This is a genomic window from Achromobacter sp. 2789STDY5608621, from assembly GCF_001299375.1.
In the GTDB taxonomy this organism is placed as follows: domain Bacteria; phylum Pseudomonadota; class Gammaproteobacteria; order Burkholderiales; family Burkholderiaceae_B; genus Achromobacter; species Achromobacter insuavis.
On sequence record NZ_CYTU01000048.1, the window covers coordinates 1 to 40,891 of the forward strand.

The following is a 40,891-nucleotide window of genomic DNA, read 5'->3' on the forward strand; positions in this document are numbered from 1 at the left end:
GCGGGGGCCGGCGCCAGGCTCGGCGCGGCCAGCGACAGGGACAGGGCCAGGGGGGCAAGACGGCGCATCGGCGCTCCAACGGGCATGCGGGACGGGCGGAAAAGCGGGCCGGAACCCGCCGTCGGCAATGGTAGCAGTCTCGCGATCATCCAAAATCCGCGAAAAACCCCGATCCTGGCCGTAAATCGTTCTCATTGCTCGATTTCATGGTCGGGGGACGCAAGGCATGGAAACTCGTCCGCGCTGCGCCTATACTTGCTTGCATATCCTTGGAATTCGTAGGGCTTTTCCCCTGGACGGCCCCGCGGCTTCCCCCCATTCACCCGGAGAGGAGTGCTTCATGGTCAACATGAACCGCCGCCAGTTCTTCAAGGTGACCGGTACGACGCTGGCCGGCTCGAGCCTGGCATTGCTGGGGGTAGCCCCCGGCACGGCCATGGCCGAGGTGCGCCAGTACAAGCTTGCGCGCATGACGGAAACGCGCAACACCTGTCCCTACTGTTCGGTCGCCTGTGGTCTGCTGATGTATGGCCTGGGCGACGGCGCCAAGAACGCCCGCGCCAGCATCATGCACATCGAGGGCGACCCCGACCACCCCGTCAACCGCGGCACGCTCTGTCCCAAGGGCGCGGCCCTGATCGACTTCATCCACAGCCCCAACCGCCTGAAGTACCCGGAATACCGGGCGCCCGGTTCGGACAAGTGGGAGCGGATGTCGTGGGACGACGCCCTGACGCGCATCACCAAGCTCATGAAGGCCGACCGTGACGCCAACTTTGTCGAAAAGACCGACGACGGCAAGACGGTCAACCGGTGGCTGACCACCGGCATGCTGGCCGCCTCGGCAAGCAGCAACGAGGTGGGCTACATCACGCACAAGACTGTGCGCAGCATGGGGATGCTGGCGTTCGACAATCAAGCCCGTGTCTGACATGGCCCGACGGTGGCAGGTCTTGCCCCGACGTTTGGCCGTGGAGCGATGACGAACCATTGGGTCGACATCAAGAACGCGGACGTAGTACTGATCATGGGCGGCAATGCCGCCGAGGCCCACCCGTGCGGGTTCAAATGGGTCACGGAAGCGAAAGCCCATAACAAGGCGAAGCTGATCGTCGTGGATCCGCGCTTCACGCGCTCGGCATCCGTGGCGGACTTCTACGCGCCCATACGCACCGGCACCGACATCATCTTCCTGGGTGGCGTCATCAAGTACCTGTTGGATCACGACAAGATCCAGCACGAGTACGTGCGCAACTACACCGACTTTTCCTACATCGTGCGCGAGGACTTCGCGTTCGACGCGGGCCTGTACTCCGGCTACAACGCCGACAAGCGGACCTACGACAAGGCCAGCTGGGACTACGAGCGCGGCGACGACGGCTACGTCAAGACCGACCCGACGCTGGAGCATCCGCGTTCGGTCTACCAACTGCTCAAGAAGCACTACTCGCGCTATACCGAAGAGATGGTCGAACGCGTCTGCGGCACGCCGCGCGACAAGTTCCTGAAGGTCTGCGAGATGCTGGCGTCCACCGCCACCACCAATCGCGCCGCGACCATCCTGTACGCGCTGGGCTGGACGCAGCACTCGATCGGTTCGCAGATCATCCGCACCGGCGCCATGGTGCAGCTGCTGCTGGGCAACATCGGCATCGCCGGCGGCGGCATGAACGCGCTGCGCGGGCACTCGAACATCCAGGGCCTGACCGACCTGGGCCTGATGTCGAACCTGCTGCCCGGCTACATGACGCTGCCCAACGAGCCCGAGCAGGACTACGGCAAGTACATCGCCACGCGCGCGCTCAAGCCGCTGCGGCCCAACCAGCTCAGCTACTGGCAGAACTACAGCAAGTTCCACGTGAGCCTGATGAAGGCCTGGTGGGGCAAGGCCGCGACCGCCGAGAACAACTGGGCGTTCGACTACCTGCCCAAGCTCGACAAGCTCTACGACATGCTGCAGGTCTACGAGCTGATGAACCAGGGCAAGATGAACGGCTACCTGGCGCAGGGCTTCAACCCGCTGGCGGCCGCGCCCAACAAGGCCAAGCTGAACGCCGGTTTCGCCAAGCTCAAGTTCCTGGTCATCATGGACCCGCTGGTCACCGAGACCTCGGAATTCTGGCGCAATGCCGGCGAGGCCAACGACGTCGATCCCAAGCAGATCCAGACCGAGGTGTTCCGCCTGCCCACCACCTGTTTCGCCGAGGAAGACGGCGCGCTGGTGAACTCCGGGCGCTGGCTGCAATGGCACTGGAAGGGCGCCGAGCCGCCGGGCGAGGCCAAGAGCGACATCGAGATCATGTCGCTGATCTTCACGCGCCTGCGCAAGATGTACCAGGAAGAGGGCGGCAAGTACCCGGACCCCATCGTCAACCTGTCCTGGCCGTACTCCAACCCGCAAAGCCCGACCGCGGAAGAACTGGCCAAGGAATACTCGGGCAAGGCGCTGGTCGACCTGGTCGATCCCAAGGACGCGACCAAGGTCACGCGCAAGGGCGGCGAGCAGCTGGCCGGCTTCGCCGAGCTGCGCGACGACGGTTCCACCGCCAGCGGCTGCTGGATCTTCGCCGGCGCCTGGAGCCCGGCCGGCAACCTGATGGCGCGCCGCGACAACAGCGACCCGACCGGCATCGGCCAGACCCTGAACTGGGCCTGGGCCTGGCCGGCCAACCGCCGCATCCTGTACAACCGCGCGTCCTGTGACGTCTCGGGCAAGCCGTTCGATCCGCGCCGCAGCCTGATCTCGTGGAACGGCAAGGCCTGGGTCGGCGCCGACATCCCCGACTTCAAGGGCGATGAAAACCCCGACGGCGGCATGGGCCCGTTCATCATGAACCCCGAGGGCGTGGCGCGCTTCTTCGCGCGCGCCGGCATGGCCGAAGGGCCGTTCCCGGAACACTACGAGCCGTTCGAGACGCCGCTGGGCTACAACCCGCTGTATCCGAAGGCCAAGGGCGTCACCAGCAATCCGGCGGCGCGCGTGTTCAAGGACGACCTGGCGGCGATGGGCACGGTGGACAAGTTCCCCTACGTGGCCACCACCTACCGCCTGACCGAGCACTTCCACTACTGGACCAAGAACGTCCGCATCAACGCGATCCTGCAGCCCGAGCAGTTCGTCGAGATCGGCGAGGCCATGGCCAAGGAACTGGGCATCGCCAACGGTTCGCGCGTGAAGGTGTCGTCCAACCGCGGCTACATCAAGGCGGTGGCGCTGGTCACCAAGCGCCTGCGCGCGCTGACCATCGAGGGCAAGACCGTGCACCACGTGGGCATCCCGATCCACTGGGGCTTCGTCGGCCTGGCCAAGCCCGGCTTCCTGACCAACACCCTCACGCCATTCGTGGGCGACGGCAATTCCCAGACACCGGAATTCAAGTCGTTCCTGGTGCAGGTCGAGAAGATTTAGGAGAGCGCTCATGTCAATGCAATCCCTGGACATCAAACGGCGCTCGGCCACCACCACGCCGCCGCCCGGCATCCGCGAACCCATCACCGGGTCCGTGGCCAAGCTGATCGACGTCTCCAAGTGCATCGGCTGCAAGGCCTGCCAGAGCGCGTGCATGGAGTGGAACGACCTGCGCGACGAGATCGGCACCAACGTCGGCGTCTACGACAATCCGGCCGACCTGACCGAGCATTCCTGGACCGTCATGCGCTTCTCGGAATACGAGAACCCGCAGGGCGACCTGGAGTGGCTGATCCGCAAGGACGGCTGCATGCACTGCGAGGACCCGGGCTGCCTGAAGGCCTGTCCGTCGCCGGGCGCCATCATCCAGTACAACAACGGCATCGTGGATTTCCACGAAGAGAACTGCATCGGCTGCGGCTACTGCATCACCGGCTGCCCGTTCAACGTGCCGCGCATCTCCAAGAAGGACCACAAGGCGTACAAGTGCACCCTGTGTTCCGACCGCGTGGCCGTCGGCCAGGAGCCGGCCTGCGTCAAGTCCTGTCCCACCGGCGCCATCGTGTTCGGCACCAAGGACGACATGAAGCAGCACGCGGCCGAACGCATCGAGGACCTGAAGTCGCGCGGCTTCGAGCAGGCCGGCCTGTATGACCCGCAGGGCGTGGGCGGCACCCACGTGATGTACGTGCTGCATCACGCCGACCAGCCCGGGCTGTACCACGGGCTGCCGAAGGATCCGCAGATCAGCCCGATGGTGTCGCTGTGGAAGGGCATCGCCAAGCCGCTGGGCGTGGCCGCCATGGCGCTGACGGCGCTGGCCGGCTTCTTCCACTACGCCCGCGTCGGCCGCAACGAGGTCGACGAGGAAGACGAACGCCGTGCCGAAGAGGAGATCCGCCATGAGTGACGATCGCCATCACCGCCGGATCAAGCGCTATTCGCCCGGCGAGCGCACCAACCACTGGATCATCGCCTTCACCTTCATCCTGCTGGCGCTATCCGGGCTGGCGCTGTTCCACCCGTCGATGTTCTGGCTCACCAACCTGTTCGGCGGCGGTCCCTGGACCCGCATCCTGCATCCGTTCATCGGGCTGGTGATGTTCTTCTGCTTCGTGGTGTTCGCCGGCCACATGTGGCGCCACAACATGATGACCAAGGCCGACCGCCAGTGGCTGCGCCAGCTCAACGACGTGGTCGAGAACCGCGAAGAGAAGCTGCCCGAGGTTGGCAAGTACAACGCCGGCCAGAAGCTGCTGTTCTACGTGCTGATCCTGTGCATGCTGGGGCTGTTCGCCAGCGGCATCGTGATCTGGCGCGAGTTCTTCGCCTTCTACTTCCCGATCTGGGTGGTGCGCGCCGCCTCGGTGCTGCATGCCGTTTGTGCATTGGTGCTGATTTGCGCGATCATTGTGCATATTTATGCGGCGATCTGGGTCAAGGGCTCGCTCACGGCGATGCTGCGCGGCTACGTGACCGCGGGCTGGGCGTGGAAGCACCACCGCGCCTGGTTCCGGGAACAAATCGGCAAGCAGTCCACGACGAAATAGGCGGGTCCCGCCCGGCGGGCGCCACCTTGCGGTGGCGGCCAGGCCGGGCCGGCTCCGCCCGATCCCACCGCACGGCTGCCTCCCCTTTGCGGGGCGGCAGCCGTGTTTGTTTATCTGGAGACGCAATTGCAGCGAATTCTTCCGCGTGGCGAGATCGAGGCGCTCGATCACAACACCATTCCCCGCATCCAGCTGCCGGCGCGCGATTCGGTTTTCGCGACGCGCGCGGCGCGCCTGCGGCAGCTGGCCGTGGACAGCCCGGTGGCCGACTACCTGCTGCTGATGGCGCGGCTGGTCGACGCCCAGCACCATGCCCTGCGCGGCTGCAACGCGCCGCCCGCCTCGGAAGACCGCATCGCCCTGGCGCAGGCCCATGGCATGCCGCCGCTGCAGGCGGTGGGCTGGCCGCGCGACCCGTTGTGGCGCGACATCCTGCGCCAGCTGGTCGACGAGGTCGCCGGCGGCCAGGACGTGCCGGCCGAGGCCCTGGAAGTCTGCGCGGCGCTGCGCCGCGCGCTCGATGAAGACACCGAGTCGCTGGAAGACCTGGCCGAGGCGGTGCTGTCGGAACAGCATCGCGGCGTCGACGGCGCCGCCGCGCCGTTCGTCATGGCCGCGCTGCAGGTCTACTGGACCGACCTGGCCAGCCGCTTCGACGAAAAGCAGTTGCCGGTGGCCTCACCGTTCGGCGTCTGCCCGGTCTGCGCCAGCCTGCCGGTGGCCAGCGTGGTGCGGGTGGGCGGGCAGTTCGAGGGCTACCGCTACCTGTGCTGCAGCCTGTGCGCGACCCAGTGGCACATGGTGCGGGTCAAGTGCTCGCACTGCGAGGACGTCGAATCCGTGGCCTACCAGGCCATCGAGGGCCGCGCGCCCGCCATCAAGGCCGAGACCTGCGACCGCTGCCACACCTACCGCAAGATCTTCTACCAGGACAAGGACCTGCACGTGGAGCCGGTGGCCGACGACCTCGCCAGCCTGATGCTGGACGTGCTGGTGGGCGAGGCCGGCTATTCGCGCGCCAGCGGCAATCCGCTGCTGTGGCACGGCGCCGAGGAGGAATAGCCATGACCGGGCTCGCCGCCGCCGCCGACATCCCCGCGCTCGACCGGCTGCTGAACGCGCCGGCGCTGGCCGCGGCGCTCGACACCCATGGCCGCACGCAAGTGGTGGCGGCGTTGCGCCGGCACCTGGACGCCCTGCGTCAACGCGCCCTGGCGGGCGAACTGCCGCGCGCGGAACTGGCCGAGCGCGCCGTGGCCGCGGCCATCAACGGCGCCCTGGCGCGTGCCGCCGCGCCGCGCCTGCGCGCCGTCTACAACCTGACCGGCACCGTGCTGCACACCAACCTGGGGCGGGCGCTGCTGCCCGATGAAGCGGTGGCCTCGGTGCTGCGCGCGCTGACCACGCCGGCCAACCTGGAATTCGACCTCGACAGCGGCGGCCGCGGCGACCGCGACGACCTGATCGACGACCTGCTGTGCGAACTGACCGGGGCCGAGGCCGCCACGGTGGTCAACAACAACGCGGCCGCCGTGCTGCTGATGCTGAACGCGCTGGCCGACCGCCGCGAGGTGGTGGTGTCGCGCGGCGAGCTGGTCGAGATCGGCGGCGCCTTCCGCATCCCCGACATCATGAAGCGCGCCGGCGCCAAGCTGGTCGAGGTCGGCACCACCAACCGCACCCACGCCGCCGACTACGAGAACGCCATCGGCCCGCGCACCGCGATGCTGATGAAGGTCCATTGCAGCAACTACGCCGTCACCGGCTTCACCAAGAGCGTCAGCGTGGCCGAGGTGGCGGCGCTGGCGCATGCGCGCGGCCTGCCGGCCACGGTGGACCTGGGCAGCGGCACGCTGGTGGACCTGACCCAGTTCGGCCTGCCGCGCGAGGACACGGTGCGCGAGACCATCGCCGCCGGCGCCGACCTGGTGACCTTCAGCGGCGACAAGCTGCTGGGCGGCCCGCAGGCCGGCCTGCTGGTGGGGCGCGCCGACCTGATCCGCAAGATCAAGAAGAATCCGCTCAAGCGCGCGCTGCGCGTGGGCAAGCTGACGCTGGCGGCCCTGGAGCCGGTGCTGCAGCTGTACCGCGCGCCGGAATTCCTGGCGCAGCGTCTGACCACGCTGCGCCTGCTGACCCGGCCGCAGCGCGAGATCCAGCCGCAGGCCGAGCGCCTGCGCGGCGTGCTGGCGCAGGCCGCGGGCGCGGACTACGAGGTCGAAGCGGTGCCGATGTTCAGCCAGATCGGCAGCGGCGCCCTGCCGGTGGACCAGCTGCCCAGCTACGGGTTGGCGGTGCGCCACCGCGGCAAGGGCCGACCGGGGCGTTACCTGGACCGCCTGGAAACGCGTTTGCGCAATCTGCCGGTGCCGGTGATCGGCCGCATCGCCGATGACGCGCTGTGGCTCGATCTGCGCTGCCTGGAGGCGCGCGACGAAGCCGCCTTTACTGAACAACTCGCCGAAAGTCTCGCTGAACCACCCGCCGCGCCATCCGCGGCGCAACCCGCGGAGCCGCAGGCATGATCGTCGGCACCGCCGGCCATATCGACCATGGCAAGACCACGCTGGTGCGAGCGCTGACCGGCGTCGATACCGACCGCCTCAAGGAAGAGAAGGCGCGCGGCATTTCCATCGAGCTGGGCTACGCCTACACGCCGCTGCCCAATGGCGACGTGCTGGGTTTCATCGACGTGCCGGGCCACGAGAGGCTGGTGCACACCATGGCCGCCGGCGCCAGCGGCATCGACTTCGGCCTGCTGGTGGTGGCGGCCGATGACGGCGTCATGCCGCAGACGCGCGAGCACCTGGCGATCCTGGCGCTGCTGGGCGTGGCGCGCGGCGCCGTCGCCTTGACCAAGGTCGACCGCGCCGACGCGGACCGGTTGGCGGCGGTGCGCGCCGAGATCGCGGCGCTGGCGACCGATACCTTTCTTCAGGACGCCCCGCTGTTCGAGGTCTGCGCGGCGCGTCCCGGCGATGACGGCGTGGCGCGGCTCAAGCAGCATCTGGACGAGGCCGCGCAGGCGCTCGGCGCGCGCGACGGCGCCGGTCTGTTCCGGCTGGCGGTGGACCGCGTCTTCACGCTGGCCGGCCACGGCACGGTGGTGACGGGCACGGCGCATGGCGGCCGCGCCCGCGCCGGTGACGAGGACGCCGACCTGCGCCTGATGCCGGCGGGCGCGCGGGTGCGGGTGCGCAGCATCCACGCGCAGAACCAGCCCAGCGAAACCGGCGCGGCCGGGCAGCGTTGTGCGTTGAACCTGGCGGGCATCGACAAGGACGCCATCGCGCGCGGCGACTGGATCGCGGACGCGCGCTGTTTCCTGCCGTCGCGCCATGTCGACGTGGCGCTGACGCTGCTGCCCTCGGCCGACGCGCCCCTGCGGGCCTGGACGCCGCTGCATGTGCATGTCGGCGCGGCGCGCCATGTGGCGCATGCGGTGCCGCTGTCGGCCGACGCGCTGGCGCCGGGCCAGTCGGGCTGGGTGCAACTGGTGTTCGATGAGCCGGTGTGCGCGATGCCGGGCGACCGCTACATCGTGCGCAACGCGCAGGCCACGCGCACGGTCGGCGGCGGCCGGGTGCTCGATCCGAATGCGCCGGACCGCAAGCGGCGCGCGCCGGCGCGGATGCAGTGGCTGCAAGGCGTGGCCCGGATGCTGGATGGCGGCGGGTTGCAACCGCTGCTGGCGCAGGCCGCGCTGGGGCTGGACGAGACGACGCTGCAGCGCCTGACCGGCAAGCCGGTGCGCGACCTGGCGGCGCCCGAGGGGGCGACCTGGATCGAGCCGCGCGCGCCGCAGGGCGTGCGCACGCTGATCCTGGCCACGCACCAGGAAGCGCTGCGGGCGCGGGTGGAGCAGGCGCTGGCCACGTTCCACCAGGGCGCGCCGGACGAACCCGGGCCGGACGGCTCGCGCCTGCGCCGCATGGCCTTGCCGGCGGCGCCCGAGGCGCTGTGGCAGGGTCTGCTGGACGATCTGCGGCAGCAGGGCCGGGTGCTGCGCAACGGGCCGTGGCTGCATCTGCCGGGCCACACCGCCGCGCTGGCCGAGGCCGAGGCGCAGCTGGCGCGACGCCTGCTGCCGCTGCTGGCGGCGGGGGCCTACGATCCGCCTTGGGTGCGCGACCTGGCGCGGTCGCTGGCCGAGCCGGAAGAACGGGTGCGCCAGGTGCTGCGCAAGCTGCTGCGGCGCGGGGACGTGGCGCAAGTGGTGAAGGATCTGTTCTATCACCGCGAGCGGGTGGCGGAGCTGGTGGCGCTGGCGGTCGAGCTGGCCGGAAAGCCGGAAGGGCTGAACGCGGCGGCCTTCCGGGACGCCACGGGGCTGGGACGCAAACGGGCGATTCAGATCCTGGAGTTCTTCGATCGGACGGGGCTGACGCGGCGGGTGCGGGACACGCATGTGCTGCGCGCCGATAGCGCGTATCTCGGGGCGAGTCAGGCGGTATCATAGGCGGGTCTTTCTGGAAGGCATCCGTGTCCGGTGGCACGGCCGGGCTTCAAACCCGGTTGGGGGCGTCAGACGTTCCCAGGTAGGTTCGACTCCTGCTGCCTTCCGCCATTCTTACCCGTGATGGTCGTCCGGCTAAAAATAGGCGGACCGGTCTTGTATTGATGCGTTCGGCCCCCCCTGGCCCCGTAATCCGGCGTAGTTTACCGATCCACCCGCGCCTGTTGGACGATGGATCCAATATCGAAGACCAATGGCAAGACCCTGGTTCAAGGCGCGAGGATTCAAGCGCCTACGCATCACCGGATATGAACCACGTCGACCCCATTGCGCCACAGATCAGTCTGATCATCCCCGTTTACAACTGCGAGCGGTTTCTTCCCTACCAACTGGACGCGCTGCTGGGCGATGCCGCGATGAGCATGGAGGTGATTGCGGTCGATGACGGTTCCTCCGATGGTGGCATGGCGATCATGCAGGCCTACGCCGCCAGGGATGCCCGCCTGCGCATCATCAAACAGGCTCATCTCGGGCAGGGCGCCGCAAGGAATGCGGGCCTGCGGGTGGCGCGCGGCACCTGGATTGCCTTCGCCGATGCCGATGACGTGCTGCCCGTGGCGGATCTCGCGGCTTGGCATGAACAGGTCATCTCGCAGGATCTGGATGTGTTGATCGGAAACGCGTATCGGTTCACGGACACGCCGCCTCCCGCTCCCCGTCCTCCCGTCCTGACACGCCAGCCCGTCGCCCGGACGATGACCGGCCAGGACTGGATCGCCCACTGTGTCGGCGTCGGCGAATGGCCGCATTACGTCTGCCTGCAACTGGTCAGGCGTGAACTCATCACCCGGCACCGGCTGGCGTTCGACCCCACGATATTCCACGAAGACATTCTCTGGACCGCCGACCTCGCCCTCGTCGCCAAGCGGATTGGCTTCGCGCCCGAACCCGTGTACGGCTATCGCCGCAACCCCGATTCGACAACGCTCTCGGCGTCACCCCAGGTCCGCCAGTGGCGCGGCATCAGCTACGTCCATATCATCGGCACCTTGCTTGCTGTCTCCTCAAGGCAAGAACTCGGCCGCAGGACGCGTATCTCGATCGCCCGCCACGTGCTGCATGAACTTCTGTGCTTCGTGAATCTGCTACGCAAGGACGTGGACAATCCGCAGATGCGGGCGCACCTCGCGCGCGCCATGCTCGATCTTCGCGCCTGGCCGCGGCTGGTTCGCCACGCGCGCGGTGTCGCCGATCTTCGACGCCTGCTCAAGGCGTATTGGCGGCTGCGACGAATGGCCCGGGCCGAAAGCTCAGTCGCCGCCGACGCGGCCGCCAGCCGGTAGCCAGAGCCTAAGCGCGCAGCATCCGGGTGACGACGCTGCTGACGTTCTCGGCTTTCCAGTCCAGGGCGCCCAGGTGCCAGTGGCGGATGCTGCCGCCGCGGTCGACGAGGTAGTTGGCGGGCAGGCCCACGGCGTCCCATTTCTTGGAGACGGTGCTGTTGCGGTCGTGCAGCACGGCGCCGGCGACGGGCCATTTGGCCAGGAAGGTGGTGATCTTGCCGAGGGCTTCGCCGACGTTGACGGCGATCAGGCGCAGGCCTTCTTCGCGGTGGCGCCGGGCCATGGCGGACATGAGGGGAATTTCGTCGCGGCAGGGATCGCACCAGGTGGCCCAGAAGCTGACGATGACGACGTTGCCGCGCCAGTTGGCAAGCTTCTGTTCGCGGCCGGAGAGGTCGGGCAGGACCAGGGGCGGGGTGGCGGCGGTCCAGGGGGCCCAGTCGGGGCCGGTGGCGAGCTTGAGGGCGCTGTCGCTGGCGGCGGCGCGGGCCCAGGCGGGCAGCGCCGCCAGCGACAGGGCGGATTGCAGCAGTTGGCGGCGGCTGGGCATGGCGCGGCCGGTTCAGGTGGACAGGGGGCGGGCGGTCAGGGTGTAGCGGAAGCGGTCGGGGTCGAGGCTGTCCAGGCGGCCGTCGGCGGTTTCGCCGTTGGGGTACATCAGGAACGGCACGGGGCCGTGGGCGGAGCCGGGCAGGGCGACGTCGTGGCCGTGGTTGTAGGCGACCCAGTTCATTTCCCAGGCGCCGAACAGCATGACGCGGGCGCTGCGCACGCGGGCGTCGGTGGCGGGCAGGTCGCCGGGCGGTTCTTCCAGCATGACCTTGCGCACGTCGGCCGGGTCCACCGGGATCCAGCCATAGCCGTCGGCGTAGAACTCGGCGCGGCAATGCTGCGCGCGGGTGACGTCGCCGGCCTTGCCCAGGCTCTTGTAGCCGAGCTGCGAGTCGGCCACGCGCAGGCCGTAGGCGTCGCGGGCGGGGATGCCGGAGGCCCGCGCCAGCGCGACGAACAGCGCGTTGATGTCGGCGCACTTGCCGTTCAGGTCGTTGGCGGTGAGCATGTAGCGCACGTCGCCGGTGCCGCAGCCGCGGGTGGAGGCGGTGCGGCAGGTGTTGTCGACCACCCAGTCATAGATCGCCCGGGCCCGCGCCAGCGTGCCCTGGTGGCCCTGGGTGATGCGGTCGGCGGTGGCCTTGACGATGCCGTCGGTGGGCAGCAGCTCGGTGGGCTGGATGAATTCGCGCAGGGTGGCGGCGCTTTCGCGCGGGGCGCCGGGGGGCGGCTGGGTCAGGTCGACGCGGCGGTTGCGGGTCTGGAAGCGGCTGGTCACGGTGACCTCGCGCGGCGCCTGGGCGTCGGGCCATTGCACCGCCAGCATGCGCACGTCGTAGCCGGGGGCCTGCGCCAGCTGCGCGCTGCCGCCGCCGCTGACCAGCCAGGCGCTTTGCGCGCCGCGCTGGTAGGACGTGTCGGCGGCATAGGGCAGGGGGATCCAGAGGCGCGGATGGGCGCCGGGGTCGAGCACCTGGATGTGGGTGGTCAGTTCGAAGCCGCGCCAGTCGGCGCTGACGGGCGCCTGCTCGGCGCGCGCGGCCAGGGGCAAGGCCGCCTGGGCGGCGCACAGGGCGCCCGAGAAACGGAGGAAGTGTCGGCGATCCATAAAGCCCTCACGCACGGTGAAGTTTGGCTGTCGGTGCGCCCGGTGGCGGGCGGCCGTCCGTTGCTGCCTGCTGCCAGATCATCATAGGGCCATTCGGGGGCGCGATGCTATCCTTTTCCCATCACCTACGGAGAGACTGACATGACCCAGGATGCTGCGTCCGCGGCGGTGCCGCGCTTGACCTCGCTGTCCCATGGCGGCGGCTGTGGCTGCAAGATCGCGCCCGGCGTGCTGTCGCAATTGCTGGCGCGTTTCGGGCCGGCCGCCAGCTACCCCAACCTGCTGGTGGGCACCGAGACGGCCGACGATGCCGCCGTCTACCGGCTCAACGACGAGCAGGCCCTGATCGCGACCACCGACTTCTTCATGCCGATCGTCGACGATCCCTACGACTTCGGCCGCATCGCGGCCACCAACGCGCTGTCCGACGTGTACGCCATGGGCGGCACGCCGATCATGGCGCTGGCGATTGTCGGCATGCCCATCAATGTGCTGCCGCACGGCGTCATCGCCGACATCCTGCGCGGCGGCGAATCGGTCTGCAAGGACGCCGGCATTCCGGTGGCCGGCGGCCACAGCATCGATTCGGTCGAGCCGATCTACGGCCTGGCGGCGATGGGGCTGGTGCATCCGGACCGCATCAAGCGCAACGCCGACGCCCGCGCCGGTGACGTACTGGTGCTGGGCAAGGGCCTGGGCGTGGGCATCCTGTCGGCGGCGCTCAAGAAGAACCGCCTGAACGCGGACGGCTACCGCGTGATGATCGAGACGACCACGCGCCTGAACCGGCCGGGCGCGGCCCTGGCGGCGCTGGACGGCGTGCACGCCATCACCGACGTCACCGGCTTCGGCCTGCTGGGCCACACGCTGGAGATGGCGCGCGGCGCGGGGCTGACCGCGACCCTGCGGCGCGAGGCCCTGCCGTGGCTGCCGGGCGTGCAGGCCTTTGCCGCCGATGGCGTGATCACCGGCGCGTCGGGCCGCAATTGGGCCTCGTATGGCGAATCGGTGCGGCTGGCGGCCGGCGTGACCGACGTCGAACGGGCTTTGCTGACCGATCCGCAGACTTCCGGCGGCCTGCTGGTGGCGTGCGCGCCGCAAGCGGCGCAGGCGGTGCTGGATCTGTTCCGCGAACAGGGTTTCGCCGATGCCGCGGTGGTCGGCGAGATGACGGCGGGCGACGCGCTGGTGCGGGTCGACTAGCGCGCATCGCGACGGCGCGGCCGGGCGTGCCGGGCCGCGCCGCGGCTCAGGGCCGCTCCGGGCGCGATGGCAGCTGGTGCTGCACCTGGTAGTTGATCTGCCATTGCAGCAGCGGGCCGTAGGCGTCGAGCCGGGCCTGTTCGGCCGCCTGGGCCGGCGTGGCGTCGCGTTCGGCCGCCAGCGCCAGGCCGGCGCCATCGGCCCAGGGCAGGATGCGGCCGGGACGGTCGCGCAGGTAGGCGCCGTCGCGCGTGATCAGCAGGCGCGGATTGTTGAAGCCGAAGCACCATTGCGGGTCGGGCCGGGCCGCCAGCAGGTCGCAGCCGCTGCGGAAATAGGGCGTGTCCGGCAGGCTCAGCTGATACAGCGTCGGCAGGATGTCCTTGTGGCTGCCGGGGCGGGCGGGATCGTAGGTCGACTGCCCGCGGTAGGCGCGCGGCACATACAGGTAGAACGGCACGGCGCGCGCCAGCACGGCATCGCTGTCGAGCGCGTAGTCGACGCCCAGGATGTTGTGGTCGCCGGTGACGGCGACGATGGTGTTGGCGCCGTTGGGCGAGGCCTTCAGGCCGGTCAGGAAACGGCCCAGCTGATCGTTGGCGTAGCGCAGCGTGTCGAAGGCCTCGTCCAGGCCGGTCCAGCCGGCGTAGTAGGGCAGCCGTTCGATGTCGTCCAGGTCGAGGCCGCCGCGTTGGCCGCCCTCGGGCAGCAGGAAGGGCGGATGATGGGTGGTGGACAGGGCCATGACGAGCAGGCGCTCGCCATCGCGGTCGGCCCGCGCCAGCCGCTCGCCGATATAGCGGAACATGTATTCGTCCGGCACGCCCCAGACCCCGGGCTGCGCCTCGGGGTAGCGCTGCCGCAGCGCCAGCTGGTCGACGAATTCCTGCGCGCCCAGGTGGCTGGCGAAGCGGCCCAGGTTGCGCCAGGTGGCCGTGCCCGAGGTGACGAACACCACGCGGTAGCCGCGCGCCAGGAACGGCGCGAAGGCATTGCTGGCGAAGGTGGCGTTGGCCGCCGACGACTGGCTCGTGGCCGGCATCGGGCTGCGCACCAGCAGGCGGCTGAGGGTGTCGATGGTGCCGTTGCCCTCGGACAGGAAGCGGTCGAAGCGCCAGTCCTCGCGCCAGTGCGGCCGCAGCGCGCCCAGCAGGTCGCGGCCGGGGCGGTCGTACATGTTCATGTGATGCCCCATGCTCTCCATCACCTGCAGCACCACGTGCGGCGGCCGCTCGCGCGCCTGCGGGTTGGCGCCGGTCGTGGCCATGAAGGGCTGCAGGCCCTGGCCCGGCCGTCCCAGGAAGCGCTGGTAGAGCTGCGCGCCTTCGTCGTCGGCGACGCTCGTGAAGCGCTTGTCGTTGTCGCGTTCGGACAGCGCCCAGAAGAAGGCCGAAATGCCGTTGGGCGCGATGTCGTTGAGCAATCGCAGCGAGGAAATGCCGGTGTCGTCCTTGTTGAGCGGGAAGGCGCCGAGCGAGCCGCGGCAGGCCAGCACGGTCACGCCCAGGATCAGCAGCATCCGCAAGGCGCTGGGCGCCAGCGGCCGCCGCGCCAGCCGCGCGCGCAGCACCCGGGCGCGCCAACGGCACGCCAGCCAGCGGGTGGCGGCCAGCACCGCCGCCAGCAGCGCCAGTGTGCGCAGCACCGGATAGCCGTGCCACAGCGTCGCCGCGATGGCGCGGGTATCGTCGTCGATCAGGCCGAACACGAAGATGTCGATCGAGCGCGAGAAGGTGGCGAAGTAGCACACGCTCACCACCGTGCTGGCGGCGAACAGCGTCGCCAGTACGGCGCCCAGGTAGGGCAGGCAGCGCAGCCACAGCGCCTGCGCCGCCGGGCGCGCGGCCAGCAGCAGGGCGGCCAGCAGCGGCGCCGAGAATGCGATGGCCGCGACCTTGATGTCGAACAGCAGGCCGATCGCCAGGGTGCGGTTGATGTCCTGCGGCAGCGCCGCGTAGGCGCCCGGCGGCGCATAGGCCGCCAGCAGGTAGGCGCGGCCGGCGCCTTGCGCCAGCACCGACACCAGCCACGGCGCCAGCAGGATCAGGAAGGAACGCTGGAAGTTGATGAACCAGGCTTGCCAGGCGTCCGCGGAACGGAAGCGCTTCATCTGCGTCATGAAAGAAATGCGGGGCGTTGCCGGAAAACGGCGGCAACAGGCCGCGCCCGCGGTCGGGACGGCGGGTACGGGGTTCATTCGCAGGGGAGCTCGGCGCCGTGCGGGGATGCAGGCGGCAATCTACAGGAGGGGCAACGCGAATCTATGAAGGTTTGTATAGAACTTGTAGCGGGCTGCCCAGGCCATCGGCCGGTGCGTCGGTCTGAAAAGGCCTGCGTGTCGGCCGGCGCCCGGCATTTGCAGGGCCTATTCCGGCGCCAGCAGGCTCGCCGTGGTCGCGGCCTGCTGCACCAGCCAGCGCGTCACGATCTCGGCGTCGGGCGTGCTGCGGCGGGCATTGCGCACCAGCCAGTAGGCATGTTCGGTGGCATCGGCGGGCTGGCCGCCGACCGTGGCCAGGCGGTGATCGGCCAGCATCGGCGCGATCAGCGCCAGCCGCCCCAGCGCGATGCCGTGGCCGGCCAGGGCCGCGTGCACGATCTGGTCGTACTGGTTGAAGCGCAGCATGCCCTTGGGCCGCACGCGGCCCTGGCCGCGCGCGTTGAGCCATTCGGACCACTGCAGCCAGGGGCGGGTGGGGTCGTCGAACTCCAGCAGCACGTGGCGCTGCAGCTCGCGCGCGTCCAGGGCGCGGGCCTTGAGCGAGGGATGCGCCACCGGCACCACCGATTCGCCGAACAGCCAGACCGCGCCGTCCGGCACCGTGTCGCGCAGGCTGTAGCGGATGGCGATGTCGACGCTCTCGCGGTCGATGTCGATGACGCGGTTGTCGGCCGCGACGCGCACGTCGATGTGGGGATAGGCGGCCTGGAAGTCGCCCAGCCGCGGCAGCAGCCAGAGCGAGGCCACGCCGATGGTGGTGGTGACGGTGACCGGGGTGCGGCGCTCCGGCGCGCGCAACTGCTCGGTTAGGTCGCCCAGCTGGCTGAGCCACGCGTCCGCCATGCGGAACAGCTGCGCGCCTTCGGACGTGAACGAGACGCTGCGAAAGCCCCGCAGCAGCAGCGGCACGCCCAGGTGCGCTTCCAGCGCCCGGATCTGCCGGCTGACGGCCGATTGCGTCACGTGCAGGTCCTGCGCCGCCAGCGTGATGCTCATGCGCCGGCCCACGGCGACGAAGCCTCGGACCAGATCAAGCGGGGGAAGTTTGGCCAGCGGGTATGACATTCGTGAAACTCATGCGTAGGCGGCGGAAATGTCGCTTGTGCAATATAACGCCTGCGGCGTCCAATATGACTCGGACGACGGGTGAAGCGAAGGCGATTCGGCCAGGCCCGCCGCGAGGGCCGCCGCCGCGGCCGGGAGCGCAGCCATGATTCAGCTTTGTTGCACTGCGGGAATGTCATTCCGTTTGCCCCGGGGTTCGACTATGCTGCTCAGGCGCGCCGCGGGTCTGCGCATCGTGTGCCGCGCCGGCGCTGTCTGGATATCCGAATACCGCCGCGCCGACGACAGCGTGCTGCAGGCAGGCGATTCCGTCATCGTGGCCAGCAATCGCGACGTCGTCCTGAGCGGCCTGCCGGATGGGCAGGTCGCCCTGGTTTCCCAGGTCCCCCAGCCGTTGGAGCTTGTGTCATGAATGCGCCCCTGTCCGCCCCGCCCCGCCTCGAGATGTGGTTCGATTTCGCCAGCCCCTACAGCTATCTGGCGATCGAGCGTATCGGCGAGCTGGCGGCGCGGGCGGAGGTACGGGTCGACCTGCGGCCGTTCCTGCTGGGGCCGATCTTCCAGGCCCAGGGCTGGAACGACACGCCATTCCGCCTGTTTCCCGGCAAGGGCGCCTACATGATGCGCGACATCGCGCGCCTGGCCGAAAAGTACGGCGTGCCCTACAACCGGCCGCGCCTGTTCCCGCGCATGAGCGTGCTGCCGGCGCGCATCGCGCTGCTGGGCGAGGACGAACCGTGGGGCCGTGATTTCTGCCTGGCGGTGTTCCGCGCCAATTTCCAGCGCGACGAGGACATCCAGGCCGAGGACGTGGTGCACGCGCTGCTGACCGGGCTGTCGCTGGACGCCGACGCGCTGATCGCGCGCGGCAAGTCGGAAGCCGCCAAGGAGGCGCTGCGCCGCCGCGTCGACGAGGCCCGTCACCTGGGCCTGTTCGGGGCGCCGACCTTCCTGGTGGACGGCGAGATGTTCTGGGGCAACGACCGCCTCGAGGACGCGCTCGAATGGACCCGCCGCGCGCCCGTCAGCGCCTGGGCCGCCGCGGCCGGCTGACGCTGCCGGTTTCAGGTCCGTCTTGCCATCGCCGCCGCCGCGCGGCCACCTTGCAGATTTCTTCCGTCAACGCTTTATCCGCAATGAAAAACAGCAGCAGTCCGCTACGTGGCGCACCCATGCCGGGTGGCCGTTCGTTCACGCAATTTCGCGCCGCGCGCATCCGCCGCGTGTCGTTCCAGTGCCAACAACAGGAGGCCTGTGGCGCCGAGCCGGCAGGCAAGGGCGGCGGGCCGCGGCGTTCCTGACGCGCCGCGTCCGCCGGGCCGCCCCGGGCGCCGGCTTCAACCGCGCGTGACCGGGGCCACGTTGGCCCACTCCTCGTCCGAATACAGGCGCGAGCGCAGCAGGAAGCGCTTGCCCTCGGCGCTGTCGAGCGAGAACGCGCCGCCGCGTCCGGGCACCGCGTCGATGATGAGTTGGGTGTGCTCCCAGTAGGCGAACTGGTCTTCGCCCATGTAGAACGGGCAGCCCTCCAGTTCGCCGAGCAGCACGTCCGAGCCGCCCACCATGAATTCGCCCAGGGCGTAGCACATGGGCGAGCTGCCATCGCAGCAGCCGCCCGACTGATGGAACATCAGCGCGCCGTGCTTGGCGCGCAGGGTGTCGATCAGTTCGCGGGCCGCGTCGGTGGCCACCACGCGCGCAGTGATCTCAGGCATGACCAGCCTCCCATGGCCCGCGCCGGGTGCCGGCCCGGCGCGGGCCCTCGACGCGTCAGAAGAAGCCCAGCTTCTTGGGCGAGTAGCTCACCAGCAGGTTCTTGGTCTGCTGGTAGTGGTTGAGCATCATCTTGTGGTTCTCGCGGCCGATGCCCGACTGCTTGTAGCCGCCGAACGCGGCGTGCGCCGGATAGGCGTGGTAGCAGTTGGTCCAGACCCGGCCGGCCTTGATGGCGCGGCCCATGCGATAGCACGTGTTGGCGTCGCGCGACCAGACCCCCGCGCCCAGGCCGTAGAGCGTGTCGTTGGCCAGCGCCAGCGCGTCGTCGGCGTCCTTGAACGTGGTCACCGCCACCACCGGCCCGAAGATCTCTTCCTGGAACACCCGCATCTTGTTGTGGCCCTTGAAGACGGTGGGCTGCACGTAGTAGCCGCCTTCGAGCGCGCCCTGCATCCTGGCGCGCTCGCCGCCGGCCAGCACCGCGGCGCCTTCCTGCTTGCCGATGTCCAGGTACGACAGGATCTTCTCCAGCTGTTCGGTGGAGGCCTGCGCGCCCAGCATGGTGTCGGCGTCCAGCGGGTTGCCCTGCTTGATCTCGGCCACGCGCTTGAGCGCGCGCTCCATGAACTTGTCGTACAGCGATTCCTGGATCAGCGCGCGGCTGGGGCAGGTGCAGACCTCGCCCTGGTTCAGCGCGAACATGACGAAGCCCTCGACCGCCTTGTCGAGGAAGTCGTCGTCCTGCGCGGCCACGTCGGCAAAGAAGATGTTGGGCGACTTGCCGCCCAGCTCCAGCGTCACCGGGATGATGTTCTGCGACGCGTACTGCATGATCAGGCGGCCGGTGGTGGTCTCGCCGGTGAAGGCGATCTTGGCGATGCGCTTGCTCGAGGCCAGCGGCTTGCCGGCTTCCAGGCCGAAGCCGGTGACCACGTTGACCACGCCCGGGGGCAACAGGTCGCCGATCAGTTCCATCAGCAGCAGGATGCCCAGCGGCGTCTGCTCGGCCGGCTTGAGCACCACGCAGTTGCCCGCCGCCAGCGCCGGCGCCAGCTTCCAGGCGGCCATCAGGATGGGGAAGTTCCACGGGATGATCTGGCCGACCACGCCCAGCGGCTCGTTGAAATGGTAGGCCACGGTGTCGTGGTCGATCTCGGACAGCCCGCCTTCCTGGCTGCGGATGCACGAGGCGAAGTAGCGGAAGTGGTCGATCGCCAGCGGGATGTCGGCGGCGCGGGCCTCGCGGATCGGCTTGCCATTGTCCCAGGTCTCGGCGGTGGCCAGGCGTTCCAGGTTGGCTTCCATGACGTCGGCGATGCGCATCAGGATCTGCGCGCGTTGTGCCGCCGGGGTCGCACCCCATTTGGGCGCGGCGCGGTGCGCCGCATCCAGCGCCAGGTCGATGTCGCGCTCCTTCGAGCGGGCATTGCGGCTCAGCACCTGGCCGGTGACCGGCGTGACGTTGTCGAAGTATTCGCCATCGGCGGGCTTCTGCCATTTGCCGTCGATGAAGTTGTCGTACTGCGTCCTGAGGTCCAGGCGCGTGCCATAGGATTCGGGGGTGACGCGGGTCGCGATGTCCATGCTTGTCTCCGGTATTGTGGGAATGACGGCAGTCGGGTGCCTGCTTCTCCTGAAGCAAATCGCGTGCCATCGGGGGGTTATCCGCTGGACAAGCGCGCGTGCCGCGTGCGAAAGTAGATTTCCACGCGCCGGCAAAGGGCGTGGGCGGCGCATTGCCGCCCCAGGGTGTCGCGTTTCGCGACAGTGTCGCGGAACAGGTGTCGCAGAACACCGTCCAAGGAGACATGCATGGCCAGTCAATCCCGTCGGCAATCGCTGACGCAAGCGCGCCAGCTGTTCAACCAGCAGGGCGTCGTGCCCGGCGGGCTGGTCGCCGAGCCCATCCTGCGGTCCTGGCGCCGTTGCGCCGATCTGGGCTTCGACATGCGCGGCGCGCGCCGCGCCGAGCCCATGACGGCCGGCGAGCTGCGCGAGGCGCGTGAACGCAACGAGGCGCTGCGGCGCCTGTCCGAACCGGCCATGTCGCTCCTGCGGCGCGAAGGCGGCAGCGACGGGCTGGTGATCCTGTCCGATGCGCAGGGCCTGGTGCTCGACAGCGACGGCGACATCGATTTCGCGCAGCGCGCCTCGCGCGTGGCGCTCATGCCCGGCGCCCCGTGGGACGAGGCCGCCGCCGGCACCAACGCCATCGGCACCGCGCTGGTGGAAGGCCGGCCCATCGTCGTCGACGGCGCCGAACACTATTTCGAACCCAACCGCATCCTGACCTGCGCCGCCGTGCCCATCACCGACAGCGAAGGGCGCATGCTGGGCGTGCTGGACCTGTCGAGCCCGGCGCGCGCGATCCGTCCCGACGTGCTGGCGCTGGTGCGCGCGGCGGTCGACCTGATCGAGCATCAGCTGTTCGACGCGGCGCACGAGCCGTGCGCGGTGCTGCGCTTGCACGCCGACCGCTCGGGCCTGGGCACGCCCGGCGAGGCCCTGCTGGCCTTCCAGGGCGACCTGCTGGTGGGCGCCAACCGCCGCGCCTTGCAGATGCTGGGGCTGGCGCCCACGGCGCTGGGCGTGTATCGCTACGGCGACCTGTTCGATGGCGACCTCGACCACAGCCCCGATGCGGCCGGCCGGGTGCATGCGCGTTCCGGCGCGATCTATCACGCGCGCCTGCGCCTGCCGCGCGCCCGTGCGCCGCTGACGCCGCTGGCGCCGCAACCGACCCTGCGCCTGCCCGCGGCATCGCCGCCGCCGGCGCCCGTGGCGCGTGGCGGCCTGGCCAGCTTCGATGCCGCCACCCTGGGCGCGTTGGCGCGCGCGGTGCACCTGTCGGACGCGGGCGTCTCGATCCTGCTGCAGGGCGAGACCGGCGCGGGCAAGGAGATCTTCGCGCGCCAGCTGCATGCGCGCAGCCGGCGCGCGGCCGGCCCGTTCGTGGCGGTCAATTGCGCGGCGCTGCCCGAGAGCCTGATCGAGTCCGAGCTGTTCGGGTACGAGGACGGCGCCTTCACCGGCGCGCGCCGCCAGGGCAGCAAGGGGCTGCTGCGGCAGGCGCATGGCGGCGTGCTGTTCCTGGATGAGATCGGCGACATGCCGCTGGCGCTGCAGTCGCGCCTGCTGCGGGTGCTGCAGTCACGCGAGGTATCGCCGCTGGGGGCGGCGCGGCCGGTGCCGGTGGACTTCACGCTGGTGTGCGCGACGCATCGCGCGCTGGCGCACGATGGCCCCGATGCGCCGGTGCGCGCCGACCTGTATTTCCGCATTGCCGAATACACGGTGACGCTGGCGCCGCTGCGCGCCCGCGCCGACCTGCGCGAGCTGCTGCGCTCGCTATGGGCTGCGCAGGGCGCGGGGCCGGTGCTGCCGACCGAGATCGAGGACACGCTGGCGCATTACGCCTGGCCCGGCAATTACCGGCAGCTGGCCGCGGTGCTGCGCACGCTGCACGTGCTGGCGGGGGCCGCGGGCGTGGTCGATCGCGAGATGTTGCCGGCTGACCTCCGCGGCCAGCCGGCCGAGACGCCCGCGGCGGCGGCGGGCACGACCAATCTGCAAGCCATGGCCGACGACGCGATCCGCGCCGCGCTGGCCGCGCATGCGGGCAACGTCAGCGCCGCGGCGCGCGCGCTCGGCGTGCATCGCAGCACGCTGTACCGGCGCGCGGCGGCGCTCGGCCTGGCGCGGCCGCGCTGAGCGCGCGAACGCCCGCCCGGCGCGGCCGGAACCGGCCGCGTCGCCGGACGCGCGTTGCGTGAGAAGGGGAAGGGCGCGGCGCCGGCTCAGCCGACCACGCGCGCCAGTTCGGCGCCCGGGTCCGCGGCGCGCATGAAGGCCTCGCCCACCAGGAAGGCGTCGACCTTGTGCTCGCGCATCAGCTTCACGTCTTCCGGCTTGAGGATGCCGCTTTCGGTGACCACGCGCTTGCCGGCGGGAATGCGCGGCAGCAGGTCCAGCGTGGTCCGCAGGCTGGTCTCGAAGGTGCGCAGGTTGCGGTTGTTGATGCCCAGCAGCGGCGTCTTGAGCGTCAGCGCGATGTCCAGTTCCTGGGCGTCGTGCACTTCCACCAGCACGTCCATGCCCAGCTCCATCGCCAGCGTTTCCATCTCGCGCAGTTGCGTGGGCGTGAGCGCGGCGACGATCAGCAGCACGCAGTCGGCGCCCATCGCGCGGGCGGCGATGATCTGGTACGGATCGATCACGAAGTCCTTGCGCAGCACCGGCAGCGAGCACGCGGCGCGCGCCTGGCGCAGGTGGTCGTGCGAGCCCTGGAAGAACTGCACGTCGGTCAGCACCGACAGGCAGGCCGCGCCGTGCACGGCATACGAGGCCGCGATTTCAGCCGGTTGAAAGGTCTCGCGCAGCACGCCCTTGGACGGCGACGCTTTCTTGATTTCGGCGATCACGCCGGCCTTGCCCTGCGAGATCTTGTCTTCGATGGCCTGGGCGAAGCCGCGCACGTCCTGGCGCGCCTGCGCCTCGCGCAGGACTTCGGCTTCGCTGCGCATCTGGCGCGCGGCGGCGACTTCCTCGACCTTGACGGCGAGGATCTTCGCGAGAATATCGTTCATTTCTGGAATTTCCGGGTATATGCGCAGAAATCTTCCAGCTTGGCTCGCGCCGCGCCGGTGGAAATCAGTTCAAATGCTAGCGCTAACGCTGCGGGAATGGAATCGGCTTTATTGCCTGCGTAGATGGCGAGACCCGCATTCAGCGCGACAATGTCGCGGGCGGTGCCCTCGACATTGTCCAGCGCCTCTATGACAAGCTCGCGCGACTGTTCGCGATTGGACACCTTGATGCTGCGATTGGACATCATGGATAGCCCGTAGTCCTCGGGGTGGATCTCGTATTCGCTGACCTTGCCGTCCTTGAGCTCGCCCACCAGGGTGGCGCCGCCCAGCGAGGCTTCGTCCATGCCGTCCTTGCCGTGCACCACCAGCACGTGGCGCGAGCCCAGGCGTTCCAGCACGCGCACCTGGATGCCCACCAGGTCGGGGTGGAACACGCCCATCAGCTGGTTGGCGGCGCCGGCCGGGTTGGTCAGCGGGCCGAGGATGTTGAAGATGGTGCGCACGGCCAGTTCCTTGCGGACCGCGGCCACGTTCTTCATGGCGCCGTGATGGGCCGGCGCGAACATGAAGCCGATGCCGGTGGCCTGGATGCACTCGGCCACCTGTTCGGGCGTCAGCACCAGGTTGGCGCCCAGCGCTTCGAGCACGTCGGCGCTGCCGCTCGACGAGGACGCGCTGCGGTTGCCGTGCTTGGCGATCGGCACGCCGGCCGCCGCCGCCACGAACATGGCGGTGGTGGAGATGTTGAAGGTGTGGCTGCCGTCGCCGCCGGTGCCGCACATGTCGAGCAGGTCTTCGGGGTTGGGCGTCACCACCGGCGTGGCGAATTCGCGCATGACCTGCGCGGCCGCGGTGATTTCACCAACCGTTTCCTTTTTCACGCGCAGGCCCATCAGCAGCGCGCTGGCGATCTGCGGCGACATTTCGCCGCGCATCAGCATGCGCATCAGGTGCAGCATTTCGTCGTGGAAAATTTCGCGGTGCTCGATACAGCGCGTCAGCGCTTCGGAGGGGGAGATCGTCACGGTGCGTCCTTCTTAGGCGAGGTTCAGGAAATTGCGCAGCAGGGCGTGGCCGTGTTCGCTGAGCACGGATTCGGGGTGGAACTGCACGCCGTACAGGGGCAGCGTCTTGTGGCGCACGCCCATGATGTCGCCGTCTGGCGCCGTGGCCGTCACGGCCAGGCACTCGGGCAGCGTCGCCGGGTCGATGGTCAGCGAGTTGTAGCGGATGACAGTGTACGGCGTCGGCAGGTCGGTGAAGATGTCCGTCCCGGTATGCGAGATCTGGACGGTCTTGCCGTGCATGATCTGCTGGGCGCGGACGATGTCGCCGCCATAGGCGGCGCCGATGGCCTGGTGGCCCAGGCACACGCCCAGGATCGGCTTTTTGCCGGCGAAGGCCTGGATGACGGGCACCGAGATGCCGGCCTCGGCCGGCGAGCACGGGCCGGGCGACACGCAGATGCGGTCGGGGTTGAGCGCGGCGATCTCTTCCAGGGTGATCTGGTCGTTGCGCGCCACGCGCACGTCCTCGCCCAGTTCACCGAAATACTGGACCAGGTTGTAGGTAAACGAGTCGTAGTTGTCGATCATCAACAGCATTTTTTTCTCCAGGCGGGCCGATTTGCGGCCCGGGGCGGTCATGGGGGCGGCGGGCGTCTCAGATGGGCTCGTCCAGGCCGTGCTGGACCTGCTCGGCGGCGCGCAGCACGGCGCGGGCCTTGGCCTCGGTCTCGGCCCATTCGGCTTCGGGGTTGGAGTCGGCGACGATGCCGGCGGCGGCCTGCACGTACAGCGTGCCGTCCTTGATGACACCCGTGCGGATGGCGATGGCCACGTCCATTTCGCCGCCGTAGCTGAGGTAGCCGGCCGCGCCGCCGTAGATGCCGCGGCGCACGGGCTCGAGCTCGTCGATGATCTTCATGGCTTCGACCTTCGGCGCGCCGGTCAGCGTGCCGGCCGGGAACGAGGCGCGCAGCACGTCCATGCTGCTCATGCCCGGGTTCAGGTTGCCGGTGACGTTGGACACCAGGTGCATCACGTGCGAATAGCGCTCGATCACCATGGTGTCGCTGACCTTGACCGAACCCACCTCGGCGACGCGGCCGACGTCGTTGCGGGCCAGGTCGATCAGCATCACGTGCTCGGCCACTTCCTTGGGGTCGGCCTTGAGCTCGGCGGCCAGGGCGGCGTCTTCCTCGGGCGTGGCGCCGCGCTTGCGGGTGCCGGCCAGCGGGCGGATGGTGATCTGCGACTTCGGCGCGCCGTCGACGACGGTGCGCTCCTGGCGCACCAGGATCTCGGGCGACGCGCCCACCACCTGGAAGTCGCCGAAGTTCCAGAAGTACATGTAGGGGGAGGGATTGAGCGACCGCAGGGCGCGGTACAGCGAGAGGGGGGAGTCGCGGAACGGCTTGGCGATGACCTGGCCGATCTGCACCTGCATCAGGTCGCCGGCGGCGATGTGTTCCTTGGCGCGGTGCACGGCCGCCAGATAGTCTTCCTTCTTGAAGTCGCGCCGCTCTTCGGTCTGCATGCTGGCGTGGCTGTAGGGGATTTCCACCGGGCGTCGCAGGCGCGCGCGCAGGTCGTGCAGGCGTTGCTGGGCGCGGCTGTAGCTCTCGGGCTGGCCCGGGTCGGCGTAGACCATCAGGTAGATGCGGCCGGCCAGGTTGTCGACGATGACCAGCTCGTCCACGTGCATCAGCATCAGGTCGGGCGTGCCGCCTTCCATGCCGGCCGGGAACGGCTTCACGGCGGGGCCCAGGCACGGTTCGATGTGGCGCACGGTGTCGTAGCCGAAGTAGCCGGCCAGGCCGCCGCAGAAGCGCGGCATGCCGGGGCGCAGGGCCACCTTGAAGCGGGCCTGGTACTGCTCGATGAAGGCCAGCGGGTCGCCGTCATGGGTTTCCACGACCTTGCCGTCGTGCAGCACTTCGGTGCGGGTGCCGCTGGCGCGGATCACCGTGCGGGCCGGCAGGCCGATGAACGAGTAGCGGCCGAAGCGCTCGCCGCCCACCACCGATTCCATCAGGCAAGTCATGCGGCCGGCCTGCGGGCCGGCATGGGCCAGCTTCAGGTAGATGCCCAGCGGGGTGTCCAGGTCGGCGTAGGTCTCGGCCACCAGCGGGATGCGGTTGTAGCCTTGGGCGGCGAGGGCTTTGAATTCGATTTCGGTCATGTCGGGTCTCGTGGGCGATGGGTATCTGCTTGGGACCAGGCACACAACAAAAAGCCCGGTCCAGGTTACTGGTTCCGGGCTTGGCTCTGTGTTCTACACAGTATCGGCGCTAGGCGGTGCGGTACGCGTCTAGGGCCGGGAAGGGAATCATCGCCACCCGGAAGACAAACGCCACCAGCGCCACGAGGCGCCGAGCATTTGGTTCTGGATGGAAACGTTCATCAGGAGGATATCGGTTCGATAGTCAGGTATGCCGTCAAAGGCATGGACCCGGGCTTCAGGCCTGGGCTTTCGCGGCGTTCTGGTTCTGATTCCAGAGCTCCACCCACTGGGCGGCGTTGACGAGCGTGTCCACTATACCATCGACATCGAGCTCGCGCACGTCACGGCCTTCGTTGTAACCATACGGCACCACCAGCACCTGGGTGCCGGCGCTGCGGCCGGCCTGGGCGTCGTTGATGGAATCGCCGATGGTGACGGCCTCGGCCACCGTCACGCCCAGCAGTTCGCAGGCGTGCAGCACCTGGTCCGGGTCGGGCTTGCGGCGGGCGCAGGTGTCGCCGCACACCACCGCGTCGAAAAACCCGGCCAGGCCGGTGCGTTGCAACAGCGGCAGGGTGAATTCGGTGGGCTTGTTGGTGACCACGGCCAGCTTCAGGCCCTGCTCGCGCATGTGCTTGAGGCCCTCGATGACGCCGGGGTAGACCTGGGCGCGCTCGCCATTGACCAGGTGGTAGTGGCGGTAGAAGGCCTCGCGCGCCCGGGCGAAGTCCTCGGGCGAGGGATCGGCGGCGTCCAGGCTGCCGGCCAGGCTGCGGCGCACCAGGTTGTCCACCCCCTTGCCGACGAAGGTGGCCACGACATCCTCGCGCAGCGCGATCATGCCGAGTTCCACGCGCATGGCGTTGGCCGCGAAGGCCAGGTCGGGGATGGAGTCGAGCAGGGTGCCGTCCAGGTCCAGCAGCGCGGCGCGGAAGGGAGTCATGGCGGGGTTCCTCAGACAGCGGTGGTTTCGCCGATGGCGATCTGTTCGCGCATGGACTTGATGATGCCGGGGTAGTCGGGCTTGCCGAAGATGGCCGAGCCGGCCACGAAGGTGTCGGCGCCGGCGCGGCGGATTTCGGCGATGTTGTCGATCTTCACGCCGCCGTCCACCTGCAGCACGATTTCCTGGCCGCCGGCCTGGGTCCAGGCGTCGATGCGGGCGCGGGCCTCGCGCAGCTTGGTCAGCGCGCCGGGGATGAAGCTCTGGCCGCCGAAGCCGGGGTTGACCGACATGATCAGCACCAGGTCGACCTTGTCCATGACGTGGTCGAGGTACGACAGGGGCGTGGCGGGATTGAACACCAGGCCGGCCTTACAGCCGTTCTCGCGGATCAGCGACAGGGTGCGGTCGACGTGGCGGCTGGCTTCCGGGTGGAAGCTGATGTAGTTGGCGCCGGCCTTGGCGAACATCGGCACCAGGGCGTCCACCGGCTCGACCATGAGGTGCACGTCGATCGGCACGGAAACATGGGGACGGATCGCCGCGCAGACCATCGGGCCGATGGTCAGGTTGGGCACGTAGTGGTTGTCCATCACATCGAAATGGATCCAGTCGGCGCCGGCGGCGACGACGTCACGCACTTCCTCGCCCAGGCGGGCGAAGTCGGCGGACAGGATGCTGGGGGTGATGCGGGTGGTGGTAGACATGGCGTTCGGGGTGGGTGAAGGCATAATGTGCCATTATTGCAGCTTGCTCGTGCCACACAGGAAAGGACTGTGAAACCCTACGACCTGAGCGTCTCCGTCTCGCCGCGCTTCGTGCCAGAACAGTCCGATCCGGGTGAGCAGCAGTTCGTGTTCGCCTATACCGTCCGCATCACCAATACCGGCGAGCATCCGGCCCAGGTGATCAGCCGCCACTGGATTATCACCGATGGCAACCAGCGCGTGCAGGAAGTGCGCGGGCTGGGCGTGGTCGGCCAGCAGCCCCTGCTGGCGCCCGGCGAGACCTTCGAATACACCAGCGGCTGTCCCCTCCCCACGCCGGTCGGGACGATGCGCGGCACCTACCATTGCGTCGGCGAGAACGGCATTCCGTTCGAAGTGCCGATTTCCGAATTCGTCCTGGCCATGCCGCGCACCCTGCACTGACGCGGGGCGCGGCCACACGTTGTACGGTTTTCCATCTGCTCATGAAGCGCATTCTTAGCCTGTCCGTGCTGTCGGTTCTGCTGGCGGCATGTACCACCACCTCAGAGATCCCGCCCGAATCCGGCGAACCCGGCGCCACCGGCGCGCGCCCCGCGGCCGCCGATGGCCCGCTGGTGGTGCCGGCGCTGTCGGCCCTGCCCGAGACGCCGCCGCGCGCCCTGGCCGGCAAGTACAAGCCCGGCACCTGGGCCGAGATGCCGGGCTGGACCAGCGACGACCTGGCCCAGTTCTGGCCCCTGTTCCTGCGCAACTGCAAGGGGCTGATGCGCCCGACCAGCGGCAACCTGGCCGCGCCGGCGCGCGCCACGCCGCGCGCCTGGCAGCCGGTCTGTGCCGCCGCGGCGGACCCGGCCCGGGCGCCCGCCGCCAACGATCCCGAGGGCGTGCGCCGCTTCCTGCAGACCTATCTGCAGCCGTGGCGCCTGAACGCGGCCGACGGCAAGCCGGCCGCCAATACCGTCACCGGTTACTACGAGCCGCTGGTGCGCGGCTCGCGCCGCCAGGGCGGCAACTACCAATGGCCGCTGTACGCGGTGCCGGCCGACCTGCTGACCATCGACCTGGGCTCGGTCTACCCGGACCTGGCCGGCAAGCGCGTGCGCGGCAAGCTCGAAGGCAAGCGCGTGGTGCCCTACGACACCCGCGCCGCGATCGAAGCCTCCGGCCGCCGCCCGCCGGTGGTGGTGTGGGTCGATGATCCGGTCGACAACTTCTTCCTGCAGGTGCAGGGCTCGGGCCGCGTGCTGCTGACCGACGGCCCCGACAGCGGCAAGACCATCCGCGTGGCCTACGCCGACCACAACGGCCAGCCCTACGTGTCCATCGGCCGCTGGCTGGCGGACCGCGGCGAGCTGTCGGCCGACCAGGCCTCGATGCAGAACATCCGCGCCTGGGCGCAGCGCAATCCCAAGCGCGTGCCCGAGATGCTCAACGCCAACCCGGCGGTGGTGTTCTTCCGCGAAGAGCCGGTGATCGATCCCGAACTCGGCCCCAAGGGCGCCTATGGCGTCAACCTGGCGCCGAAACGCGCTATCGCGGTGGACGCCGGCTTCGTGCCGCTGGGCACGCCGGTGTTCCTGGCCACCACTTTCCCGGCCTCCGACCGGCCGCTGCAGCGCCTGGTGTTCGCGCAGGACACCGGCACCGCCATCCGCGGCGCGGCGCGCGCCGACTTCTATTGGGGCTACGGCGACGAGGCCGGCCAGCAGGCCGGGCGCATGAAACAGCGCGGCCAGATGTGGTTGCTGTGGCCGAAACAGGCCGGGGAGCCGAGCGCAAGATGACACACCAGATCGTGGTTTGCGGGGCCGGCATCGTCGGCCTGTCCTCGGCCCTGGCGCTGGCCCGCCGCGGCCAGCGCGTGGCCCTGCTGGCGCCGCGCGTGAGCGTGCCGCCGGCCGATCCCAATCATTACCATGCGCGCGTCTACGCCATCTCGCCCGCCAGCCAGCGTTTCCTGGCCGAGCTGGGCGTGTGGGACGCGATGCCGTCGGCCCGCCTGACGCCGGTGCAGGCCATGGAGATCCATGGCGACGCCGACGGCCTGGTGCACCTGAACGCCTGGCAGGCGGCCCTGCCGCAACTGGCCTGGATCGTCGAATCCGGCGAGATCGAGCGGGTGCTGATCCAGGCGGTGCGCATGTTCGGCATTCCGTGGCTGGAAGACCGCTGCACCGGCTACCAGGCCGGCGCGGTGGACACCGAGAGCGGCGCCCGCATCCAGGCCGAATTGTTCGTCGGCGCCGATGGCGCGGCCTCGCCGCTGCGCACCGCCGCCGGCCTCAAGCATGATGCCGTGTCCTACAACGACACCGGGCTGGTGGTGAACCTGGACGCCGAGCGCGCCCACCAGGGCACCGCCTTCCAGTGGTTCCGCGACGATGGCGTGCTGGCGCTGCTGCCGCTGCCCGACACCGCGGATGGTCCGCAGGTGTCGATGGTCTGGTCGATGCGCAGCGAGCAGGCCCGGGAATTGCTGGCCTTGCCGCCCGAGGAACAGGCCGCGCGGCTCGAATCGATGCTGGAACACGCGGCGCAGGGCCGCCTGGGCCGCCTGAAGGTGCGCAGCAAGCTGCACGGCTTTCCGCTGACGCTGGAGCGCGCCCAGATGGTGGCGCCCGGCATCGCGCTGGCCGGCGACGCCGCGCACCGCCTGCATCCGCTGGCCGGGCAGGGCCTGAACCTGGGCCTGGGCGACGTCGAGGCGCTGGCCCGCACCGTGGCCGGACGCGAACCCTACCGCCAGGCCGGCGACCTGCGCGTGCTGCACCGCTACCAGCGCGCCCGCGCCGAGCCGGTGCTGGCGTTGCGGCTGGCCACCGACGGCCTGCACAAGCTGTTCGGCTCGCGCGCCACGCCGCTGGTGTGGCTGCGCAATGCCGGCATGCACTGGGTCGAGCGCGCGCCGCTGGTCAAGCGGCGCCTGATCGCCGGGGCATCGACGAATTAGGGACCGGTTCCGGGACGGAACCCGCCCGCGGCGGGCGTGTCTGATTCCCAGGAGGCCGGCCCGGGCCGGGCGCCGGATCGGTTACGCTTTCGGCCATCGAAGGCGAGACGTCACAAATACAGGAGTCCCCATGAATTTCCGTTTTTCCGCCGTGTTGGCGGCCTGCTTCATGGCCGCCGGGCTGGGCCTGTCGGCCGGCGCCCAGGCGCAGGCCAGCGGCGACAAGTCCGTCTCCACCAATTCGGTCGGCAAGGCGGACAAGGGCGGCAAGAGCTATTCCACCACCCAGGTGGCGCCGGCGGACCCCGTGGCGGACGCGGTCAAGGAACGTTTCAAGCAGCGCTTCACCGGCATGGACGTGACCGCCGTGCGCCGCACGCCCTACGGCCTGTTCGAGGTGCAGCTGGGCATGGACCTGCTGTACACCGATGAAAAGGTGACCTGGGTCATGGAAGGGCCGTTGATCGACGCCATGACGCGCCGCGACGTCACCCGCGAGGCGCAGGAAAAGCTCGGCTCCATCCCGTTCGACCAGTTGCCGCTGGACCTGGCCATCAAGCAGGTCAAGGGCGACGGCTCGCGCAAGGTCGCCATTTTCGAAGATCCCAACTGCGGCTACTGCAAGCAGCTGCGCAAGACGCTCGAAGACGTGGACAACCTGACCGTCTACACCTTCCTGTACCCGATCCTGTCGCCGGACTCGAACACCAAGGTCCGCGACGTCTGGTGCGCGCCGGACCCGGGCAAGGCCTGGGACGACTGGATGCTGCGCGGCCAGAAGCCGGCCACCGCCAATTGCAGCGTGCCCGAGGACAAGCTGCTGGCGCTGGGCAAGCAGCTGATGGTGCGCGGCACCCCCACCTTGTTCTTCGCCGACGGCACGCGCATCAGCGGCGCGCTGCCGCTGGACCAGCTCAAGGCACGACTGAACTGACCGGCGCGGGTCGCGTCGGCCGGGCGGCTGGCGCGGCAAGCGCCACGCCACCCGGAGACAGACTTGAAAATCGCAATACTCGACGATTACCACGACGTTGCCAAACGCTACGCGGACTGGGGTTCCCTGGGCGGCGACGCCGACGTGCGGATCTTCAACAACTTCATCCCCGACGAGCAGGTCGAGGCCACGCTCGAACCCTTCGACGTGATCGTGGCCATGCGCGAGCGCACGCCGTTCCCCGCCGACCGCATCCGCGCGCTGCCCAACCTGCGCCTGCTGGTCACCACCGGCATGCGCAACAACGCCATCGACATGCCGGCCTGCGCCGCGCAGGGCATCGTGGTCAGCGGCGCGCCCGGCAGCGCCGACGCCAACACCGCCACCGCCGAACTGGCCTGGGCCCACATCCTGGGCCTGTTCAAGCACCTGCCCGCCGAGGACGCCGCCATGCGCCGCGGCATGTGGCAGACCGCCATGCCCGAGCCGCTGGCCGGCAAGCGCCTGGGCGTGCTGGGGCTGGGCAAGCTGGGCGCCGCGGTGGCCAAGGTGGGCCTGGCGTTCGGCATGGACGTGGTGGCCTGGAGCCCCAACCTGACCGACGAGCGCGCCGCCGAGGCGGGCGTCAAGCGGGTCGACAAGCACGAGCTGTTCGCCACGTCCGACGTGGTCAGCCTGCACCTGATCCTGTCCGATCGCAGCCGCCACATCGTCGACGCCGCGGCGCTGGCCGCGATGAAGCCGACGGCCTATCTGGTGAACACCTCGCGCGCCGGCCTGGTGGACCAGGCGGCGCTGATGGACGCGCTGGTGAAATTCCGCATCGCCGGCGCCGGCCTGGACGTGTACCCGGAAGAGCCGCTGTCGCCGACCGACAATGTGCGCGACCTGGACAACGTCATCCTGACGCCGCACCTGGGCTATGTCAGCCGCGAGAACTTCGAGGCCTTCTACCGCAACGCGCTGGAGGCCGTGAAGGCCTGGCGCGCCGGCCAGCCGGTGCGGGTGCTGAACGCCTGAACGCCACTATGGAAAAGGCCCCCACGCCGCGCCTTCGGCTTGCTGCCCCCCGAGGGGGCGCTTTTCATCTTGAGGCGGCTCGGCGATGAAAAGGCCCCGGTGCCTCGCCCCTAACGGGTCGGAACATCGGGGCCTTTTGCTATCCACGCCGCGCGCGGACAGGGCGGCGTTCAGCCGCGCGTGAAGGTCACTTTCTTTTCGACGATGCCGGCCGCGTCGGGCGTGGCGGGCGTATCGCCGCAGGCTTCGTCCGCCTCATCCGACGGATCGACCGCGTCGAACGCGGTGTCGCCGTTGGCGTCCGGCACGCCGGTCGGCTTGAGGCCGACGAAATCGAACAGGTCGCGGTCCATCAGGTGCGACGGCACCACGCGCGACAGCGCGTTGAAGACGTTCCACGAGCGACCCGGGTGCTGCTTGTCCCATTCCTTGATCATGCGGCCGACTTCCTTGCGCTTCAGGTTTTCCTGGGAGCCGCACAGGTTGCAGGGAATGATCGGGAACTGCTTGAGTTCGGCGTAGGCGATCAGGTCGGTTTCCGGCACGTAGGCGAGCGGGCGGATGACGGTGTGGCGGCCGTCGTCGGACACCAGCTTGGGCGGCATGCCCTTGGCCTTGCCGCCATAGAACAGGTTCAGGAAGAACGTGCCCAGGATGTCGTCGCGGTGGTGGCCGAGCGCGATCTTGGTGGCGCCCAGTTCCGAGGCCACGCGGTACAGGATGCCGCGGCGCAGGCGCGAACAGAGCGAGCACATCGTCTTGCCCTCTTCGAGCACGCGCGTGACGATCGAATAGGTATCCTGCGTCTCGATGTGGAACGGCACGCCCAGTTCGGTCAGGTAGCGCGGCAGGATGTCGGCGGGAAAGCCGGGCTGCTTCTGGTCCAGGTTGACCGCGACCAGCTCGAACGGGAACGGCGCGCGCTTTTGCAGCTGGAGCAGGATGTCCAGCATGGCGTAGGAGTCCTTGCCGCCCGACAGGCACACCATGACGCGGTCGCCCGCCTCGATCATGTTGTAGTCGGACAGGGCGCGGGTGGTCTCGCGCGCCAGGCGCTTGGTGAGCTTGTTGCCTTCGTGGCGGGCTTTCTCTTCGGCCTCGGTGCGGAAGCGGACTTCGGGGGGAGTGGCGATATCGTTCATGGTCAACGCGAGATCTGGATTTCCACGCCCACCGCCGCACAGTCGGAAAAGGCCATGGGCTTGCTGATGCGCAGGCGCAGCGAGCGGATTTCATGGAAGTCGGCCAACAGGCGCGCGGCGACTTGTTCCACCAGGGTTTCGATCAGGTTCACGTGCGCCTGGGTGCATTCCTCGACGATGGCCTCGCGCAGGCGGCGATAGTCCAGCACGCTGTGGATATCGTGGTCGTCGACCGAGCGCTGGATGTCGACGTCGAACTCGGCATCGACGTGCAGCGGCTGGGTGGCGCGGCGTTCGTGTTCGAGGATGCCGATGCGGGCGTCGAGCGCGAGCCCGGATAGGATGATGCGGCGAGTGGGCATGATGAAAACCTGGGTGGAATCCCGGAATTGTAAGGCGGCGGCGGACCGGGCCGGCGCGCTGGCTACAATTCGGCCATGGCCGGACGCCCGCGCGGGGACGGCGAACAAGGGATGAAATGCAACAGATGCACGATGCGGTCATTGTAGGCGGCGGCCCGGCCGGCGCCTCCTGCGCCCTCTGGCTGGCCCGGCTGGGCCTGGCGCCGCTGCTGGTCGAGGCCAGCGGCCGCCTGGGCGGCCTGAGCGTGGACAACCCGTTCGCTGATGACTGGATCGCGGTGCTGCCCGGCATGACCGGCCAGCAGGTGGCCGCCAATATCGATACCAGCGTGCGCGCCGCCGGCGTGCCGCTGCGCCTGGACACCCGGGTGACCGCGGTGCGCCCGTGCAAGGGCGGCATCGAGGCGACCCTGGCCGACGCCAATGGGGACGTATCGCAGGCGCGCGGCCGCACCCTGGTGATCGCCTCGGGCGTGCGCGCCAAGGGCTTTCCGGAACATCCGCCGGGCTCGCAATGGCCGGGGGTGCTGATCGGACCGGGCTCGCCGATCGTGGCGCAGGATTACTCCGGCCTGTCGGTGGCGGTGCTGGGGGGCGGCGACAACGCCTTCGAGAACTACGTCTATGTGCGCAACCGCGGCGCTCGCGCCGTGCATCTGTACGCCCGCAGCGTGCGGGCCCAGCAGCAATGGGTGCAGCGCGCCGGCAAGGAAGGCGTGCGCATCGGCCCGTACCAGGTCGATCCGGCCACGCGCAGCGTCGACGGCCAGCGCTACGACCTGATCCTGGTGTTCTACGGCTGGGAGCCGCAGGCCGCGTTCGCCGACGGCCTGCAACTGGCGCGCGATGCGCGCGGGTATATCCGCACCGATTTCGCCACCGCCGAGACCAGCGTGCCGGACATCTATGCCATCGGCGAAGTGGCCCACCGCATGCATCCCTGCGTGGTCACGTCGATGGCGGACGGCGTGGTGGCCGCCAAGGCGATCCAGCGGCGCTGGGAGCGCGCCGGGGAATAACGCCGGGCGCGTTGGCGGGCGGATACCTGTCCGGTTTGAGTTCCGGTAGCGAGCGGGTAATAATAATTATTCTCAAATAAACCCATCCGTTCCTCCCGGATCGTTTCCCATGTTCCATTCCCGCGCCGGCCGCGCCACGGCCGCCGCCGACTATCACCGCGTCGACGCGGCCTTCGACCTCGCCAACGGCCGCGGCCTGCGCGCCGGCGTGTTCCGCCGCGGCCGCACCGAATGGCGCGAAGAGGCGCTGTACCCCGGCCTCAAGGTCATCCTGCTCGATGGGCGCGTCAGCAGCCGGGTCGAGGACCGCCCGCCGCTGGCTCTGCGCGGCCCGGTGCTGTGCCTGGCCTGGGCGCCGGGGCAGGCCAGCGGCGCGGACGCGTTCGAGGCCGGCGTCGACCAGCAGTTCACGCTGGCCACGCTGCCGGCGGCGCAACTGCGCGACGAACTGGGCATCGATCCCGATTTCCTGCGCGGCCTGGACCCCGCCGCGGGCGCCGACGGCCCGGTCGTCTGGCACGGCGCGGCGGGCCGCGAGGCGCGGCGCATCGCCGCCCAGGTGCGAGTCTGCCGCTACGAGGGCGCGGCGCGCGCGCTGTATCTGGCGGCCAAGAGCCTGGAGCTGGCGGCGGTGGCGCTGGCCCAGGCCGGGCAGGCGTTGCCGGCCGGCCGCGCGGCGTCGCCGGTGGCCGCGGCCCGCGAACTGGACGCGGCGCACGAGGCGCATCGCCGCCTTGCCACCGACCTGCGCGAGGCGCCGTCGACGGCGGCGCTGGCGCGTGAACTCGGGCTCAACGCGCGTCAGCTGGACCTGGCGTTCAAGCGCGCCTTCGGCGTCAGCATGGCGCGCCATCTGCAGGAAACGCGCCTGACGCGCGGGCGCGAATTGATCCTGAACGGCGGCCTGAGCGTGTCTGAGGCGGCCTGGCACGTGGGCTACGCGCCCGCGCATTTCTCGGTGGCCTTCCGGCGCCGTTTCGGCGCCGCGCCCAGCAGCTTGCGCTGAACCCGCGCCGGCCCCGTCCGACATGGCGGACGCGGGCATCAATGCGCCAGCAGGAACCCCAGCACCGCCTCGCGGAATTCCTCCGGACGCTCGATGTTGGACAGGTGCACCGCCTCCAGCAGGCGCCATTGCGCGCCGGGCACGGTCGCGGCGATCTGTTCGCCGTGGCTGGCGGCGGTGACGGTGTCGTCGCGGCCCGCGATCACCAGCGTCGGCCGCGGAATCAACGCGATGGTGCGGCGCAGGTCGGTGTCGCGCACCGCCGCGAACGCGCCCGCCAGGCCGTGCGGGTCGGTGTTCAGCAGCATGTCGCGGAAGGTGTCGATGACCGGCCCGCCGGCGCGCAGCATCGCGGCCGGGAACCAGTTCGCCAGGAACGTCTCGGCGGTCTCCGTCATGTCCGGCGCCCGCAGGGTGGCGGCGATGCGCTCGTTCCATTGCGGCGCGGGGCCGAGATAGGGCGAGGTGTTGGCCAGGATCAGCCGGTCGATGCGGTCCGGCGCATGCACGCCCAGCCATTGGCCGACGATGCCGCCCAGCGACAGGCCGAGGAAGTGGGCGCGGTCCACGCCCAGCGCGTCGAACAGTTCCAGCACGTCGCGGCCGAGCCGGTCCAGCGAGTAGGCGCCGGGCGGCACGCTGGACGCGCCATGGCCGCGGGTGTCGAAGCGCAGCACGCGGAAGTGCCGCGCCAGCGCCGGCGCCAGGTCGTCCCACATGTGCAGCGTGGTGCCGATGGAGTTGGACAGGGCCAGCACCGGCAGGCCGGCGTCGCCGTCCCAGCGGTAGGCGATGCGGGCGCCGTCGCCCGTGGTGATGAAAGTCGTGTCGGTAGGCATGATGAGCGTCCTGTCATGTATGAGGGGGATGCGGGGCTCGGGGCGGATGTCGCGCTCATCCGCCGGGCCGGGCAACGGTGTCGACCGTGAGACGGATCGTAGTTGCGGCCCATCTTGAAAGAAATTACAAAGATCGCACAGTCACTGTAGGAAAACCTGACATGAGCGAATTCACGCTGCACGACCTGCAATGCTTTGACGCGGTGGTGCGGGCCGGCGGCTTCCAGGCCGCGGCCGAGACGCTGCACCGTTCGCATCCGGCGGTGTTCGCGGCCGTGGCCAAGCTGGAGCGGCAACTGGACCTGGCGCTGCTGGACCGCAGCGGCTATCGGGTGCGGCCCACTGCCGCCGGGCAATCGTTCCATGCGCGGGCCCAGGCGCTGCTGCGCGAACTGGCCGGCCTGCGCGCCCACGCCGAGCAGTTGGCGATGGGCCAGGAAAGCGAATTGAACGTGGTGGTCGGCGACTTCTGTCCGCGTCCGCTGCTGCTGGGGCTGCTGGGCCAGTTCTTCGCGCAGTGGCCGGCCACGCGCCTGAACCTGCACTTCGAGGCCGTGACCGGTCCGTGGGAACGGCTGCTGGATGGCGACGCCGACCTGATCCTGCACCGCGTGGAGCCGGGCGACGCGCGCGTCGAATGGCTGGAACTGGGCAGCGTGCCGTTCGTGCCGGTGGCCGCGCCCGGCTATCTGGCGCCGGCCCCGCGCGCGTTGCGACCCGAGCACCTGCGCGACTACACCCAATGCGTCATGCGCGACACCGCCCGCCACACGCCGGCGCGCGACTACTTCATGATCGAGGGCGCGCGCCGGTGCACCGTGGCCGACCCGTTGATGAAGAAGGAAATCATCCTGCAGGGCCTGGGCTGGGGCCACATGCCGCGCTTCCTGGTCGAGGACGAGTTGCGCGACGGCCGCCTGCTGTCGCTGGCCACCCGTCACCTGCCGGGCAGCACCGAGACGCTGGCCGCCGCGCGCCGCGCCGACCGGCCGCAGGGGCCGGTCATGGCGCGCCTGTGGGACGCCCTGCGCGCGCACGCGCCCGCCATCCGCCAGGCGGTGTCGCCGGTGAAAAAACGAAAGCCTTAATCCGGAATTCGAAAGCCTTTTGCATTGCCCGCCGCGGCGCCGTTGAAGATGATTATCAATCTTGTTGAACGGGCTGGAAGCGGAGGCAATGGTGGGTATCGAGACAGGTGGAACGCGCGCCGCATGGCTGCGGCGCGGCGCCATGATGATGAGTCTGGCGGCGGGCGCGCCAGCCAGCGCGCAAGCGGTCGAGGCGGCCGGCGCCGCCACGCTGGCGCCCGTGACAGTGCCGGGCGAGCAGGTCGGCGTCACCGAAGGCAGCGCGTCCTACACCGCGCCCAGCGTCACCATCGGCGGCAAGCTGCCGCTGTCGCTGCGCGAGATCCCGCAGTCGGTGTCGGTCATCACGCGCCAGCGCATCGAGGACCAGAACCTGGCGTCGCTGGAGGACGCCATGGCGCAGACCCCGGGCATCACCATCGACCTGATGGGCACCGCCGCGGTTCCGCAGTTCTATTCGCGCGGTTTCCAGATCGAGTACTTCCAGTACGACGGCGTGCCGATGCAGACCGGCGGCGCATCGTGGGCGCAGCCCGACCTGTTCATGTTCGACCACGTCGAACTGTTGCGGGGCGCGGCTGGCCTGTTCAACGGCGCGGGCCAGCCGGGCGGCGTCATCAACCTGGTGCGCAAGCGTCCCGCGCGCGCGCTGCAATTCAGCGGTTCGGCCAGCGCCGGATCATGGGACAACTACCGCGGCGAACTCGACCTGTCGACGCCGCTGAACGCGTCGGGCTCGGTGCGTGGCCGCATCGCCACCGCGCAGGAAGACCGCAAGTATTTCTACGACGTGGCCAATTCGCGGAAGCAGGCCTACTACGGCATCGTCGAAGCCGACCTGGGCGAGCGCACGCTGCTGACCGTGGGCGGCAGCTACCAGAAACGCGACTGGCTGCCCTACATGATGCAGCTGCCGCGCTACAAGGACGGCGGCGATCTCGGGCTGACGCGCGGCACCTACCTGGGCGCCGACTGGAACCGCTGGGACTTCGAGAACACGCAGGTGTTCGCCGAGCTGGCGCACCAGTTTTCGTCGGACTGGACCGTCAAGCTCAACGTCAACCAGGCCGAGGAAACCAGCAAGCTCAAGTACGCCTACGTGCGCGGCGCCGTCGACCGCCAGACCGGCCTGGGGCCGCGCCTGTATGGCGGCGGCAACCAGTATCGCAATGAGCAGTTGGGCGTGGACCTGATGGTGACCGGCGCGTTCGAGGCGCTGGGCCGCCGCCACGAACTGGTGTTCGGCGGCAACTGGTACGACCGCAGCGCGCGCGCCTACAACGCCTATTCGCTGCCGGGCTTCGCGGCGCGGCCGGTGGACGTCTTCCATTACGACGTCCACGACCATCCGGAACCGGCCGATCCGCAATGGGGCAGCAAGAGCGACGTCAAGACGCGCCAGTCGGGCCTCTATGCGATGGCGCGCCTGAAGGTGGCCGATCCGTTGACGCTGGTGCTGGGCTCGCGCATGAGCTGGTGGCGCACGCAGAGCACCAACTTGATCAGCGGCCGCGGCGACCCGGCCATCAGCGAGCATGGCCGCATGACGCCGTATGCCGGTCTGGTCTACGACATCGACAGCCACTGGACCGCCTACGCCAGCTACGCCGACATCTTCCGCGTGCAGAGCGACCTGCGTTCGGCCAGCGGCGGATCGCTGCCGCCGGTGGTCGGCTCCAACTACGAGGCGGGCCTGAAAAGCGAATGGCTGGACGGCAAGCTGAACGCCTCGTTCGCGCTGTTCCGCATCACCGAGCGCAACCGCGCGCAGCGCGACCCAAACTACCCCGAGGTCGGCGATTGCTGCTACGAGGCCAGCGGCCAGGTGCGCAGCCAGGGGGGCGAAACCGAGGTTTCGGGCCGGCTCGCGCCGGGCTGGGAAGTGGCGGGCGGCTACACCTTCAACACCACCCGCTACCTGAAGGACAACACCAACGGCGGCGCGGCCTTCCGCACCTTCACGCCCCGCCACATCTTCCAGCTGTGGACCACCTATCAGCTGCCGGGCCAATGGAACCGCTGGAGCGTGGGCGGCGGCGTCAACGTCAAGAGCGGCATCTACACCGAAAGCGCGGCGCAGGGGCCGGTCAGCGGCAGCTCCGTGCGCGTGTCGCAGGGCGGCTACGCCATCTGGAACGCGTGCGTCGGCTATCGCGTCAACGAGCACGTCTCGATGGGGTTGAACGTCAACAATCTGTTCGACAAGGTCTATTACCAGCGCCTGGGCAACGCCGACATGGGCAACGCCTATGGCGAGCCGCGCAGTGTCATGCTGAGCATGCGCGTCAAGTACTGATGAACGCTTCGCCTGCACGTATCGAGTGCAGGCATCACGAGGAGAATTCCATGCACGCATTCCTGTCGCAAACCCTGCGCGCCGCCGTCCTGGGCGCGGCGCTGTGCGCGGGCGCCGCGGCGCAGTCCGCCGCGCCGGCCGCGCC

Annotated in this window: 35 protein-coding genes and 1 tRNA gene; 21 read left to right on the top strand and 15 right to left on the bottom strand. The window is 69.4% G+C overall.

Features of this window, described 5'->3' with window-relative positions:
* Positions 1 to 340: 340 nt before the first annotated feature.
* From fdnG to AOZ53_RS27840, 8 genes are all read left to right on the top strand, one after another.
* A complete protein-coding gene (fdnG, locus tag AOZ53_RS27805) occupies positions 341 to 3,409 on the top strand; it encodes a formate dehydrogenase-N subunit alpha (protein WP_156333555.1) in 3,069 nt (1,022 codons plus the stop codon).
* Positions 3,410 to 3,419: 10 nt separating this feature from the next.
* Entirely contained in the window at positions 3,420 to 4,319 is a 900-nt protein-coding gene (gene fdxH / locus AOZ53_RS27810) for a formate dehydrogenase subunit beta (protein WP_054435021.1), read from the top strand.
* Complete coding sequence (locus tag AOZ53_RS27815) at positions 4,312 to 4,959, top strand: formate dehydrogenase subunit gamma (RefSeq protein ID WP_006392487.1); 648 nt, start codon at positions 4,312 to 4,314, stop codon at positions 4,957 to 4,959. The genes fdxH and AOZ53_RS27815 overlap by 8 nt, the downstream gene beginning before the upstream one ends.
* A gap of 126 nt (positions 4,960 to 5,085) precedes the next feature.
* A complete protein-coding gene (gene fdhE / locus AOZ53_RS27820; RefSeq protein WP_054435024.1) occupies positions 5,086 to 6,021 on the top strand; it encodes a formate dehydrogenase accessory protein FdhE in 936 nt (311 codons plus the stop codon).
* A 2-nt stretch (positions 6,022 to 6,023) separates the two neighbouring features.
* Positions 6,024 to 7,484: an L-seryl-tRNA(Sec) selenium transferase gene (selA, locus tag AOZ53_RS27825; RefSeq protein ID WP_054490239.1), complete on the top strand. Its 1,461-nt coding sequence runs from the start codon at positions 6,024 to 6,026 to the stop codon at positions 7,482 to 7,484.
* Complete coding sequence (selB, locus tag AOZ53_RS27830) at positions 7,481 to 9,418, top strand: selenocysteine-specific translation elongation factor (protein ID WP_054490241.1); 1,938 nt, start codon at positions 7,481 to 7,483, stop codon at positions 9,416 to 9,418. The genes selA and selB overlap by 4 nt, the downstream gene beginning before the upstream one ends.
* 12 nt (positions 9,419 to 9,430) lie before the next feature.
* A tRNA-Sec gene (locus AOZ53_RS27835) sits at positions 9,431 to 9,526 on the top strand.
* A 197-nt stretch (positions 9,527 to 9,723) separates the two neighbouring features.
* Positions 9,724 to 10,758: a glycosyltransferase gene (locus tag AOZ53_RS27840; RefSeq protein WP_054490243.1), complete on the top strand. Its 1,035-nt coding sequence runs from the start codon at positions 9,724 to 9,726 to the stop codon at positions 10,756 to 10,758.
* Between the two features lie 7 nt (positions 10,759 to 10,765).
* Here AOZ53_RS27840 and AOZ53_RS27845 read toward each other — a convergent pair whose 3' ends face one another.
* Together AOZ53_RS27845 and AOZ53_RS27850 are read right to left on the bottom strand one after the other, a co-directional pair.
* Positions 10,766 to 11,308 carry a TlpA disulfide reductase family protein gene (locus AOZ53_RS27845; RefSeq protein ID WP_054490245.1) on the bottom strand — a complete coding sequence of 181 codons (543 nt, stop codon included), beginning with the start codon at positions 11,306 to 11,308 and terminating at the stop codon, positions 10,766 to 10,768.
* Positions 11,309 to 11,320: 12 nt separating this feature from the next.
* Positions 11,321 to 12,418, bottom strand: coding sequence for a transglutaminase-like domain-containing protein (locus tag AOZ53_RS27850; protein WP_054490247.1), 1,098 nt, complete (start codon positions 12,416 to 12,418; stop codon positions 11,321 to 11,323).
* 141 nt (positions 12,419 to 12,559) lie between these two features.
* Here AOZ53_RS27850 and selD point away from each other — a divergent pair, with 141 nt between their 5' ends.
* Complete coding sequence (gene selD, locus AOZ53_RS27855) at positions 12,560 to 13,621, top strand: selenide, water dikinase SelD (RefSeq protein ID WP_054490248.1); 1,062 nt, start codon at positions 12,560 to 12,562, stop codon at positions 13,619 to 13,621.
* A 46-nt stretch (positions 13,622 to 13,667) separates the two neighbouring features.
* On the opposite strand, the gene AOZ53_RS27860 is transcribed toward selD, so the two are convergent.
* Together AOZ53_RS27860 and AOZ53_RS27865 are read right to left on the bottom strand one after the other, a co-directional pair.
* Positions 13,668 to 15,740, bottom strand: a complete 2,073-nt coding sequence (locus AOZ53_RS27860) for an LTA synthase family protein (protein WP_231690700.1) — start codon at positions 15,738 to 15,740, stop codon at positions 13,668 to 13,670.
* 246 nt (positions 15,741 to 15,986) lie between these two features.
* Complete coding sequence (locus tag AOZ53_RS27865; RefSeq protein WP_054490250.1) at positions 15,987 to 16,907, bottom strand: LysR substrate-binding domain-containing protein; 921 nt, start codon at positions 16,905 to 16,907, stop codon at positions 15,987 to 15,989.
* 172 nt (positions 16,908 to 17,079) lie between these two features.
* Between AOZ53_RS27865 and AOZ53_RS27870 the strand changes: the two genes are divergently transcribed.
* Both AOZ53_RS27870 and AOZ53_RS27875 read left to right on the top strand, forming a co-directional pair.
* Complete coding sequence (locus tag AOZ53_RS27870) at positions 17,080 to 17,319, top strand: DUF2917 domain-containing protein (protein ID WP_082385796.1); 240 nt, start codon at positions 17,080 to 17,082, stop codon at positions 17,317 to 17,319.
* Entirely contained in the window at positions 17,316 to 17,960 is a 645-nt protein-coding gene (locus AOZ53_RS27875; RefSeq protein ID WP_054435051.1) for a 2-hydroxychromene-2-carboxylate isomerase, read from the top strand. Before AOZ53_RS27870 ends, AOZ53_RS27875 begins: the two co-directional genes overlap by 4 nt.
* 284 nt (positions 17,961 to 18,244) lie before the next feature.
* Here AOZ53_RS27875 and AOZ53_RS27880 read toward each other — a convergent pair whose 3' ends face one another.
* Together AOZ53_RS27880 and adh are read right to left on the bottom strand one after the other, a co-directional pair.
* Positions 18,245 to 18,622, bottom strand: a complete 378-nt coding sequence (locus tag AOZ53_RS27880) for a DUF779 domain-containing protein (RefSeq protein WP_054490254.1) — start codon at positions 18,620 to 18,622, stop codon at positions 18,245 to 18,247.
* 55 nt (positions 18,623 to 18,677) lie between these two features.
* Positions 18,678 to 20,207 (bottom strand): aldehyde dehydrogenase, encoded by a 1,530-nt coding sequence (gene adh, locus AOZ53_RS27885; protein ID WP_054435054.1) that lies wholly within the window; start codon positions 20,205 to 20,207, stop codon positions 18,678 to 18,680.
* 228 nt (positions 20,208 to 20,435) lie between these two features.
* Here adh and AOZ53_RS27890 point away from each other — a divergent pair, with 228 nt between their 5' ends.
* Complete coding sequence (locus AOZ53_RS27890) at positions 20,436 to 22,334, top strand: sigma-54-dependent Fis family transcriptional regulator (RefSeq protein WP_054478835.1); 1,899 nt, start codon at positions 20,436 to 20,438, stop codon at positions 22,332 to 22,334.
* A gap of 86 nt (positions 22,335 to 22,420) precedes the next feature.
* Here the strand turns inward: AOZ53_RS27890 and trpC are convergent, their stop codons facing one another.
* The 6 genes from trpC to rpe form a co-directional block, all read right to left on the bottom strand.
* A complete protein-coding gene (gene trpC / locus AOZ53_RS27895; RefSeq protein WP_054435060.1) occupies positions 22,421 to 23,209 on the bottom strand; it encodes an indole-3-glycerol phosphate synthase TrpC in 789 nt (262 codons plus the stop codon).
* Positions 23,206 to 24,237, bottom strand: a complete 1,032-nt coding sequence (trpD, locus tag AOZ53_RS27900; protein WP_006392504.1) for an anthranilate phosphoribosyltransferase — start codon at positions 24,235 to 24,237, stop codon at positions 23,206 to 23,208. The genes trpC and trpD overlap by 4 nt, the downstream gene beginning before the upstream one ends.
* Before the next feature lie 12 nt (positions 24,238 to 24,249).
* The gene (locus tag AOZ53_RS27905; RefSeq protein WP_054435071.1) at positions 24,250 to 24,816 is read right to left on the bottom strand and encodes an aminodeoxychorismate/anthranilate synthase component II; all 567 of its coding nucleotides are present in this window, start codon (positions 24,814 to 24,816) and stop codon (positions 24,250 to 24,252) included.
* Between the two features lie 58 nt (positions 24,817 to 24,874).
* The gene (gene trpE / locus AOZ53_RS27910; RefSeq protein ID WP_054435063.1) at positions 24,875 to 26,395 is read right to left on the bottom strand and encodes an anthranilate synthase component I; all 1,521 of its coding nucleotides are present in this window, start codon (positions 26,393 to 26,395) and stop codon (positions 24,875 to 24,877) included.
* Between the two features lie 277 nt (positions 26,396 to 26,672).
* Positions 26,673 to 27,380: a phosphoglycolate phosphatase gene (locus tag AOZ53_RS27915; protein WP_020925473.1), complete on the bottom strand. Its 708-nt coding sequence runs from the start codon at positions 27,378 to 27,380 to the stop codon at positions 26,673 to 26,675.
* Positions 27,381 to 27,391: 11 nt separating this feature from the next.
* Positions 27,392 to 28,111, bottom strand: a complete 720-nt coding sequence (rpe, locus tag AOZ53_RS27920; RefSeq protein ID WP_054479312.1) for a ribulose-phosphate 3-epimerase — start codon at positions 28,109 to 28,111, stop codon at positions 27,392 to 27,394.
* Positions 28,112 to 28,156: 45 nt separating this feature from the next.
* Here rpe and apaG point away from each other — a divergent pair, with 45 nt between their 5' ends.
* The 5 genes from apaG to AOZ53_RS27945 all read left to right on the top strand — a co-directional run bounded on the left by apaG (position 28,157) and on the right by AOZ53_RS27945 (position 32,994).
* The gene (apaG, locus tag AOZ53_RS27925; protein WP_006392509.1) at positions 28,157 to 28,531 is read left to right on the top strand and encodes a Co2+/Mg2+ efflux protein ApaG; all 375 of its coding nucleotides are present in this window, start codon (positions 28,157 to 28,159) and stop codon (positions 28,529 to 28,531) included.
* Between the two features lie 41 nt (positions 28,532 to 28,572).
* Positions 28,573 to 29,874 (top strand): murein transglycosylase A, encoded by a 1,302-nt coding sequence (locus AOZ53_RS27930; RefSeq protein WP_054461046.1) that lies wholly within the window; start codon positions 28,573 to 28,575, stop codon positions 29,872 to 29,874.
* Positions 29,871 to 31,040: a UbiH/UbiF family hydroxylase gene (locus AOZ53_RS27935; protein ID WP_054434893.1), complete on the top strand. Its 1,170-nt coding sequence runs from the start codon at positions 29,871 to 29,873 to the stop codon at positions 31,038 to 31,040. The genes AOZ53_RS27930 and AOZ53_RS27935 overlap by 4 nt, the downstream gene beginning before the upstream one ends.
* A gap of 130 nt (positions 31,041 to 31,170) precedes the next feature.
* Positions 31,171 to 31,974, top strand: a complete 804-nt coding sequence (locus tag AOZ53_RS27940) for a DsbC family protein (protein WP_049070812.1) — start codon at positions 31,171 to 31,173, stop codon at positions 31,972 to 31,974.
* A 63-nt stretch (positions 31,975 to 32,037) separates the two neighbouring features.
* Positions 32,038 to 32,994 (top strand): D-2-hydroxyacid dehydrogenase family protein, encoded by a 957-nt coding sequence (locus tag AOZ53_RS27945; RefSeq protein ID WP_054479310.1) that lies wholly within the window; start codon positions 32,038 to 32,040, stop codon positions 32,992 to 32,994.
* Positions 32,995 to 33,164: 170 nt separating this feature from the next.
* Here the strand turns inward: AOZ53_RS27945 and ttcA are convergent, their stop codons facing one another.
* Both ttcA and folB read right to left on the bottom strand, forming a co-directional pair.
* Complete coding sequence (gene ttcA / locus AOZ53_RS27950; RefSeq protein WP_054434890.1) at positions 33,165 to 34,136, bottom strand: tRNA 2-thiocytidine(32) synthetase TtcA; 972 nt, start codon at positions 34,134 to 34,136, stop codon at positions 33,165 to 33,167.
* Between the two features lie 2 nt (positions 34,137 to 34,138).
* Positions 34,139 to 34,498 (bottom strand): dihydroneopterin aldolase, encoded by a 360-nt coding sequence (gene folB / locus AOZ53_RS27955; RefSeq protein WP_006392515.1) that lies wholly within the window; start codon positions 34,496 to 34,498, stop codon positions 34,139 to 34,141.
* A gap of 116 nt (positions 34,499 to 34,614) precedes the next feature.
* Between folB and AOZ53_RS27960 the strand changes: the two genes are divergently transcribed.
* A complete protein-coding gene (locus tag AOZ53_RS27960; RefSeq protein WP_054434889.1) occupies positions 34,615 to 35,517 on the top strand; it encodes an NAD(P)/FAD-dependent oxidoreductase in 903 nt (300 codons plus the stop codon).
* A gap of 109 nt (positions 35,518 to 35,626) precedes the next feature.
* On the top strand, positions 35,627 to 36,523 hold the full coding sequence (locus AOZ53_RS27965; RefSeq protein ID WP_054434887.1) for a helix-turn-helix transcriptional regulator: 897 nt from the start codon (positions 35,627 to 35,629) through the stop codon (positions 36,521 to 36,523).
* A 38-nt stretch (positions 36,524 to 36,561) separates the two neighbouring features.
* Here the strand turns inward: AOZ53_RS27965 and pcaD are convergent, their stop codons facing one another.
* A complete protein-coding gene (gene pcaD, locus AOZ53_RS27970; protein WP_054490256.1) occupies positions 36,562 to 37,362 on the bottom strand; it encodes a 3-oxoadipate enol-lactonase in 801 nt (266 codons plus the stop codon).
* A 161-nt stretch (positions 37,363 to 37,523) separates the two neighbouring features.
* On the opposite strand from pcaD, the gene AOZ53_RS27975 reads away from it, so the two are divergent.
* A complete protein-coding gene (locus tag AOZ53_RS27975; RefSeq protein WP_054434883.1) occupies positions 37,524 to 38,450 on the top strand; it encodes a LysR family transcriptional regulator in 927 nt (308 codons plus the stop codon).
* A gap of 142 nt (positions 38,451 to 38,592) precedes the next feature.
* Positions 38,593 to 40,746, top strand: coding sequence for a TonB-dependent siderophore receptor (locus tag AOZ53_RS27980; RefSeq protein ID WP_231690702.1), 2,154 nt, complete (start codon positions 38,593 to 38,595; stop codon positions 40,744 to 40,746).
* Positions 40,747 to 40,891 lie beyond the last annotated feature (145 nt).

What these genes read in the sequence shown, in the direction of transcription:
- AOZ53_RS27960 (WP_054434889.1), top strand. Translation starts at nt 34,615, where the DNA reads ATGCAACAGATGCACGATGCGGTCATTGTAGGCGGCGGCCCGGCCGGC.
- pcaD (WP_054490256.1), bottom strand. Translation starts at nt 37,362, where the DNA reads ATGCCTACCGACACGACTTTCATCACCACGGGCGACGGCGCCCGCATC.
- trpC (WP_054435060.1), bottom strand. Translation starts at nt 23,209, where the DNA reads ATGAACGATATTCTCGCGAAGATCCTCGCCGTCAAGGTCGAGGAAGTC.
- selA (WP_054490239.1), top strand. Translation starts at nt 6,024, where the DNA reads ATGACCGGGCTCGCCGCCGCCGCCGACATCCCCGCGCTCGACCGGCTG.
- adh (WP_054435054.1), bottom strand. Translation starts at nt 20,207, where the DNA reads ATGGACATCGCGACCCGCGTCACCCCCGAATCCTATGGCACGCGCCTG.
- AOZ53_RS27930 (WP_054461046.1), top strand. Translation starts at nt 28,573, where the DNA reads ATGAAGCGCATTCTTAGCCTGTCCGTGCTGTCGGTTCTGCTGGCGGCA.
- AOZ53_RS27905 (WP_054435071.1), bottom strand. Translation starts at nt 24,816, where the DNA reads ATGCTGTTGATGATCGACAACTACGACTCGTTTACCTACAACCTGGTC.
- AOZ53_RS27890 (WP_054478835.1), top strand. Translation starts at nt 20,436, where the DNA reads ATGGCCAGTCAATCCCGTCGGCAATCGCTGACGCAAGCGCGCCAGCTG.
- AOZ53_RS27850 (WP_054490247.1), bottom strand. Translation starts at nt 12,418, where the DNA reads ATGGATCGCCGACACTTCCTCCGTTTCTCGGGCGCCCTGTGCGCCGCC.
- selD (WP_054490248.1), top strand. Translation starts at nt 12,560, where the DNA reads ATGACCCAGGATGCTGCGTCCGCGGCGGTGCCGCGCTTGACCTCGCTG.
- AOZ53_RS27980 (WP_231690702.1), top strand. Translation starts at nt 38,593, where the DNA reads ATGATGATGAGTCTGGCGGCGGGCGCGCCAGCCAGCGCGCAAGCGGTC.
- AOZ53_RS27965 (WP_054434887.1), top strand. Translation starts at nt 35,627, where the DNA reads ATGTTCCATTCCCGCGCCGGCCGCGCCACGGCCGCCGCCGACTATCAC.
- AOZ53_RS27870 (WP_082385796.1), top strand. Translation starts at nt 17,080, where the DNA reads ATGTCATTCCGTTTGCCCCGGGGTTCGACTATGCTGCTCAGGCGCGCC.
- AOZ53_RS27935 (WP_054434893.1), top strand. Translation starts at nt 29,871, where the DNA reads ATGACACACCAGATCGTGGTTTGCGGGGCCGGCATCGTCGGCCTGTCC.
- AOZ53_RS27880 (WP_054490254.1), bottom strand. Translation starts at nt 18,622, where the DNA reads ATGCCTGAGATCACTGCGCGCGTGGTGGCCACCGACGCGGCCCGCGAA.
- rpe (WP_054479312.1), bottom strand. Translation starts at nt 28,111, where the DNA reads ATGCCTTCACCCACCCCGAACGCCATGTCTACCACCACCCGCATCACC.
- AOZ53_RS27860 (WP_231690700.1), bottom strand. Translation starts at nt 15,740, where the DNA reads ATGACGCAGATGAAGCGCTTCCGTTCCGCGGACGCCTGGCAAGCCTGG.
- AOZ53_RS27940 (WP_049070812.1), top strand. Translation starts at nt 31,171, where the DNA reads ATGAATTTCCGTTTTTCCGCCGTGTTGGCGGCCTGCTTCATGGCCGCC.
- AOZ53_RS27875 (WP_054435051.1), top strand. Translation starts at nt 17,316, where the DNA reads ATGAATGCGCCCCTGTCCGCCCCGCCCCGCCTCGAGATGTGGTTCGAT.
- selB (WP_054490241.1), top strand. Translation starts at nt 7,481, where the DNA reads ATGATCGTCGGCACCGCCGGCCATATCGACCATGGCAAGACCACGCTG.
- ttcA (WP_054434890.1), bottom strand. Translation starts at nt 34,136, where the DNA reads ATGAACGATATCGCCACTCCCCCCGAAGTCCGCTTCCGCACCGAGGCC.
- trpE (WP_054435063.1), bottom strand. Translation starts at nt 26,395, where the DNA reads ATGACCGAAATCGAATTCAAAGCCCTCGCCGCCCAAGGCTACAACCGC.
- fdxH (WP_054435021.1), top strand. Translation starts at nt 3,420, where the DNA reads ATGTCAATGCAATCCCTGGACATCAAACGGCGCTCGGCCACCACCACG.
- AOZ53_RS27915 (WP_020925473.1), bottom strand. Translation starts at nt 27,380, where the DNA reads ATGACTCCCTTCCGCGCCGCGCTGCTGGACCTGGACGGCACCCTGCTC.
- AOZ53_RS27815 (WP_006392487.1), top strand. Translation starts at nt 4,312, where the DNA reads ATGAGTGACGATCGCCATCACCGCCGGATCAAGCGCTATTCGCCCGGC.
- AOZ53_RS27840 (WP_054490243.1), top strand. Translation starts at nt 9,724, where the DNA reads ATGAACCACGTCGACCCCATTGCGCCACAGATCAGTCTGATCATCCCC.
- AOZ53_RS27845 (WP_054490245.1), bottom strand. Translation starts at nt 11,308, where the DNA reads ATGCCCAGCCGCCGCCAACTGCTGCAATCCGCCCTGTCGCTGGCGGCG.
- folB (WP_006392515.1), bottom strand. Translation starts at nt 34,498, where the DNA reads ATGCCCACTCGCCGCATCATCCTATCCGGGCTCGCGCTCGACGCCCGC.
- AOZ53_RS27865 (WP_054490250.1), bottom strand. Translation starts at nt 16,907, where the DNA reads ATGTCATACCCGCTGGCCAAACTTCCCCCGCTTGATCTGGTCCGAGGC.
- AOZ53_RS27975 (WP_054434883.1), top strand. Translation starts at nt 37,524, where the DNA reads ATGAGCGAATTCACGCTGCACGACCTGCAATGCTTTGACGCGGTGGTG.